The sequence below is a fragment of the Borreliella mayonii genome (genome assembly GCF_001945665.1).
Lineage (GTDB): Bacteria > Spirochaetota > Spirochaetia > Borreliales > Borreliaceae > Borreliella > Borreliella mayonii.
In genome coordinates, this window is sequence record NZ_CP015780.1 from 57,672 (window position 1) to 115,342 (window position 57,671).

Here is a 57,671-nt window from a genome sequence, read left to right on the forward strand (position 1 = left end):
TAAATTTATTGTTCAATTTTTGTATATAAACATTATCACAAAGAATAACTGAAAGTTCAAAATCACTAATAGAAAGAGTATTTAAAACAGACACAATAAAATCATAAAAAACACTAAGATGTTCAAATTTAATATTTTCTACCAATAAATTCAAATCAGATTTGGACAAATTAAATATACCCTAGAATAATTCATATATAAATTACAAATATGATTAATTGCTATAGCAATTAAATTATTTTTTTTGCAAACTAAAAACCAAAAAAATCTTTAATTATGTTTTCAAAAGCATCTTCTTGTAAGAAGCCAACAGAAACCTTTGGCTTACCATCAACAGGAATAAAAAGAATAGTTGGAAGACTTTGTACTCCAAACACAGAAGAAATATCTTGTTCTTTGTCTGTATCTACTTTGTAAAAATCAATGCTATTATTGTACTTTTTAGAAAGTTTTTCAAAAATTGGAGAAAGCATTTTACATGGACCACACCAATTAGCATAAAAATCAATTATTGCGGGCCTATCGCCTCTAAAACTCCACTCTTTATTATTTTTATAATCAAAAACCTTAACAACAAAATCTTCTTCGGTTAAAGAAATAGCCATATATTTTACATGACCCCCTATCGACTTAAAATTATATCACAAATACAATATTAATAATAAGGAATTATAAGAAATGAATCTAATGTTAATAACTTTTAATGAATTTAAAACAGGAATTTCACTTAATGACACTAGGGCAGAACATCTTGTTAAAATCTTAAAATTAAAAGATAACGACAAATTTAAATTTGGAATTCTTGGAGAAAAAAACATTTACCATTGCATTTACAAAAAAGATAAAAAACTATTCTTCAAGAAAATCTTTAAAATAGGGGAATCTAATAAACTCAAAAAATTAAATGTACTAATTGGAATGATAAGACCAATTGTTGCTAAGAGAATCATAAAAGAACTTGCTAGCATTGGAATATGCGAAATAATTTTTTTTAACACTGAGCTTACTGAAAAATCATATTTAAATTCTAAAATCTTTAAAAACAATGACTGCGAAAAATATTTAATAGCCGGAGCAATGCAAGGAGGAATAACGTACTTACCAAAAATAAAAATTATGAAAAATTTAAAAGACAGCCTTAAATATATTAAACAAGAAAATTTTGAAATAAAAATATTACTTGAAAAAAATAGCAAAAAAAAATTAATTGATATAGAACAAATAAACAAGGCAACCATTATTGTGGGACCTGAGAGGGGGTTTACGGAAAAAGAAATACAATTAATAACACAAAATAATTTTTCCTCTTACAGTATATCCCCAAACATCCTAAGAACAGAAACAGCCATAATTGCTGCATCTATTATTACTGCATCAAAACTAATTAATACATGATCTTATGTTAGAATTTTTTTATTATTTTAAATCAATCTATTTAAGCAAAATTAATTTATAACTGTTTGATTGATAAGCTTATCATAAATATAAAGCTCAATTATAGAGCCTTTGTAAACCTCATAGGGCAATTTAATCAACCCTCCTTTTGACTTAAAGGAATAAATCAGAGAATTTTTATCATCCAAGCCTTTTAGCCTAACAGATATATCAACATAAGATGGATGTTGCCTTAATTTATAAGTCAAAATTCCAAAAACAATTTTATCGTCAACCTTAGGCTTTGCAATAGTAATTAAAATTTTATCCAATTCATTTATTTTGGTTCCAGGTGGAATAGACTGAAAAATAACATTTCCAAAATCGCCGGTATTTGCCAAATCAATGTCAAAACTAATGCTATCATTCAAAAGAGAAGCAATTGCATCTTTATAATAAATTCCAATATAATTTTTAACATGCTTGTCCAAACGATCTTTACCCTTACTAATTAAAAATTGAAGATCTGTTAAACTTGATATTTGACTACCTGGTGATGGATTTTGACGAATTATTACGCCTTTTGGCAATTCGCTCTCAACCTCAAGAGGTTTAACAATATGGTAAAGTAATTTAGAATTATCAAAAGAATTAGCCTTTAAATTGATAATAACATCGTCAATGTTTTTGCCAATGAAACTATCAACTCTGTTTATTATAGCCCCTTTGCTAATGAAAATTATAACCTTATTACCATGTCTTAAAACGGTTCCTGGTTTTGGGCCCTGCTCTATCACCTTTCCTTTATCAAGAGCGCTTGAGGAAAATTTAAATTCAATGTGAGGAATCAACTCTTTTCTCTGCAATTCAATAACAGCATCCTCAATAGTAAGAGAATAAAGATTTGGAACAACTGCAATCTCCTTATTTTCTAAAACCATAAAGAAAATTGCAAAAGAAACAATTAAAGATCCAAAAATAACCAAAAGCAATGCCTTGATTGTAGCTTTGGGTAAAATCAACATTTCATTATTACAATTCTTGTCACCCTGAGTCAGATCTAATTTATTTTTAAACAATTCCTCTTCATTAGAAAATTCATTTTCTAGATTGTCATTATTATTAAAATTAATATATCCCTCCTATTCTACTAAAGAAAACACTTGTCCTATTAGCTGCCTACTCCCATTATAAAAAGACTTAAAATCCAAAACCTTTCTTCCAGGTCTTTGAACTTCTAAAAGCAAAAGAATCCCTTTCCCGGTATTAACAAATAATCCTTTTTCGGAATTAAAATCAACAATTTCTCCTACCTTTCTCTCATTATATAAATCTACATCCAAAAAATCGGCTCGATGAAAAATAATGTCGCTATAATTAAGCCTAGCCCTTACAAGTGGCCAAGGATTGCACGCATTAATTTTATTTTTAATCTCAAATGCACTTAAATTAAAATCTATAAATCCAGATTCTTTTTTTAAAAAAGAACAAAAAGTAGCTTCGCTAGATTTTTGAGGAATTCCCAAAAAACCTTTGCTAATTTTTTCCAAAGCTTCTAGAACAAGGCTTGGACTAAGACTTGATACAAGCTTTGAAATATCATAACTTGTATCATAAGATCTTATTTTAAAATCTTTTTGCACTAAAATATTACCACTATCCATTTCTAAAGCCATACTCTGAATAGTAACACCGCTAACGCAATCACCATTTAAAATTGCAGATTGAATCGGAGAAACGCCTCTATACTTAGGCAAAAGAGAAGGATGAACATTAATACACCCCTTTGAAAAAAGATCCAAAAATTCTTTTTTAAAAATTTTACCATAAGAAAAAACTAGCATTAAATCTGGATTCAAATCCCTAATTAAACTTAATATAGTATCATCAAGAATCAAGGGATCAAGAACTTTAATATTCCTAGCAATAGCCTCTGCCTTTATTACATTTTGACTTAACTTTTGCCCTCTACCCTTAGGTTTATCAGGCAAAGTCAAAACTCCCACCACTTCATAATGCTTTATAATCTCCTTAAAAACTTCTAAAGCAATAGAAGAAGAGCTTACAAAAAATATTTTCATTTTGCCTTAAGCCCTCTTTCTCTCATATAAGGCTTTAACAATTTATTTTTTAGCTTTTCTTCGTAATAATCAACAAAAAGAACTCCATTTAAATGATCCATTTCGTGCTGAATAATTCTTGCCAAAAAATCAGAATTTTCTATAGTAAAAGATTTTCCATTCTCGTCATGAAAATTCACTGCAATAGCCTTTGGTCTCATTAAATCGTAATAAACCCCTGGTATACTTAAACATCCTTCTTTGTAAGAACTAAGCTCATAAGAAGTCTCTGTGATTGAAGGATTTATAAAAACTAAAGGTTTTGCCATTTTATTCTCTCTAACTACAAAAAGCGACAAATCGAGGCCTACCTGAGGAGCAGCAAGCCCAACTCCACCGCTAATATCCATCAATTCTATCATCTTTTTAGCATAATCTCTAATCCTATCGTCAATATTATTGATTTTTTTTGTCTTAACACGAAGCAAATCATTAGGATAAAATACCATTTTCATAAAAACTCATCCTCCCTTCAAATAAAAAAAGACACTTATTTTATTTTTCCAAAAAGCTTCCACTCCTCATTTCCTAATAATGAAAAATAAATATTACCAATCCTGGACTTAGGAATAGCATAAAGCTTGTTTTCATTAATATCTTTAAAAACTAAAAATTCTTTAAGATCTGTATCAAAAAGAACAAGCTTTCTGTCTTTACCATTAAACTTTAATTGCCAATCCCCTTTTAATGTTTTATAAAAAAAGGTTCTCTCATTAACAGTATTAATTTCATAATCTTTTTGCTTTTTCAAAACACTTGTTGATTTTATAGCTCCCATAACATAGCTTAAAAAATCCCTATCAAATTGAACACTACTCAAAACAGCTCCTACATAAGCTGCCTTTATTTGCTCATTCTTAGAATCAACAAAAAAAATAGTTGGACTTTTTTGTAGATTAATTTTATTAAAAATTTCATTATTCTTATCAATAACTAAAAAAACACTTTTTTTAGATACTTTGTGAATAACTTCATCATTTCTAAAAGAATTTAAAAAATCTTTTATTAAATTTTCTTTAATATCTCTGCCAACTAAAATTAAAACATTTTTATCCAATTTTTGAGCTTTTTTAATTGCAATCTCATAAGAACTCTCAAAAATAATATCTTCCGACAAAGAAAACAAATCTGAAAATCCTTGATTTAAAATCATTAAAAATGAAATTATAAATCTCATATTTTACTTGTTAGCTTTGCTAAAAATTCCAACTCTCCTTCATTATCAAAATGCTCTTTTAAGGTTAAAAACACACATTCATGATAATCGTTGATATAATTTAACTCATCTTCTGAAAGCATTTCTTTTACTATCAATTCTTTTTCAAAAGGAACAAGAGTTAAATTTTCAAACTCTAAAAAAGCTCCAAAATCATTTGTAAAAGCTTGCCTTACAAAAACTAAATTCTCAATTCTTATTCCGTGACTAAATGTTCGATAAAGACCAGGCTCAATTGAAACCACCTCAGATCCTTTAAAAGAATAATTAGAATTAGGACTAATCGAAACTGGAAGTTCATGAACATTGAGGAAAAACCCAACACCATGCCCAGTTCCATGAATAAAATTCAATTCATTTTTTAAAAGCGGTAATCTACAAATTCCATCAAGAAAAGCTCCAGAAGATCCATATGGAAACTTTAAAGAAGAAAGGCTAATGAAAGCTTTAAGAACTAAGGTATAATCATGCTTTTCTTCATCAGAAGCATTCCCTATTAAAAAAACTCTTGTAACGTCTGTCGTACCAAGTCCAAAATATGAACCCCCAGAATCAATCAAAAGAAGACCCTTAGTATTTATTTTTTTACCTCTTTTGGGCTTATAATGCGGAAGAGCTCCATTTTCTTTAAAACCAACTATTGAGTCAAAGCTGGAACTAAAAAAATCTTTATTTAATTTTCTAAAATGCAAAAGCATATCAGAAATGTCTATTTCATCTAATTGAGCCAATTCAGCCTTATTAAGACTTTTAAATTTACGCAAAAATTTAATCAAGGCAATAGCATCAATAATATGAGCTTCTTTCATTTTAAGAAGCTCATATTCAGTTTTTACTGCCTTAAGATTACTTACAATACTTTCTCCCAAAATAATATTAGTCTCACCAAGAACTTTCAAAACCCTAACATTAACATAAAATGAAACAAAAAATTTACCTTTATGCTTTATTTGATCTAAAAAACAGTAAAAATTACTGTAAGGCTCTATTTCAAAATTTTCCATTTCAAGCGCTTCTTTAACATTTGAGTCAAGTTTTTTTATATCAATAAAAAGAACGTTTTTTAGATCTTTATTTCTAGATATCAAAAGAAACGAATAAAACAATGCTGATTTTTTAACATCTGCCCCTCTTAAATTCAAAATCCAAGCAATCTCATCAAGAGCAGTAATAACATAAAAATCTGCCAAATTCTTTTCTAAGATCAAACAAATGGATTTGATTTTTTCAGCTCTTCTATTATTCTTCTCAACATCAGCCAATTCAAATATACGACTAGCCTCAAGCTGGGGCCTAGATTTCCAAATTAAATCAATTAGATCTTGATTTATAGCTTTGATATGTGTATTTTTACATTTTTCAGACAACTCTTTATAAAACTTTATACTAATATCATCAGAATAAATTCCAAGCTTTGATTCTTGAAGATTCAAATTTATATACGTAAAAATATCAGGGAACCCTTTTACTCCAAGCTTTATCAATACAACCTTAGTTCCCTTAAGTTCTTGCTCGGCCTGTAAAAAATACCTACCATCTGTGAAAAGAACAGCTTTAGATAATGTTACAATTACTATACCAAAGCTACCAGAAAAACCTGTAATAAACTTACGAGTGCTATACCTTTCATGAGAATATTCACTAAAATGAGGATCATAGCCTGCTACCAAATAAGCATCAATTCCATTATCCCTCATATGATCTCTAAGTAAAGCTAATCTTTTATTAATATCCAAAAAAATCCCCTTTATACAACTCTACTAATACTAGTATACCAAATAATTATCAATTTAAAAAAAATTTTTTATTTGATATAATTTAGCTTAAAATTAACTTCTAAAGGATAAAATATGAAAAATATTAAAGCAGTTGCCTCTGATCTTGATGGTACTCTTTTGCTATCAAAAAGCTATATTGGAGCCTTTACAGAACTTGTAATTAAAAAATTAACAAAAGAAAAAAAGAAATTCATAATAGCAACAGGAAGAAGCAAGAATGAAATCATTCAAATTACAAAAAAAATAGATCAACTGCAAGTTTCCTTTTTCATTACATTAAACGGAGCAAAAGTTTACAACCAAGAATGGAAATTAATAAAAAGTCATAATTTATCTGCTGAAGTGGTAAAGAAAATTTTAAATTTAAGAGACGAGAAGTTTGGTCATATACCTCATTTTTTACATAAAGCAGATCAACACGACGACCAATTAAATATTGACATCAAGACTAAAATTGCAATTGATCAATGCCAAAAATTGCAAAAAGAATCCAATATTTTCAGACATGAAATAGTCAGTCCAATCAATAAAATTCAGGAAATTAAAGACTTTAGCGAACTTGAAAATTTTGAAAATGTTGCAAAAATAATACTAGCTGGCAGAGAAGAAAACCTAATAGAATATGAAGCAATGATTTTGGAGAAATACAAAGGAGAAATAAATGCATACCTTTCTACTCCAAATTCACTAGAAATTGTAGATCATAAAGTCTCCAAAGGAAATGCTTTAAAAGAAGTTCTTAAAACTATCAATATTGATTTAAGCGAAACCATAGCTTTTGGCGATGGATTTAATGATACTGATATGCTAGAAAATGTAAAAAAGGGCTTACTAATGGGAAATGCAAATTATAGATTAAAAGCAATGCTTCCTTACTTAGAAGTAATAGGAACAAATGATGAAGAAGCTGTTGCACACTACATTAATGAAAATGTTTTAGAAGAACCTATTAAGGAGGAATAAATGGAGAAAGATTTAATAAAATATGCAGAGCTTATAATTTTAAAGGGAATTAATTTACAAAAAAATCAATGCGTTTTAATTCAAGGTTCAATCGAGAATTATAATTTTTTGAAAATAGTGGCAAAAAAAGCTTATGAACATGGAGCTAAATATGTCAAGCTAAATATTAAAGACATCGATATTTTAAAATCAAGATTAAAATTCTCACAAGAAGACAGCTTGGAATTTATTCCAAATGCTGAGAAGAGCTTTTTAGAAGAAATGGTTAAAGATAAATGGGCAAGAATAAACGTCGATGATACAGAAAACTTTGAAGACCTAAAAGAAAGCATTGGTCAAAAAATGTCAATTTATCAAAAAGCATTAAATCTGGCAAATAAAACCTTATCACAAGCAATAATGAGCAACAAAATAGCTTGGTGCGTTGTTTGTGCACCAGGTCCAAAATGGGCTTCCAAAGTTTTAAATAAAAAAGAAGGAAGTCAGACTTTAGAAGAATTTTTCAAAATACAAAAGAAAATATTACTACTTGATAGAGAAGATCCAATAAAAAATTGGGAATCCCATGGAGAAAGGCTTCATAAAAGATGTAAAACATTAAATGAACTTAATCTAGAAAAGGTAATTTTTAAAAACGAAAAAACAAACTTGGAAGTATATCTACTTGAAACTTCCCTATGGACAGGTGGAAGCGAAAAAGTCAAAGGAACAGAAATAGAATTTAATGCCAATATGCCAACAGAAGAAGTTTTTACAACTCCAAACTATAAAAAAACAAAAGGCATTGTGTACGCCACCCGCCCTGTCATGGTTCTTGAAACACTAATATCTGGAATATGGCTAAAATTCGAAAATGGAAAAGTCGTTGACTTTGGCTGTAATGGCGAGAAACAAAAAGAAATATTAAAATCCCACATTGAAACCGACATTCAAGCAAAATATATAGGAGAAGTAGCATTAGTTGATAGCAGTTCCCCCATTTACCAAAGCAATCTTATTTTTTACAGCACATTATACGATGAGAATGCAAGTTGCCACATAGCACTGGGAGCCGCATATCCATCTTGTTTAAGCAACGAAGAAGATTTAAAGACTGACGCTGATAAACTAACTTACGGATGTAACGTTTCATTAATACATACAGATTTAATGATTGGAAGCGATGACTTAAATGTCATTGGTGTAGACAAAAATGGCAAAGAATACACAATCATAAAAGCTGGTAAATTCGCAATATAAAAGGAGGCTTAATGATGATAGGGGCATTGCTTACCAATGATCTTTTTTTATCTTGTCTTGTATCAGGAATTTCTGCTCAAGTAATTAAATATGGTATCCAAACCGTAAAAACAAGAAAGTTAAGACTAACTCCAACACATCTTTTAAAAAAAATTTTTCTAGAAACAGGAGGCATGCCAAGCAGTCATTCATCAACAGTAACTGCTCTTTCAACCTCAATTGCACTAACTGAAGGAATAGATACAAATTTTATAATAGCTCTTGCATTTGCCCTTATTACAATAAGAGATTCTTTCGGAGTAAGATATATGTCTGGAGTTCAAGCAGAATATTTAAATGCATTATCAGAGAAATTAAAAAAAGAAATAAAAATTGACACAACAAGAATAAAAGTAGTCAAAGGACACAAAAAAAAAGAGGTTCTAACGGGCATAATAATAGGAATAGTCTCTGCATATATTGTGTGCTATTTCTAGCATAGGAAAAAATAAATGGTGCGTTTTTTAGGTTTTTTATATTTAATCACAACAATGCCACTTATTAATTCCTGCGATGTAGCTCAATTTGGAGATTACAAACCTTTATACTTTGAAAATGAAAATGATCTAAAAACTGCCAATGAATATATAAATTCACTAGGATACAAAACAATCTCAGAATACACAACAAAAATTGACATTTTAGACTTTCCCGAAAATAAAAAAATCACAATAAATGAGACAAATAAGCTTAACAATCTTGACCTGAGGAAAAGTATATTTTTAAAAAAACTCCCCAATCTTTTCAACATAGAGGATAAAAAACTTCTTTATGTTGAAAACAGGTTCAAAACTATAGATTTTAAAAAACTAAAAAAAGAACTCAATGTTAATGTAGACATGCATTCTATTGACTACAAGACAAAAATTAATTTTATTTCAAGCATAATATTTCTAATCATAATAATTTTATTAATTTTTTTAGACCCAGCAAACTCTATATTTACTTTAATTTTTCTATTAATTTCATCCCTTACTTTTATAATAAGCAAAGAAATAATGTATTTTTATCCATTTACAGTTCTCTCTTATTTGTTATTTTCAATAATCAGCAATTTTAACAAAAATTACAATAAAATATATTTAAAAGAAATAAATTTTTTAACACTAATAACAAAAATAAAACATTTATTATTTTTATTTATATTCACAACTCTATATTTCATTACAATCACAACCTTTTTTACAATAAATGTTGATCCTACTTTTATTGCATTTGTTGCAATAACAACCCTTTGCATTTTCTTAATTTTCAGCTGGATCAAAACAGAAAGCAATTTTAAAGATACATTCTTATTCCCAATAGAAATTAAAGAAAAAAAAACGGAAGGAAAAAAAGTTTTAAAATCAAAAATAGCAATACATCTACTGTTATTTACACTCTCATTAATTCCATTCGTTTATTCAAGCTATATTCTAAATTCTTATGAAAAGATTAACTACCTTTATAGTAAAAAATTAAATTATTTTGATTATTTAAATCCCAATAATATTTATATAATGCTAGGATATAACAAAGACATACCCAATATTATAGGGTACATATCCCACATTCTTTATCAAAACGAACTAAGATACAATATTACCGCCAAATATGGAAAAATTCCTAAAGATATAAAAGAAAATTATTTTGAAATCAAAAACGACAAGATAGAAATTAATCCTAAAACTGTTTACGAAGTAGACAAATCATTTATTGATGAAATTCTTAAAAAAGATCTTCCAAGCCTATTTTTTAAAAATAAAAATCCAATCTTAATATATAAAGAAAACAAAAATAATATCAACACAGATAAAAAAAATTACAAAATACTTTTCTTTTTCTCTTTGCCCTTCTTTGTATTGATATTCCTATTTAAAGCAATAAGATTTACAATTCTTTTAAACATAAATGAAAAAACCTATAAAAAATATATTCAAGGATAAATAGCTAATGCTAGAGTTAGAAAAAGTAAAAACAATTTTTAAAAAATACAATAAATACGAGTTAAACATTGACGAGATTCAAATACCTGAATATGCCCTAATACCCCTTGAAACAGAAAATTCAAAATCCATAATATACATAATTGAAAAACAAAAAATAGAAGAAAATCAAATTTTATCTAAAAATTCAAACATAGAGCTATACACATACTCTCCAATATCTGGAATAGTAGAAAAAATATACACAGCCAACTTTCCAGATGAAAAAAAATTAAAATCAGCATTAATCAAATTTCAAGGAAAAATAAAAACCGAAAAAACACCGATTGAAGAAGGGGTTTCAAGAGAAAAAACCCTAGAAAAATTAATTCAACTGGGAATTCCTTGGTTTAACGAAAATTCTTTATTTCAATTCATAAACAAATGTAAAAAAATAGACAAAATGATTTTATTAACAAACGGAAAAGATATATTTACAAATACTTCAGAAGCACTGATGGCAGAAAAATTAGAAGAGATTTTTTCAGGATTCCAAATAATCGACAAAATATTTAAATTCAAAGAAATAATAATAATATCAAATAAAGATAAACTAAAAAAAGAATTCGAAAAATTGAGTATTTTTAAAAACAGAAAAATAAAAATTAAATCTTTAGAAAATGCATATCCTTATACAAATCATGAAATGATAATGTACTTTTTATACAACAATAAAAATACAAAAGATGATATAAACCCCCACAATAATATTTTATTAGCAAATATTGAAGATCTGTACAATGCAAATCTTGTTATAAAAAATAACAACCCTTATAAAGAAAAATTTATAGCTATAAATGGAAATAAAAAAATAAAAAGCAGAATACTTAAAGTAAAAATTGGAACTTCTTTTAGCCAAATAATTAATGAGAAAATTGATACAAAAAAATATGAAATTTTTTTAAACAACCCAGCCAATAGAATAAAAATCAAAACATTAAACATACCGATAACAAGAGATATTTATAGTCTTACCATATTAAAGAAAAAGTCAATATACGACAAAATTAAAGCATTGTTTATATCCAGTTTTTCACCATTGCAAATGGAAAATATTATTTTTTCATTCTTAAAGAATGAAAAAATAAATAATAACAGCAAATTAAAAATATTTAATTATACAGATAAAGAAGTAGAAGAAGAAATACACAAAGTTCAAAAAGAAATTAAAGGCAAAATTCTAAATGAAAGTCTAATAAATGAGGTAATATACACTGAAAACAATTTAAAAGACATATACTTTGCCATCATACTATCACTATCGCCTAGCCTGATATTTTCTTTCCTAAATAACACAAAATTCATGACAGACACCTTGCTGTTAATATTTATTAGCATAGTAGTCTATATGCCTATAATGCTAAAAATTAATTACAAATGTTTGTCTTTTTTTGTTTACGCCGCCTTAATGGTGAGCATTATATTGCCTTTGGATTTAGAAATTACATTAAAAATAGCCTCCTTATTATTTACTTTTTTAGTATTTTTTTACTTTTTCAGATTATCAGCATTTTTAGCAAATCCCATATTAATTTCTTTTATGTTTTTTGTATTAAATTTTCCAGTAAGTTTTAAGCAAACCTATCAAGAGGAACTTAAAAACTCAAGTTCAATAATTCCAACCTGGAATAAAATAATTGAAGCAAATCCAAATATAAAAAATTTAAAAAGTTTAAATACCTTAACAAGATATGAAAACAAAAAAATAGATGCAATTGAAAACTTCATAAATAAAAACATTTTTTCTGTTTTCAATATAATTGTCACAAGATTTCATATTGAAAGTCTTTTGGGAGTTAATAATGAAAAAAAATTATCTCCAATCTTGCTTTATTTTGGACTCTTATTAATAGTTGGCAAATATATAATTAACAAATTAATACCATTGTCATTTTATATAAGCTTGATGGCAATCTCATACATAGCGCATAATATAGAAATACTAAACCACATCAGCTCAGATATGTTAACATTACTTATCTCTCCAATACCAATGATATTAATATTCACAATGGCAACAGAATTGCAAATAACGCCGCACTTTAAATTTGAGCAAATACTCTACGGATCACTATTGGCATTTACATACTTTTTAACATTAAGCTATATTCCTTTTGAAACTTTATCGGTCATAATATCTATTTTTATCCTACAATCAAGCTCAAACTTAATAAAAAAATATAGCTTAACCTTTAAAATTAAAAAAATAATGCACGTTTTAAAAACAAATAAAGAAAAAGCACTCAAAACCTCTCTAGAAAATGAAAAGGATATAATAAAATTATGACTAGCAATTTAATTACATGCTTGATTATTAACAACTTAACTTTAATACACTTTATTGGATTTGAAGACATAAAAATAAAAAGCAATCTAACCCTAATAAAAAGATACATCATAATAACAATTACCTCTTTATTAATATATTCAATATTGTTTTATCTCTATAAACTGTTTGCAGAAAACAATTTACTGTTCTTAATGCCAATTTTTTATGTAATTTTAATTTACGTGTTGGTATTATTATTTAAAGTATTAAATGATATATTTATTGTTTACAACAAAAAATCAAATTATTCAAACGATTTCATGCTTTCAAATAGCAGCTTGATTGCAATAACATTTTTTGCACTTGATAATAATAATGGATTTTTTAAAGGATTAGAAATACTTATTTTATCTGCATTTGGCATACTAATAGCTTTAATATTAATAACATCAATAAAAAAAAACTTTGATAAAAATCCTAAAATCAATATATTGGAAAACGAACCAATATATTTTTTTATAATGTTTATTTTATCTTTAATTCCAAATATAATTATATTAATATACAATCAATAATAGCGAGAAATAAAAATGAAAGAAAAAATAAATGCATTATTTAAACAAGCCGAAGACATTTGGAGGAAGCTTTGACAAAAAAGAAATTCAAGCTAAAATCGAAAAAAATGAGAAAGAAATAAACCAGAAAAATTTTTGGAATAATCCCAAAAGAGCTCAAGAAGTCATCAAAGCTCAAAGCATCTTAAAAAACAAAATTGATCCGTGGGAAAAGCTAATCAACAAAATAAAAGAATTGGGCGATTTATGCGAAATTGTTGAAAATGAAAAAGATACTAGCAGCTTAGAGATCGAATTTAATGCACTTGAAAAACAATACAAAGATTTACTTACAATTTCCTACTTTAAAGAAGAGCTTGACACAAACAACGCTTTTTTAACTATTCATTCTGGAGCCGGAGGCACTGAAGCATGTGACTGGGTTACAATGCTTTACAGAATGTATTCAAGATATGCTGAGAGAAAAAAATACAAAACAGAGCTTATTGATTTACTTGAAGCAGAAGGTGGAATTAAATCTGTTACAATAGAAGTCAAGGGTGAATATGCCTATGGGCTATTAAAAAGTGAAGTCGGAATACATCGTCTTATAAGAATTTCTCCGTTTGATGCTGCTAAAAAAAGACATACCTCTTTTGCATCAGTATTTGTTGACCCTGTTATTGATGAAAAAATAGAAATAATAATAAAACCAGAAGATATAAGAATTGATACATACAGGGCATCGGGAGCCGGAGGACAACACGTTAACAAAACATCCTCTGCTGTAAGAATAACTCACATTGAAACAGGAATAGTAACTCAATCTCAAAGCGACCGAAGTCAGCACAAAAACAAAGACATGGCAATGAAAGTTTTAAAATCAAGACTTTACGAATACTATAAGAGTAAAGAAGATGAAAAAAACAAATCCAAGAAAGACACAAAAAAAGAAATTTCTTGGGGCAACCAAATAAGATCTTATGTATTTCAACCTTACAATCTAGTAAAAGATCACAGAACAAAATTTGAAAATCCAAACATCACTTCGGTTATGGACGGCAACATAGACAATTTCATAGAAGAGTATTTAAAATGGAAAAGCTTAAACTAGAGCTAGTAATACCATTGCTAATACTTATAATATGTAAAATACATTCTCAAAGTAATATCGAGTACAACTTTTCCTATATCATTAATACAAAAAAAGAAAATATTGATCTTAAAAAAGGAATTGAAAAACAATTGGACAAAATCTATGATAAAATCACAGAACATATAGTAAACAATGATGACAAGAATATCATTAAAGATATTTATATAAATCAAGATATAATAAAAACAGAACTTGAAATTAGCAAATTAAAAAAAGAAATGGATAAAAAAAAACTTCAAAACATAATAACCGCAAAAGAAAAGCATAACACCAAAACTAAAATTGAAGAGCTTAAAAAAAATATTCAAAATATTAACAGTAAACAAAAAAAATTTGCAGAATATTTTAACAATTTAAAAAAACTAAAAGTAAAATATAAAAAAATCGAAGAACAAACAAACATATCAAATTTAAATAAAGAATTTTTCATAAGAGAAGAATTATTTTTTATTAGCTATATTGACCTGAAAAAAATAGAAAATTATTATTTGCTAGAAATTAGCAACATCACTCCTGAGAAAATTGAAACTAAAAAAGCGGTATTTAAAACATCATCTTCTGTTAATGAAATTGCAAATCAAATAACAAAACACAGCTTCAAAGAAATATTAGGTAGAGAATTTTTAAAAATTAACATTAACGTCAAAAACAACCCAGATGCAAAAATCTATATAAATGAAAAATTTGTTTCAAAAGGAATCTATTACGATAATATTTTTGACATTTCCAAACTCTCAAACAAAGAAATTGAAATACAAATCACAAGTACAAATTTCGAAAACTACTCTATTAAAAGAACGGTAAAAAATGCAGATTCAATAATATTAAATATTGACTTAAAAAGAACAATCTCTAAAAAAGTAGAGATTACAAGCAATGTAAAATCTAAAGTTTTTAAAAAAGGCATATTTATGGGAGAAACTCCAATTGAAATTGAAAAACCAGAAAATCAAGACATTATTTTGCTTAAATCTCAAGGGTATAAAGATAAATTCAAGTTAATAAATAAAGAAGAAGATAAAGTAGAAATAGAAATGATAAAAACTAACAAAAATAGACTTATCAATACAAGAGATAAATTTTATGTTAATCTGGCTGTTTTTACATTAAGCACAATAGGAACCATTTTTGCAGGAACATTACTTAACAATTCAGAGGCACTTTACAAAATAACGGGCAATCACTTTATTAACAAAAGATTAACAGCTGAAGATGTTTATATGGCAAAAGCAGAACAAATGACTGCTACATTTCTATTTGGAGCAGGCATCACTTTAACTATTGGCAGCTTTATATCATTAATAACTCATTTAGTAGAATATATTAAAGAAGCAAATATAGGAGAATAGACTTAATAATCAGCAATAAAATAGGAGAAAAAACTTTTGGGCATTTTAGAAAAAATAAAAAATTTATTTAAAAGCAAACAACAAGAAAATATTATTGAAAATTTAGAAGACATTTTATTAGAATCGGACATTAATAATGAAATTGTAATAGAAATAATAAATAAATTAACAAAAGAAAAAAATAAAAACGAAAAAACTATTATTGAAAAACTAAAAGAAATTTTAAGTAATTATATTAACACAAAAAAATTTACTCTAGAAAATAATAAATTAAACATTTTGTTAATAGTAGGCATAAATGGAATTGGAAAAACATCAAGCATAGCAAAAATTGCAAATAAATTAAAAAATGAAGGCAAAAATATATTAATATCGGCTGCTGATACATTCAGAGCAGCTGCAATTGAACAAATGAAAATTTATGGCGAACAAATCGGAATCAGAATAATATCTCAAAACCAAGGAAGCGATCCATCAGCTGTGATATTCGACAGCATCTCAAGCGCTAAGCTTAAAAATTACGATGCATTAATTATTGACACAGCCGGAAGATTGCAAAATAAAGAAAATTTAATAAAAGAGCTTCAAAAAATAAACAATGTAATATTAAAGCAAACAAAAAACACCGACATCAATTACCAAAAAATACTTGTAATAGATTCTACTATTGGGAAAAATGCAAATAGCCAAGCAGAAATTTTTAACAAAGCAATAGAAATAGACGGAATAATAATTACTAAACTTGATTCATCTTCCAGAGCGGGCACAATAATAAATATTTCAAAAATTCTTGAAAAGCCTATATACTTTACTACATTTGGAGAAAAACTAGAAGATATTAAAGAATTTGATATCAATGAATATCTTAATAAATTGCTATGAAAAAAAAACAATTAATACTTTTTCTATTTATACCACAAATTATTTATGCAAAAAGTTATTTTGCATCTGATGCATTTTTCAATAAATACCAAAAATTAAACGAAAAACCAAAAACGGGGTTTTACATTGAATATTATTTTATTGATAATACTGAAAAACTCTACTTATACAAAGAAAATAACTTAATAAAATACAAAACAATTCAAATCACAGAAAACACAAAAAAAATTACATATTACGATACAAAAGAAACAAAAAGAAAAGAAGAAGTTTACGACAATTTAAATAACAAAATACAAGAAATTGAATATGACAATAAAGAAAAAATTCTTGAAACAGCAAATTACTTTTATGAAAACGGCAACTTAATATCTAAAAATTTAAAAACAATAAACCAAAAACCAAAATTAATATATTATTCTAAAGACGAAAATGGTAAATTACTAAAAATAACAGGATCAAATTTCCAAATTTGGAACTATGGAATTAATGGTGACATAAAATCTACATATTTTGACATCAAAAAAGCAACAACAAAAGTGATAAAATATGATGACAAAAAAAGAAATTCAAATGGTACAATAATTGTTAATAATAAAATAAAATCCAAAGAAAAAACCCAGTATCTAGATGAAGAAAAAATAGTAAATACCTTTGAAGAAGAGAATACAAAAATCATATCTACCTACAAGGCAAACAACCTAATTAAAGAAGAAACATATAAAAATAATGAACTTATAAAAATAAATGATTTTCAATACAACGAATCTGATATGATAATTTTTCAAAGCACTAAAGAAAAGGATAAAGACCAATACACAAATACTAAAATTGAATACGAATATAATCAAGACAATCAATTAAAAAGCAAAAAAATTTATGAGAACGATATAATTTATCTAAAAACCGAATACCACAATGATAATGAATATGAAGAAGAAATATACTACAATAAAAACCCTACTCTTAGAGTAAAACACAAGAACGGAAAAGTTACCGAAGAAAAACCAATAGGAACAAATTAAATGGGTATAAGAAATTTTTTGCTTAAAAGATTGATTTTAGAAGAAAAAAATAGCCTAGCCCTCACAATTGTAATAATATTAAGTATTACTTTAGGTGAAATAATAATTATCCTAACAATATCAATCATGAATGGTTTTCAAAACGATTTTTTTCTTAGCATTACAAATGTAGAAAGTGGAAACTTAAAGATAGAAAATGAACTTACTCAAGAAGAAATCAAAGAAATTAAAAAGATTGAAGGGATAAAACATATAAATAAAATATACGAAACACAAGGCATTGGAATTCAAAATTATTATTATCCAACTATTTTAAATATCATTGCTGTTGATATTAAAGATCTCAAAAAAGACCAAAATTTTATTTCATTTACAGGACTTGAAAAAGATGAACTGGATCTTAAAGAGAATGAGATCATTATTGGAAATGTACTCTCTCACAATTTCAACTTATTCGAAAATGATACCCTAGAATTAATAATAACCGATGAAATAAAAAACCTTATATCATTAGAAAATGATATAAAAAGCTTTAAAATAAAATCGATTTTCAAAAGCAATTATGCAAAAATAAATGAAACTTTAATTTTTATGAATATAGACTATTTCATTAAAAATAAAATTTTACATAATTCTAGCATCAATTACCAAGTAAAAACAAAAAATTTAAATCCAAGTAACAAATTAATAGAAAAGATCAAAGCTGTTAATCCAAAAATTAAAGCAAAAACTTGGAATGAATATAATAAAGAATTCTATAAAATATTGAAAATAGAACGAAATACAATGTTAACCATTTTAGCAAGCATTTTCATTGTTATTGCTGTTAATACATATTATCTTCAAAAAAGAATAATAATAAACAAAAATAAAGCTATTTTAATACTATTGGCCATAGGACTTAGAATAAAAAAAATAAAGCAAATTTTTTTTATTCACTCAATAATAATCTGCACTACAGGAGGACTTATTGGGCTAATACTGGGAATTTATATTTCCTCAAATATAAATGAAATTTTAAAAATAATTGACAATCTGGTAAACACTTTAATAAATTTTTTAAATCAAATATTGGCTTTAAAAATAGATGGCATTAAAATACAAATAGTTAAAAATATAATTACTCCTAAATTATTTTTAAGCGATTTAGCATTTACTTTCTGCTTTGCATGCTTTTCTACAATATATTCAAGCGTGAAGGCAACAAAAAAAATTGGAAGTAGTCAAAAAAACATTGAAACTATTAATGGGTTGTAAAATGGAAAATATATTAATTATAAAAAATCTTTGCAAAGCATATAAAAAAAATGAAACAAAAATTCAAGTAATAGAAAATTTAAACTTAACTGTAGAAAAAGGTGAATTTATTTCAATTCAAGGAAAAAGTGGTTGTGGAAAATCAACTCTTTTTAATATGATTTCAGGAATTGATAAAATAGATTCTGGAGAGATAATATCGTGTGGAATATTTTTGAAAAATGCAAATGAAAAAACATTAAGTTTATATAAAAACAGACAAATAGGTTTAGTATTTCAAAATTATAATTTAATAAATGAATTTAATGTAATTGAAAATATAAGTTTACCCAAAATCATCTCAGGCCAAGAAGCAAAAGAAACAATAAATAAAAAAGCTTTCGATTTAATGAAAATATTAAAAATAGAAAACAGAGCAAATCATTACCCTTCAGAACTCTCGGGAGGCGAATCACAAAGGGTTGCTATTGCTAGAGCGTTAATCAATGAGCCTAATATAATATTGTGTGATGAACCTACGGGAAATTTAGACTTAAGCACAGCTAAAACTGTAGAAAATCTACTTATCAATACAGCAAAAAGTTTTAAAAAAACCTTAATATTGGTTAGTCATAACCCCCAATTTGCAAACAAAGCGGATTCAAAATATGAATTCAAAGACAGGACATTAAAAAAACTATGATACTAAAGCTACCAGAAATTACAAAAATTGCGTATTTAATTTTTAAAAATTCAATAAATAAAATAGCTTTAATAGGTTCTGGAATATCATTAAGTTTAGTAATGATTCCATTAATTATTGTCTACTACATGTCTAGTAACATCATGGCTTCTACTATCAATAAATACATTGAAAGTGAAGGATTTTCAATGCAAATAGAATACAACGATACAAATAAAACTCATTACTTAAAAGACAGATTAAGTTCATTTAAAAAAAAATATAATTACAAGGATTTAAATTATTTTTTTGAGAAAAGAACTTATGGAATTATTGGAAACAATAAAAAACAAGGTGTATTAATAAGAGCAATAGAAAATAAATTCATATTGGAAAACAAATCAATAAAATTAATAAAAGGTACTAACAATTTAAAAAAGGATTCTATACTCATTTCAAGTCAAATAAAAAATAAACTTAATTTAAATCTTAATGAAAAAATTGACATTTTGATTCCAAATATAAAAAACAATAAAATAATGCCCAGAATAAAAAAGTTTAATATCTCAGGAATAATTGAAACCGGACTAAAAGATATTGATAACAATTTAGTATTGATTTCTTTTGAAAACGAAAATTTAATGTCAAAAAATTTTTCAAAAAGCATAGTTGGACTTAAAACAAATTCTAATTCCATAAAAAACAATGAAATCTTAAAACAGAATTTAGAAAATAAATTTCAAGAATTCCAAATAAAAACATTCTATGAACTTTACTCAAATAAATATAATAATCTAGATATAAGTAAAAAACTTTTAATATTCATTATGGCTTTGATTATAATATTTGCAAGCATCAATATATCTTCGTCCCTTTCAATGCTTATTTTTGAAAATAAAAAGAAAATTGCAATACTAAAATCAATTGGAATGAATAATTTAAACATAAAAATAATATTTCTTTTGATATCGCTCACATTAAGCACTACCTTTTGCGGAATTGGAATAATAATTGGGAATTATTTAACACTTAAAATATCTTATTTAATAAACTTTATTGATAATGTTTTAAACTTTTTTTTAAAAATATTTGGAGAAGAAAATTCTGAAATATTAAACTCAGAATATTACGTATCTGAATTTCAAATACATTTAAGCATAAGCTTTAGCTTAACACTTCTTGGATTGTATATGTTAATAAACATTTTAACTACACTGATTCCGCTTAACATTGTTTCAAATCTAAAAGAAAAAGAAATCTTAAGATAGTTTCAAAACTCTATTTAATCATCACATTATAAATTTTAATAGATGAAAAATCCTTTTCAATTGTAGGATAAATCTCATTTGGGAAAACCGTACTAATTGTAAAACTCTGCTTGGATTTAGATTTTAAAAAAGAATTAGCAGAAGAGATTAATTTGCGTCTCAAAGACCTAATAATTCTACCTTCCTTATCAATATAGCCAATTTCAATCTCCAAATTTTTAATAACATCTTTTGAAGAATTGGAAACTTCTATCACAGTATTTGCCTTATAAATCCCAAAAGACTTTTGAAAATAATTTCCAATATATTTAAATTTTAATATAAAAGAATCTGAATCAAGATTTACACCAATTTTATCATCAACATTCTCAAAAAAATCAATGTCAATAATATCTAATATTATTTTTTTAGGATTAACATCAATAGCTCTTGGTATGCTTGATATAACATCAATTGGGATATAAACATCTTTGCCCCATTTAGCAAAAAAATCACTTTCTTTGCTAAAAACCTGATTAAACACAGATTTACCAAGATCATCGTAAACTGTAACTCTGTAGGAAATCTTCTTAACAGGATGCGTTGTTGAGACAACCCCCGCTTTAAACTGATACAAATGTGCATCTTCAAACACCAAAACTTTAGCATCCTCTACTTCTATGTAATATAACTCTTTGGGGTTTGAAATAAGATTAACAGCTTCAACTACTAAATCCGTAGCCATAGTAATAGGAGGAAGGCCTTGCGATGTGAAAGAAGGAGCAAATTTTTCTTTTAAAGTCATTTTGCCATTCCCATTCACACCCATAAAACTCTGAAAAGATCTGTAAGTAATCAAAGAAATACAAAATATCAAGATAGAACTTAAAGTTAATATTAGCATTCTATTTTTGGATTTCTTAAATTCATAATAATCGATTAAATCTAAATCATCTCTTATTCCAAATTCTTTTGCTTGTAAAGTTATATGAATCACTTTTTTTTTAGATTCTTTAGTATTTACCTTATCAGCAATTTCCTTAAAAAGAAAAAAAAATAAACTAAACATTGATTTGTCATGAAGAGAATAAAAATAGATAGATTCAAGCTCTCTAAAAGCAACATCTATCTTACCCATCTCAACAAACCTTTTGGCTCTCGCATAAGATCTTCTAAAATGAAGCCCTATATTTTCAATATCATTATCAGAAATATCTGATATTTCAATAATATTTTTAATACTCTTTTTGCTTAAAATTTTATTTTTATGCTTCCTAAGTTTTGACAAATAAATCTTAATTCTATCTTCAGATGTTTTACTATTCATTATCTTCTAATTCATCAACTTTTTTTAAAAGCCAATAAGCAATATTTCTAGCAGTATTCTTCGTAATAGAAATTCCTATAAAAGAATTGATTAATACTATTTTTCCCTCTTCTCCACTTTTTAATTCTTTTGAAGCATCTTCTAAAACACCTTCTTTGGTTTTTGTGTAAGCAATCTCCTCGGAAATCTCTGTAGACTCGAAAACAAGATCACAAAAAATCTCTCCTGTATTAGTTACATTCCCATAAATATTATTAACAGGAACCAATTTATAATCTTCAGCTTTTTCAAACCTATAAATTACTTCTTTCATATAAACGAGTATATCATAATCAAAAAACATAACCAATAAACAAAATTTATACAAAAAAATAAATTTCAATTTTAAAAAAAACTGATTATTAATTAATAATCAGTTTTAACTTTTTTTGTGTAATAAAAAATAATGATATAATACTTAAAGGCTAAAAATTAAAACAAAGGAACTTATAAGGATTATGGATTTCAAACAAATAAAAAGCAATGTTGAAAAGGTTAAATTTTTAAGAAAAGACTTTCCTATTTTAAATAAAAAGTTTGACAATAAGCATATAATTTATTTTGACAATGCAGCAACCTCTCAAAAGCCCAAAAATGTAATTTATTCTAACGTTGAATATTATGAAAATTACAATGCAAATGTACATAGAAGCGGTCACAAATTTGCAATTCAATCGAGCATAAAAATAGAAAAAACAAGAGAACTTGTAAAAAATTTCATTAATGCAGAATCTGCAAAGAATATAATATTCACCTCTGGAACTACTGATGGAATTAATACTATTGCAAGCTCATTTTTTTGCTCAAAATACTTTGAAAAAAAAGATGAAATTATTCTAACAACTCTTGAGCATAATAGTAATTTGCTGCCTTGGGTAAATCTTGCAAATTTAGCTAATTTAACAATTAGATTAGCTAAATTCAATGAAATGGGAATTATTACCCCTGAAGAAATTGAAAAACTTATTACAGAAAAAACAAAACTAATCAGTATTTCAGGAATAAATAATACCTTAGGAACCATTAATGATTTGGAATCTATTGGAAAAATCGCAAAAAAATACAATATATGTCTTTTTGTAGATGCTGCACAAATGGCACCTCATATAAAAATAGATGTTAAAAAAATTGGCTGTGATTTTTTGGTATTTTCTGGACATAAAATGCTTGCTCCAACAGGAATAGGAATTTTATACATTTCAAATAATATGGCTGAAAAACTTCATAGCTCAAAATTAGGGGGAAATACTGTAGAAGAAATATTTATAGAAAATGAAAAAATTAAATTTAAATCATCTGATACTCCTAATAAATTTGAATCGGGAACCCCAAATATTGCAGGAATTATCGGGCTTGAAGAAGCAATAAAATATATCAATAATATTTCTATGGATTTTATTTTAGAACATGATCAGCAGTTAATCGAATATGGGGTAAAAAAATTACAAGAGCTTGATGAAGTTGAATTTATACTAAATACAAATCTTAAAAGAAATTCAATAATATCATTTACAGTAAAAAATATTCATTCACACGATATTGAAACCTATCTAGATACAATGGGAATAGCAACTAGAGCCGGGAAAACTTGCTCTTATGTAGCATTTTTCCCAGAAAATTTAAATAAAAACCATCTTTTAAGAATTAGCTTTTATTTTTATAATACACAAGAAGAAATTGATACTTTCATATTAGGATTAAAAAAAGTAATAAAAGAGCTTTCATAAAAATTTATAAAATAAACATCTTAACAAAGTTAATCAAAAATTTTTTCTTTTTTTGATTAACTTTCATTTTAGGATTAATAAACATTATTTTAATCTTTAAAAATCTCAAAACAATTTCAACTATATACTATATTTTTAAAATTATTTATTTAAAAATCTTCACATTATCTTTTATTATTGATTTAATAAATCAAAGAAAATAAAATTAAATCATGCTCACTGAAAAAACTAAAAAAGAATTAATAAGGCTTAGTAAAATAAATAATTACATAATAAAATCAAAAACAAGCCAGAATTTCAAACATCAATCTAAATGTGGAGATCAAATTTTATTCCAAATAATAGAAACAAATAACGGAAAATTTAATTTAAAACATCATGCATCTGGATGCATGATTTTACTTGCAAGCGCAAACGTTTTAAACAAATTATGCAATAACAAACCAAAACTCGAAATCCTAAATTTAGTACAAAAAGTGATAAACAATGATTTTGCAAATCTAGACGAAATTGACACAAGTTTAAAAATTTTTGACGTATTTACAAATACAAATAGAAAAGACTGTTTTTTATTGCCATACAAATCATTAAAAGATAGTTTGGAAAACTACAAGCCTTTAAGGAGAGCTATTAAATGAAGATCTATTCACACTCATCAATCGGATATGAAGGAGAACTAATTGAGATTGAAATAGACATTAAAAAAAGGAAATTCTGGAATTGATATCGTAGGGCTTGCTGGGAGTGAAATTAAAGAATCAAGAGAAAGAGTAAAATCAGCTATCAAGAATTCAAATTTTAATTTCCCTAAAGATAGAATATTAATAAATCTTGCACCAGCTGGAATTAAAAAGCTTGGAACAGCTTTTGACCTTTCGATTGCTATTAGCATTATTAAAATCCAAGAAAACAAAGATAATAAAAATTTAGAAATCTTAATATTAGGAGAATTACAATTAAATGGCAAAATAAGATCAATAAAAGCAGTTTTACCAGCTATTGCTCTTGATAAAGAAAAAGAAATAAAATTTGCAATAGTTCCCTTTGAAAATTTAGAAGAAGCTAGTCTAATAAATGACTTGAATATTTGGGGTGTTAAAGATTTAAAAGAAAGTATAAAAATAATAGAACAATTAAACTACAATATACTTCCCCCAAAAACAAACATTAAACAACAAACAACAATTGAAGAAGATAATATTTTAGATTATGACTTTAAAAATATAAAAGGACAACAAAGAGCAAAAAGAGCAATTGAAATAGCAATTGCTGGTGGGCACAACATCATGTTATTTGGTCCACCTGGAAGCGGAAAAACACTTAGTATTAAGTGCACTCAATCTATTCTTCCTCCACTTACAAACAAAGAGCTAATAGAAACAAACAGAATATGGTCAATATCAGGGAAATTAATAAACAGAAAGATAATAAAACAAAGACCTTTTAGAAATCCTCACCATACTGCTAGTAAAGAAGGAATAATCGGGGGAGGGCCCAATCCTTTACCTGGAGAAGTATCTCTTGCCCACAACGGAATATTATTTCTAGATGAAGCTTTAGAATTTAAAAAATCTATCTTACAATCTTTACGTGAACCTATTGAAGACAAATCAATTTCAATCTCAAGAGCAAGTTCTAAATTATTTAAATACCCTGCCAATTTCCAACTAATGCTTGCAATGAATCTTTGTCCCTGTGGAAATATTGGCAAAAAAAATACAGATTGTTTTTGCTCACAACAAGAAATTTCAAATTATTGGAAAAAACTTGGAGCTGCAATGCTTGATAGAATTGATATTAGAGTCCCAACAAGAGCAATTAATAATGAAAAATTACTAAGCGAAACAATCTAAAGTTCAAGAGAAATAAAACAAAGAATAATAAAAGCAAGAAACATTCAAAATATAAGATACGAAAATTTTGCAAACATAAATAAAAATTCTGATCTTAATTCCGATCACATTGAAAAATTTTGCGAATTAAGTGCAATCTTAAAAAATGATTTGATTTATATTCTAAACAAACTAAACATATCTTCAAGAGCAACGCATTCAATACTAAAAATTGCAAGAACAATCTCCGATTTAAAAGAAGAAAAAAATATTTCAAAGGAAGCCTTACTTGAAGCAATTGAACATAGAAAAAACGGAGAAAATATGCTTGAAAAATGGAAAACCCCTAAAATATTTGGGGTTTTCAAAACTAAAATTCTATTTTATCAATATAGCTTTTAAGCTGATTAGCAGAACTGTTAAACCTCTCAAGTTCTTTAGGGCTTATCTTAAAGTTTAAAACTTCTTTAACCCCTTCTTTGCAAACTATAGCAGGTGCTCCAATATAAATATCTTTAACTAATCCCCCATACTGACCATTAATATAAGAAGATATTGGCAGAATAACATTCTGATCTCCAATTATTGCATTTACAATATTCTTAATACCAAGCCCAATAGCATAATAGGTTGCCCCCTTTAGCTTAATCACCTCATAAGCAGCATTCACAACCTTTTTATGAATTTCATCAAGCTCAGACTCAGTTATTTTGCCTTCAGCAAGATATTCTGATAAAGGCTTCATTGCTATTTTTGTTTCATCCCAAGTAGCAAAAGAACTGTCACCATGCTCACCCATAATATATGAATGTATATTTTGAGTATTCACATTAAAATGATCACTTAAAAAATATCTAAGTCTTGAAGTATCAAGAATAGTACCAGTACCAATAACCTTATGAATAGGAAATTTGGAATATTTCATTGTAACATAAGTCATAATGTCTACAGGATTACTTGCAATGACAAAAATACCATCAAAACCACTAGATACAACATTGGTTACAATATCTTTAAAAATTTTAGAATTTTTATCAACCAAATCAAGTCTTGTTTCACCAGGTTTTTGATTAAGTCCTGCTGTAATTACAACAATATCTGCATTAGCACAATCTTTATAAGTTCCAAACAATACATTAATATTCTTTTTTAAAAACATTTGGCCATGATTAAGGTCCATAACCTCACCTTTTGCTTTATTTTCATTAACATCAATAATCACAAGTTCATGTACAAGCGAATTGTCTATTGTCAAAGCATAAGCAAAGCTTGAACCCACCCCACCAGCTCCAATAAGAACAACTTTATTAGACTTAAGCATAAATTACTCCATATAAATTTAAACTATGTACAGCTAATTTTAAATAAATAATGATAAAATATTTTATCGCATTTCTAAGAGCTTTGCCAATCACATAGCACAAAAAATTAAAAACAAATTTAATTATCATTGGATTTTAGAACCGCAAGAAAAGCACTTTGTGGAATCTCAACATTTCCTACCATCTTCATTCGCTTTTTACCTTCTTTCTGCTTTTCTAAAAGTTTTCGCTTACGAGTAATATCACCACCATAACACTTGGCAGTAACATCTTTTCTAACAGGAGAGATTGTCTCTCGAGCAATAACATTAGAACCAATAGCGCCTTGAATGGCTATTCTAAATTGTTGCCTTGCTATTTCATCTTTCAACTTTTTGCAAATCCCAATAGCCTTAGCTCTGGCACTATCTTTAAAAACCAACTGAGAGAGCGCATCAACTCTATCCCCATTGACCAATATATCCAATCTTACTAAATCTGTATATTCATAATCTAAAAGTTCATAATCAAAAGAAGCATATCCACGACTCACAGATTTAATCTTATCATAAAAATCAAAAAGGATTTCAGAAAGAGGCATTTTATAAATAAGTTCAACACGCTTAGTATCAAGATAAATTAAGTTTGTCTGCACTCCTCTTTTTAACAAACACACACTCATAATATTTCCCAAAAATTCTGTAGGAACAATAATATTTGCCTTAATATAAGGCTCAAGAACACTTTCAATAGCTTCATTTCCAGGAAATTGTTCAGGAGTTTCAATAAAATAAGATTCTCCCTTTTTAGGAGTTATTTTGTATCTAACAGAAGGAGAAGTTAATATCACATTTAAATTAAATTCACGCTCAATACGTTCTTGAATAACCTCTAAATGTAAAAGACCAAGAAATCCGCACTTAAAACCATGTCCAAGGGCCGATGATGAATCTTTTTCAAATGTTAACGATGCATCATTAAGCTTTAATCTATCCATTGCCTTTAAAAGATCATCATATTGATTAGCATCAACAGGATACACTGAAGAGAATACTACAGGCTTAACTTCTTTAAATCCCTCAAGAGGAGATAATGCAGGACAATCACAAAGGGTTACTGTATCTCCAATTTTCACATCTGATATATTTTTTATTCCTGCAATAAAATATCCAACATCTCCTGCATCTAACCTATCTTTTCTTTCAAGTGATATTCTAAAAATTCCAATCTCTTCAATTAAATGCTCACTATTAGTATGCATTAACCTAATCTTATCGCCTGTCTTAATTTGTCCTTCGAAAATTCTAAAGTGAACAACAACTCCTCTATAAGAATCATAATGCGAATCAAAAATCAATGCTCTTAATGGATCCTTAATACTTCCTCTAGGAGATGGCACGTACTTACAAATAGCTTCAAGCAAATCGTCAATTCCTATTCCATTCTTAGCAGAAATCGAAATAGCAATTTCTTCATTTAATCCCAAGTCATTTTTTATTTGCTTTTTTACAAAATCAATATTTGCATTTGGAAGATCTATCTTATTAATAACAGGAATAATTTCTAAATCATGCTCAAAAGCCATATAAAAATTAGAAACTGTCTGCGCTTGTATTCCTTGGCTTGCATCAATTAATAAAAGAGCACCCTCACAAGATGAAATTGCTCTTGAGACTTCATAAGAAAAATCAACATGACCTGGAGTATCTACAAAATTTAACTCATAAAAATCACCATCATTACTTTTATAAGTAATTGTTACTGCTTGACTTTTTATTGTAATTCCTCTTTCTCGCTCAATATCCATGCTGTCAAGCATTTGACTTTTAAAATCACGATCAGATATTATTTTAGCCTTTTGAATAAATCGATCAGCTAATGTAGATTTACCATGATCAATGTGTGCAATAATACAAAAATTTTTCTTACGAATACTAATACTAATTCCCCCTGAACTACAAGTCAAGATTTAAAAATTATTTTTTTAAATATACAGAATTTTTAATTTGACTTCTTGATTTCGCAATATAAGGAGAAAATCTTGGTGCAAGATCCACTATTAATTTCCAAGTATCTATTGCTCTAAATCTATAATTACCATTAGAATATGCATAAGTAGCAACAGCAACATTATAAACTATTTCCCAAAAATCTGTAGATTCAAAAGCATTTTTTATTGCCTTATACTCATTAATTTTTTGAACAAAAGATCTTAAATTTCTAAACTGATACACGGGTTCATAATAACAAACATAATCATACATTCTTGTTAAAATCCCTACTGCAGCTATAAGCCCATGAGTAATTGAAAGTTCATAAGCTTTTAAACGCAAATAAACTTTTGACAATAATTGATGAGTATCAATAACATTGTAGTTCTTAAATCTGTAAAGATTAAAAGTAAAATCAATACCGAAAGCTCCTCTTACTTGCTTTAAATAAGAAGTTAAATAAAATGAAACATTAAATTCACTGTTTGGCATACTATTTTCGCCTTGAGAATAATCATGATAACTATAATAATCTTTTTTAGTTGAAAACTTGTTTAATATATCATTCAAATAATCAATCGTATCAACATAATTATTCTCAAGTTCAGCCATTTTAGCTAAAGAAAAAAGTATTTTTTTTTCAAAAGATTCATCTAGCAAATAATCTTTGTCTTCAAAAGACTTGTAAAGGTTTAATTTTTCAAGAATAGCATTCCCAGACATACCATAAGCTACTGACAAATAATAACTAGCTTCAGGATAAACGCCTTTTCTAAGCAAAGCTTCCTGCAAATAATTAATAGCATGTGTAAGATTAGACTTACCAAATTCAGATTTAGAATAAAGAAATTGCCTACCTTTTTCAAGTAAAATCCAATACGGAAAATTTTTATTACTTGAAGAATTCAAAGAAATAGAAAAAGGCAAAACAAGAAAAAATAAAACCAAATTCCTCATAATAATCAATATATTAAATTAACTCATAAATTGCGAGAAAATTTAATATTAAAGAAATAATAAATCAAAATTAAACAAACTTAAATATCATTAAGAATACCATTACAAAAAGAGCAACAGACTCTATTAATCCCAAAACTAATAGATATGTAGCAAATCCTTTCCCGGTCTCAGAAAAAGCATCACAAGCGCCTGCTGCCGCTTTACCTTGAGCAAATCCAGAAACAGCAATAGCAAATCCACCGCCAAGACCAGCTCCAAGCAACAACCATGGATTTGTCTGCATCATTACCTCATATAATGTATTCATTAAAATATATCCATATATTATTTGAGTCAATGGCGCTGAGACAAAAACAATCAATAAAAATGGTGCTGGCTTTCCTTGCATATAGCACCTCTTCCATGCTCCAATAGCAGCACTACCGGCTGCTCCCATACCCAACGCAGACCCTATTGCTGAGATTGTCAAAGCTGAATTAACCCCTATTAAACCTATATCCATAAGTACTCCTTTTTATTTATTCTTTATTTTTTTATTTTTCTAAAAGGCTTATAAGCATATCCACTCCATTCTTGCCCTAAATGGTTTGAAAATTCAAGCATATTAAGCCTTACTCCATGAACAATTACTGAAAGCAAAGATAGCATTATATTTAAAACATGTCCAAAAAGTATAACAACAATCCCAGCCACTACAAGACCAATATTAGAAGATTTTAATAAAGGTATTGACATAGCATTAAAACTTGCCGAGATTGAAAGTCCTGCAAGTCCAACTGCAAAAAGTCTAATATAAGATATTATATCTGCAAACCCCGACACAGTGGTTAAAAACTGCTCTATAATACCTCCAAAACTTTTCAATATACACTTGAAAAAATTTGAACCATCTTGCTTGCCAAAAACAAATACAAGCGCAACGCCAAAATATATTACATTATAAACAGCATTATACATGGGAAATCGAGATTGACTGAGTATCAAATTTAAAACAAGATAATAAAGCCCAACTATCCCCATAAGCCAACCAATCTGTGCAATTGAATGAATATGAGGTTTTTCTTTTACTTGTCTGAAAAAATTCCAAACATGAGCTAATGAAATTTGCAAAACTCCTATCGAAAAGCAGATAAAGATAATATTTTGCACACTATTTTTCTCTGTCAAATAACTAACTTTAAATGAATTTAAAATAGGAAACATTTCAAGAATTAAAGGACTACCAAACCAGGTCCCAGTCATAGCGCCATAAAGTATCGATGATACACTTAAATAAAATATTAAACCATGAACTGGTGTTAAAGGCTTCCCTTTAAGAAGAAAGCTCAAACTAAGCAAAATTCCTATCAAAAAAAATATCACTCCATAAGCCGCATCACCTATTATCATACCAAAAAACACAAAGAAAAATAACATAAAGATAAAACTTATATCCCTTTCTTTATATCCAGGAATTGTCTCTAAAATATTAAAAATAGGTGCAGCTAAATTGGCAATTCCTTTTCTTTTTATACAAGTTGGAATAATATCATTCTCTTCGGGATCTGCAAATTGAACTGCAAAGCCTGCTTTTAAAACTGAGCTTTTAAGAGATTCTTGACTTTCAGCTGGAATAAATCCTGTAATATACGAAAAATCCTCAAAATCAGTTTGCATATCAGCTAAAACTTGCTCAAACTCTACGATTTGATCGTAATTTTTTATCTCATCTCTTAAAATATCAATATATTTATTAAAAAGAGAAATTTGAGTCAATTTTTGATCTAAAATCTCATCAACAACCTTTAATTTATTATTAATATAATCAAGATCAAACTTAAACTTAAACTCATCAGCAATTTCAATTTTTTGCTCAAACTCTCCAACACTCACAAAATAAGAAGCGTTTTTTACGTTTTTAATCAAAAACACATTAACATTGGGATCTCTTAATAAATTTTTATATTCACTTTTTTGGATTTTAAAAAATTGAATATAAATGCTAGACTCTTTCAATTTGTCAATATTCTCTAAAGAAAAATTTCCCCAAACAGAAATCAAATTCCTTTCATGCAATAAAGATCGTTTAATATCTTGAAATTCTTTAATTTCATTACCCAAATTGACTATGCTTTTTGCAATATCTAAAAAATTTCCATTAGAAGATTTTAAAGCTTTAACACCTCCATCTTCTCTAAGCAGCGAAAAAGCTTGCATTAAAATTCGCCTATTATCAATGCTTTTTTTTAAAGAATCTGAATCTTTATTGCAAGAATTAATATGAACTGCTCCAAAATCTCTTAAAATCTCTAATGATTCTTTTTTATATTTTGATAAAGTTAAAAGTAAAACTTTTTTCATTTTTACAATCATAAGCTTGTTCCTATTTTTTTTTTATCAAACTAGATTTAGCAATTTTACCTCTTACAACAGATGCCGTTTGCTGATCTCCAAGATATACATTAATTTTTTTTATATTAGCCTTAGCTGTTGGTATCATAACTTTCTCAAATAAATTAACTCTCTGAGATGTTACTCGAAACTCTTTTAAAAGCAAATCAATCTGTTTTTTTAAAATTTTAAGTTCTACGTCAATTTGAATCACAATCTTAAGAATTTCAATCCCCTTATCTACCCAATAAGGGGTAAAAAGTAAGTCATGCCTTATGTCTTCATATTCAATAGAATCGAATATAGGAATTGCAACCCCTGCAATATTTAAAGACTTTTTGACTACTGTTTTTACTTGAATCCAACTCTCAAAAGGAAATTTTTCGCTAAAAAGAGAAATCCAATTAGAAATACTCTCTTTAAGTTTTTGTTGCTCAAGATTTTTAATTCTGTAAGAATTCTCAATTTTAACAATTTCCATATAAAGTTGTTGCTTCTTAAGCTGCAAAGTAGGCAAATATCTCTTAAACATTTTAAGTACGTCTTTTTGCTTTTTAAGATCATTTTTGGTCAATTTAATTTTAGACATAATCAATAAGTCTCTTTTTTAGGCCAATATTTTTCAATAAGGTCTGTTTTTATTCCCGTTTCCTTTGGGCTAAAACAACTAGCAAGAATGTCCCAACCTAAATCTAAAGCTTCTTCTAAGGGAATATTAACAGACAAATCCATCATCTTACTTTCAAACATATTGCTATACTTGAGTAATTTTTCATCCCACTTGGTCATATTAAATCCCATAGCCTTTTTTTCTACAGACTCTTTTGAAGATGCATAAAGCTTGATCATTGAATCCATTATAGTCCTATGATCTTCTCTAGTCCTACTGTTTACCATTTGCTTGAGTCTTGAAAGCGACCCAAAAGGCTCTATTCTGCCGCCTTTTAAATAATACTGACCTTCTGTAATATATCCAGTGTTATCAGGAACAGGATGAGTAACATCATCCCCCGGCATTGTTGTAACCGCAAGTATTGTAATCGATCCTGCACCTTCAAAATCAATAGCTTTCTCATAACGATATGCAAGCTGAGAATATAAATCTCCAGGATAACCTCTATTAGAAGGCACTTGTTCCATCGTAATAGATATTTCTTTCATCGCATCAGCAAAATTTGTCATATCTGTAAGAAGCACTAAAACCTTCTTGCCTTTGAGGGCAAACTTTTCAGCAACAGAAAGCGAAATATCAGGAACAGTTAAAGATTCAACAACAGAATCATTAGCGGTATGAACAAAAAAAATTGCTCTATTTAAAGCACCCCCTTTTTCTAAGGAATCTTTAAAAGTCAAATAATCATCATTTTTAAGTCCCATTCCACCAATAATTATTAAATCAACTTCTGCTTGAAGTGCAATTCTCAAAAGCAGCTCGTTATAAGGCTCGCCAGAAACAGAAAAGATTGGTAATTTTTGAGATTCAACAAGAGTGTTAAAAACATCTATCATTGGAAGCCCTGTCCTTATCATATTTCTAGGAACAATACGTTTTGTAGGATTTGCAGAAGGCCCCCCAATTTCAATCAAACTATCATCAAGAGAAGGCCCTCCATCTCTAGGATTTCCAGAACCATCAAAAATTCTGCCCAACAAATTGTCAGAAAATGAAACTTGCATTGAATGCCCTAAAAACTTTACTTCGTCTGACGTGGAAACACCTCTTGTACCACCATAAACTTGAAGAGAAACTTTTTCTCGATCAAGTTTAATTACTTCGGCTAGAGAGCTTGTATCTTTTGCTTTCACAATAGCAAGCTCGCCATACCTAATACCTTGAGCTGTAACAGTTATTACATTGCCTGCTATAGACTCTATTTTACTATAGACTCTTTTCATATATATATTCTCCAAAGCCCCTAAATTACCTTTTTAAAATTTATCAATTCATTCAAAGCATGCTCCAATTTATTAAACTTATAATCTTTAAAAGGAGAAAGATTCATGTCTAAAATATTTTGCCTTAATTCATTCATAAAATCTCTTGCTTGAAGCTTATCCGAAAACTCAAAACTGGTTTTAAGAATGTTGTAAACTATATCAAACATATAATTTTGACGCTCTGAATTTACAGCAGCATCAACAGGATCAAATGAATTTTGTTGTAAATAGCATGAATCAAGAAGTTCAGACTTCAAATAAATTAAAAAATCCTCGTTACTTATACCCTCTTCACCAACAACTTTCATCATTTGATTAATTTCATTACCTTTTACCAAAAAAGATCTTGCATATTCTGTCTTTTCAGAATCAATAACACCCCTATATTTACTCCAAGATTCAAGAGGGCTAATAGCTGGAAATTTCCTAGCATCAGACCTTTCTCTTGTAAGTCCATGGAATGCTCCTACAACCTTTAAAGTTGCTTGAGTAACTGGCTCTTCAAAATTACCACCGGCAGGGCTTACAGAACCACCAACTGTTACAGATCCAATATCACCATTATTAAGAACTACAATGCCTGCCCTTTCATAAAAGGAAGCAATAATAGATTCAAGATACGCCGGAAAAGCCTCTTCACCAGGAATTTCTTCAAGACGACCAGACATTTCTCTCATAGCTTGCGCCCATCTTGAAGTTGAATCTGCTAAAAGAAGAATATCAAGCCCCATTTGCCTATAATACTCACCAATAGTAATAGCAGTATAAACAGAAGCTTCTCTGGCTGCAACTGGCATTGAAGATGTATTACAAATAATGCAAGTCCTATCCATTAAAGATTTACCGGTTTTGGGATCTATCAATTCGGGAAATTCCTTAAGAGTTTCTACCACCTCTCCTGCTCGTTCACCGCAAGCTGCAATAATAACTACATCAACATCAGCATTTCGACTTGTAACCTGCTGAAGAACCGTTTTTCCAGCTCCAAAAGGACCTGGGATGCAAAAAGTACCTCCTTTGGCAACTGGGAAAAATGTATCTATAATTCTAGTTTTAGTCGACATAGGCTCACTAGGGATAAGTCGTTCCTTATAGCTAGTAATAGGAATTTTAACGGGCCAATGAAAAGACATTGTAATATTATGCCTCATACCAGAATCATCTTCAATTACAGCAATTTGCTCATCAATAGAATAGTCACCATCATTTACAATCTCCATAATTTTATAAGAATCTCTTTTATAAAATGGAATCATTATTTGATGTTGAATAGTTCCCTCAATTACAAAACCCAAAAAATCTCCTGCAATAACGATATCTCCAATTTTTGCGGTTTTTTTAAAATTCCACTTTTTATCTTTATTTAAGGACCTTAAATACACTCCCCTTTCTAAAAAGAATCCACATTGAATAGCCAATTCAGGCAAAGGATTTTGAAGTCCATCATATACTTGAGTTAAAAGGCCCGGTCCAAGTTCAACTGTTAAAAGTTTGTCTGTAAATTCAACTAGATCTCCAACAGATATCCCTTTTGTCAATTCAAAAACTTGTGCATCAACTTCATTGCCTCTAATACGAATTACTTCTGCTTTTAAATTTTTACCAGCGGTCTTTATAAATAAAACTTCATTCATAGAAACTGAACCTTCTACCTCAATAGTAACTAAGTTTCCATTAACTCCAACAACTTTTCCTTTTGTATTCATTAAAATTCCTTTTCTAAACTTTTTCATTAGTTTTATCAATTAAATTTTTACAAATATTGTCAAAATTTTGAATACCCAATTTTTCTTTAAATAAATTATGCCTTAAAAATAACCTTAACTTTAAAAAGTAAATTATCAATTTCTCAAAATCAAATTCATGTCCAACCTCAAGATCAGTCAAAAATTGCCACTTAAGAAGGTCAAAACTTAATTCTATTTCAAAAGAATTTTCTTTCAAACAGATGTTTTTCAAAATACTCAAATAGTAACTTGAAAAATAAGTAGATTCTAAATAAAAATCCTTAGATAACCCCAATTTTTCTGCTCTTAAAGCTGCAAGCGTATATCTTATTGTATCTTCAAAATCAAGAAAAAGATCAATAACCCTTGATTTACCCCTATCTACATTAAATTCTAAGACCCCTTTTAAAAAATCAAAGTCCTTTTTACTTAAAGAAATTTCGACATTATTCAAAAAATCTGAAACGCTATAATTTTTTAAAGATTTTAAATCAATATAAGGCAAAGAAGCTAAAACATAATAATATGAATTCAACACAAAAGTCTCCTAGACCACTTTTATAACTTCCTTAAATCTTGGATTAAGATAATCAAAAAGAATGTCTGCAATAGTTTCAGCTGAAAAATCATAATGCAAACCAACATTCTTTTTCTGAATCTTAAAACCTTTGCTTATGCCTTTAAAAGGCCTAAGCTCCATCCCTTCCTTAAGCTTATTTCCAAGTTTTAGCCTTATTATCTGCTCTAAACTAGAAAAATCAGATTCATTTAATCGAATAACTAATTTTTCTCCCTTAGCCCAAGAATCCGTTATTTTAATTATAAGCTCTGCTAAGAAATTATTATCACTAAAAACTTCTGCTACATTATCTTTTAAAGCATTTTCAAAAAGAGATTTAAGATTCTTTTCAACGCCAATAATTAAATCTCTGATTGCCTGACGAGAAGCTTCAAGGGCATGACATTTATAATCATTAGCTTCTTTTTCTGATTTTGCCTTTAATGCTCTGGAGGCTTCTTCTGCTCTAGCAACTATTTCTTCTGCCTCTTTTTTAGCCTTCAAAATAATATCATTGGATAATCTCTCAGCTTCTTCAAGCCCATCTTTTTTAATTTTATTTATCAGATCTTTTACTTCAAATTGCATTAAAACTCCTTATTATACAACATAAAAATAATAACTTAACACTTATTAGCAAACAAAACTTTAAAAAAGTATACAATAAATTTTTAATATCAAAAATTTTACAATATTAAAAAACATATCAAATTAGCACAATAATACTTCTTTAAAGAATATATTTATTCTCAATTATTAGAAATAATACAACCATTAAAAAAATGGCCCAATAATTTTATAAACATTGCCATCAAGCACTATATCGAGATTTTTGCTTGGAAATTTACTTTTAAGCCCTTCTCTAAAGATTTCAATACCCCTTTTATTTATCTTATCCCAAAATTCATCATCAACAAAATTTAAAGTTAATATCTCAATAATAATCAAATAACCTCTTCCAAACTTAGATCCATAGCCTGATGTAAAAGTTGTTGCAACACTAAAAAGACCATCTAAAAGACCATTTGCAGCCTTACCCCTAAAGGGTCTGTTGGGATGAATATCATAAGAATTGCCAAATTCATTCTCAAGCACAAAATCAACATCAAGACAAATGTGAAACAATATATTTTCAAATTCATTAAATTTTGATATATTCACTTAAATTAAATCTCAACTATAGTTTTTCCAGACCCTCCATCACTAGGGTGAGCAAAATAATATTTTTTAACAAACTTCAGCTCTTTTAGAAAATTGTGAACTTCTCTCATAAGATGACCCTCCCCTTTTCCATGAATGATCTCAAATTTATTAATGCCATTTAATATAATATTATCTATTTTCTTATTCAAAAAGTCTAGAGCATCAAAAGACCTCATACCCCTAATATCAATGGTAAAACTTAACAAATTTTCCTTATTATAATCAATTGAAAAGTCAAAATTTTTACCGCCTTTTTTTTTCTGCTCTTTAAAGTTTTCCAAAGATATCTCTGAGCTAGAAACGCTGATATTAAAAGTCCCTACATTAACAGTGATTTTCTTTTTTGAGATCCCAACTATTTTTCCTTTTGCATTAGAATTGATTATCCTAACCCTATCTCCTATTTTAAAATCCACAGCCATACTTCTCTTATTGTTAAGAGAATCTACTTTATTTAACTTGAGGTCTACATTTTTTTCCAAATCCGATATAAAAGCTTTATTCTTTGCAATATTAATATTGCCCTCTTTTATCTCTCTAACTAAATTTTCTAAAACTTTTCTTGAATTTTTTAAAAATTCATTCTGCTCATTTAAAAGCTCTATCTCAATATTTTTTTCCTTTAATAAAAGATCTTGATAAAGGTTTTCTACTTCTTTTTCTTGCAATTCTATTTGTATTAATTTCTTATCAATACTCTCTTTAATTAAAAGCAAATCTTTTTCTTTCTCTATTAATCTTTCTAAAATTTCATTAACTTCTGTTTTTTGAGAGGCATAAATTTCATTAGCACGAATTATTATGCTGCTGTCAATTAAAGCCCTACTAGCAACATTAAACGCATAACTTTCGCCAGGAATGGAAAAAATTAAATTATAATTGGGTTGCATCGTCTCTAAATCCATCTGCATAGAGGCATTAACAACGCCTTCATGGGTATATGCAAAATATTTAAGAGCATTATAATGAGTTGATATTAAAACATAAGAATTAATATTGATTAAATATTCAAGAATTGAAATAGCAAGCGCCTGACCTTGGTCAATATCCGTGCCTGAACAAAATTCATCAAATATTACAAGACTATTTTTTGTAGCATGTTTTAAAATATAAGAAATATTGCTCATATGACTTGAAAAAGTTGAAAGAGAATTAGAAATTGACTGCTCATCGCCGATGTCAATAAAAATGTTGTCAAAAATTTTAAAAGTACTAGACTCACTAACAGCAATAGGAATCCCAAATTGAAACATTGCGCTAAGTAGTCCAATTGTCTTTAAAGTTACTGTTTTTCCACCAGCATTAGGACCAGTAATAATTACAACACAATTCTCAACAGGAGTAAAAGTTATTGCCTTTGAATCCTTTAACAAAGGATGATGCGCATCAAAAATATTCAATACATTTGAAATCTCAGGAAATACCCCTTTAGTTTTAATTCCATAAATCGCCCGTGCTTTTAAAGAGTCATAATACAAAAAATTATTATAAAGATTGTCTAAAAGAACAATGTTGTCATGAACTTTAGCAGAAAGATTTTGTAAAATTTTTAAAATTATTCTTTCTTTTTCTAAACTCAAATAATTTAACCTATTGTTATCATTTACAATATCATTTGGTTCAATATAGAATGTTTCACCTGATGACGAAATAGAAATAATATTACCCTTAATTTTGCCTTTAAAATTAGACTTAAGAGCGATAGTATATTTATTCGATTTATAATAAACAAAATTAGAAGTCAAATATTCTGCGTTCAAATTAATTATTCTTTTTATTTGATTTTCAACTCGTCTATTTAAATTTTTAATTTCAAATTCAATCGAATCATATTCTTTTACAACACCACTTTTTAATTCAAGAGCATCAACATCTATATATTCTTTCAATTCATTAAGCAAATTTTTTAGCTCTGGGTTTAAAAATAATAAATCAGATAAAATCTGAATATTAAGATATTTGATATCACTATTTTTATGCAAAAATAAATTTATTCTTAAAACCTCATCTAAAAACACTAAAATATCTCTCAAATTGTCAATAGAAACTCTTGAATTTTCTTTTGACAATAATGAAATAGGGTATTTTAAACTATTTATAAAAGAGTTTGGATACCCTTTACAACTCTCAAAAAGCATTCTAATGAGACTAACAAAGGAGAGCATTTTCTCTAAACTTTCTCTTGTTTTTAATATTTTTTGATTAATTAGTAAATTAACAGTGTCTGGATTAGAAGTGTATTTAGACACTAAAGATAAAATTTCATAAAAGTCAATATTTTTTAAATATTTATCTTGTTTATCTTGCATAATTTTTATAATTTTTATAATTTTTAAGCTCTGACAAAATCTTTAAATAGCTTTCGTATCTAAGCTTAGCAATACCATTGCCTAAAGAACTCGTAACAGAACAACAAGGTTCGTTAGCATGCAAACAGGATTTATATTTACAAAAATTAGCAAAATTTTCAAACTCTTTAAAATAATATTTAAGATTTTCAAAAGGCAATGTTTCAATTCCAAACTCCTTTATTCCTGGAGTATCAACTATTATTCCAATCTCAGAATGAAATGATATTGAATAAACAGTAGTATGTTTTCCTCTAGAATACTTATGTGAAATTTCATTTACCGATTGAGAGGCCCTTGAATCAATTAAATTTATCAAAGAAGATTTACCAACACCAGACTGCCCAATAAAAGAAGTTCTTGAATTTTTCAAAACCTCTTTTACTTCTTTAATCCCCTCAGAAGTTTTAACAGAAGTTTTTAAAACCTTATATCCTAGATTTTCATAAATTTTAGAAAATTCTTGCGCACTTTGGCTTATTCCTTTGTCAATTTTATTAATCACAATAACAGGAACAATATTTTGCTCTTCTGCAACAACAAGAACTCTGTCAATAAAAAAATTTTTCATCTCAGGAAAGTTAGCAGAACTTACAATCAAAACATTATCAATATTAGAAACAATTGTCTGTCTAAGATCTGCTTTCTTGTTATAACGCCAAAGAATATTTTTCCTATTTAATCGCTTATCAATATACACCTTACGAGAACCATAAATATACCCTAAGACTATATCTCCTGGAACTAGCGGGCTGTACTCCTTACAGCCCGTTTCTAATACCTTGCCCTTAAAAATTCCTTCATAAATTAATTTGCTGTTAAGCTCTAAAATAGAATATATATTATTAACTCCCCAAATAACTTCAAATTCAAGATAATTCAAACTATCATTCCTTTAAATCGGAGATTATATTTTTTGCAAAATTTTTGATAAAAAGTCAAATTTTTATTTCTAGTTAAATAAAACTCATCTACAAAATCAACATCATTTTTATAATAATTACCTTTATGTTCAGTAAAATTCATCGATCTGATAAGATTTTGTACCACTAATTCACGATTCTCATAAACAGGAATTTTTAAAAAATCTTCTATCATTGTCTTAAGATGCAAATAATGTGTGCATCCAAGAAAAACAATTTCTCTATCAGTATTTACAACTTCAAATTTTAAAGCTTCCAAACATTTAAGAGCATCTTTTTTGTACTTCTCTCCATATTCAACAAAATTAACAAGCTCTCCAGCAGATTTTACAATCAAATCATTATGTATATTTACTTGATTCTTAACAAATTTGCTTTCAAGAGTAGTATTTGTTGCAATCAAAAGAACTCTTTTTAAAGCAAGATCTGAAACTGAACTTATCTCTGGCAAAGTATAGACCACAGGAAAAACAAAATTTAATTTATTATATACACTAACAGAAATTGTATTGCAAGCCAAAATTAATGCGCCAATATTATAGATTTTTTTAAGTTTCTCAATTAAAAACAAAACTGCTTCTAAAAGATATTCAGGTCTTTTTTCTCCATAGGGAAAATTTTTATTATCGGCAACATAAACATATTGGTATCCCCCTATTTTATTTTTAATATATTTTAAATAAGAAAGTCCCCCTATTCCTGAATCAAAAACAATTATTACTTCTTTGAAATTTTTCATTACAAAATAATAATCACCCCTAAAAAATAAAGTATAAATATTAACAAAGTTAATATCAAGAATTAAAATAATAAAAATTGTAAAATGTTTTTTTTAAAAAAGGTTTTAAGCTATAATAAAATTGATTTAGCAATATTAATAAGTATTTAGGATGATAAATAAAATGTTTATAAGCATTAAAGATATTTTAAAAAAGCCAATTTTAAACAGCAATGTTACAATAAACGGCTGGATTAGAACCAAGAGAAGTAATGGTAAGATTGGATTTATAGAAATTAATGATGGCTCAACACTTAAAGGAATTCAAGCTGTAATAAACGAAGAAGAAAATCAATTTAGTGAAAAAGATCTAAAAAAACTAACAACAGGCGCAAGTATATCGCTAACGGGACTATTAGTGGAAAGTCCCGCAAAAGGGCAAAATTATGAAATAAAAACACACAGCTTTAATGTAATCGGAGAAACAGACCCAGAAACTTACCCATTGCAAAAGAAAAAACATTCTTTTGAATTTTTAAGAGAAATACCTCATTTAAGAATAAGAACCAACACATTTGGAGCTATTGCTAGAGTAAGAAATAAAATTTCATACAAAATTCATGAATATTTCCAAAAAAATGGTTTTTTTTATATTAATACACCAATAATTACATCAAATGATGGGGAAGGTGCCGGAGAAATGTTTAGAGTCTCCACACTAAAATTTAATAAACCAAACAATGCACTTGGCAATCTTGATTTTAAAGACGATTTTTTTGGAAAAGAAGCTTTTCTCTCTGTCACCGGCCAATTGCACGGGGAAGCATATGCGATGGCTTTATCTAAAATATATACATTCGGCCCAACATTTCGAGCAGAAAATTCTAACACCACACGCCACGCTTCAGAATTTTGGATGATAGAACCAGAAATGGCTTTTTATAGGCTTAAAGACAATATTGCCCTAGCAGAAGATCTCTTGAAATATCTTTTAAGTTCAATTTTAAACGAATGTTCACAAGATATGGATTTTTTAGAAAATTATATTGAAAAAGGTTTAATTAAAAAATTGGAAAATGTAATAAATTCAAATTTTGAGGTTATTACCTATACTAAAGCAATTGAAATTCTTGAAAACTCAAAAAAAAATTTTGAAATAAAACCTTACTGGGGAATAGATTTGCAAACAGATCACGAAAGATACTTAACAGAAGAGACTTTTAAAAAACCAGTAGTGGTCATTGATTATCCAAAAAATTTCAAAGCATTTTACATGAAAGCAAATAAAGACAACAAAACCGTTAAAGGAATGGACATACTTGTTCCAAGAATTGGAGAGATTATAGGAGGAAGCGAAAGAGAAGATGACCTACAAAAACTAGAAAATAGAATAAAAGAATTAAACCTAAACATTGAACATCTAAACTGGTATCTTGATCTAAGGAGATTTGGATCCACTCCTCATTCTGGTTTTGGGCTTGGACTTGAAAGATTGGTGCAATACTCAACAGGAATATCTAATATAAGAGATTCAATACCATTTCCAAGAACTCCTAAAAATCTTTATTTTTAATCAAACGAAAGGAAACAAAAAGATGAAATTAACAAAACTTTACAAAGTAATGCTACTCTTTCTTTTTATAACAAAATTATTTTCAGTAAAAGATGAAAAATTAAACAATAAATTGGAATTATTTTCAAACGTAGAAACAAAAATAAAAAAAAAATCTAAGACTTACGATTCAAACTCAAACAGCAAAAAGATCAAAAAAGAATCAATTTTAAAAAGAGATACAAACAGCGAAAAAAATATAAATTCCAATATATACATACAAAAATCAAAAAAAATTAATTACCCCAAAAGAAATTTAGGCAATAATATCAATCAAAAAACCGCAAATGATGTAAATTTTACAACAAATAGTTATGTTAAAGTTTATCCTAGCTATAAAGATGATACCTTTCAAGCAATTAAAAATACTGATAAATTTCCAGTTAAAACCGAAAAAACTCATATGCTAATCGGCCCAATATCAAAAGATAATCTAGGAATAATAATTAAAATGCTAAAAACAAAGGGATACACTTTAATAGAATATATAGAGGACAATAATTAAGATTTATTTTTTATCAAAAATTTTAAAACCTCATTAAGCTCATCATCTATGTATTTGAAACTATTTTTATATTCACTTTCATTTAATCCTGTCAACTCATGATTTCCATAATGAATCCAAGTATTTAATTCTTCTTGGTTAGAATATTTATTAACATAATAATCAGGAATATAATCTACAAATCCATGATCCTTATAATCGTAAACTGCTATTTTAACATTTTTACTCTCTATTCCTTTTTTTAAAACTTCACCTCTCAAATAAACAATAGTACGGCCCGTATCAAAAATATCATCAACAAATAAAACTTTATCACCTGCCCTTAGATATTTTGGATCATAAGTCCAACCATCTATCATTATCTTTTTTTGCTCATTAAAAATATCATAAGATCTAGCAACAACAGCAGCATATAAAAGAGGTTTATCTACTTTTATAAATTTAAAAAATTCGCTAATAATATTGCCAAGATAGGCTCCCCCTCTCAAAGAGACATACATAATATCTGGAATAAATCCATCTTTATAAATTTTATAAGCAAGCTTAAATCCATTAACTCTTATCTCTTCATAAGAAACATATTTCTTCATAATTTAAACTTATTCCCTCCTAAGAACAATAAATTTTATTTACAAAATATTTCACTTGCAAATTAATGCATAAATATTTGCACAAAATAAAAACATTAAAATCTAAAACAACGCTTTGCAATTATACATAAAACAAAAAAGGGTTAAGATCAACTCTTAACCCAAAAGTAAAATTTACTAAAATGAAATTTTAAAAGAATCGTTTCCTCTTAAAATTTTATAAGTATTTTTTCCAATCTCAAGAGCATCATAAAATTCTCTTAAATTAGAAACACTTTTTGAATTTACAGAAAGAATTACATCTCCTGACTTCATCTTAATGTTTGATCCTAAATTTTTATCAATATAATCAACAACAACGCCTTTAATCCAATTTCTTAAATTAAGCTGAGCTTTTATATCCTCAACCAATGGATACACAACAAAGCCTGGAAGCATCTTTGAAGAAGAAAGCTCTTTATCCTTAGGTCTAACGGCAAGAACAATCTCAATATTTTTTTTGACATTACCTCTTAAGATTTCTACATTTACTTTCTCACCAGCATAAAAATCACTAATATATGATGTAACATCTTGAAAAACGCTCATAGGAACCCCATTAACCTTCACAATAATATCTCCTGCTCTAAGCCCTGACTTAACAGCAGGTGAACCTGGATAAAGAGAGGCAATAATTGCAGCTGAAACATCATTACTTTCAACCCCCAAGCTTTTTAGCACCTCAGAATCTCTTGTCTTTAACGGATAAAAAGAAATTCCAAGCCAAGCCGATTCTATTTTTTTACCTTTAAGGAAAAAATCTACAGTACTTTTAATATTGTTAACAGGAATTGCAAAGCCTAGCCCAATATTTCCACCAGAATTTGAAGCTATCCAAGCATTAATTCCAATAACTTCACCTTTTATATTTACAAGAGGACCACCTGAATTACCCCTGTTGATTGCAGCATCAGTTTGAATAAATAAATTTCTTGATTGCAAATTAGGATTTGCAGAACGTTGCAACCCACTTACAATACCTGCTGTAACTGTAAAACTAAATTGAAAAGGACTGCCTACTGCCATAACCCAATCGCCTATTTCAAGCTTATCACTATCTCCAAGATCAGCTACTTTAATAGTTGCGTCATCACTTTCAAAGCTAATAAGAGCAATATCTTTTTTTTCATCTTTACCAATTAACTTAGCCTTATGCTTTTTCTTGTCGTAAGACACAACTTCAAGTTCAGTCGCCTTATCTACTACATGACTATTCGTAACCACATAAAATAATGATTTTTTTTGAGAATCTCTACCAATTATTACTCCAGACCCTGCCCAATTGCTTTTTCTCTCAGAATCAAATTCTGGCATATCAAAAAAGAAAAATGGAATAGGGAAGCTCTGCTTAATTACCCCTGTTGCATGAACTTCCACAGATGATGGTAAAATTTTCTTGGAAACTTCCCTAAAAGAATCTTGTAAAGCTTGTACTGTATTATCCTTTTCTTCTGCAAAAACAATGTTGCTTCTATTAGAATCTAAATAATGCATTCCAATAAAAAACCCAATACCCAAAGCCAAAAAACTGAGAATAAATCCAGAAAAAAACTTTTTTTCCACTTTTATAACCTCCACATAATTACTTGATTTTACAAATAATATTTAAATATTTGATTAATTGAAAATTTAAACTTCACTTAAAATTAAAGGCAATCCATCAACAACAGCAACAGTATGCTCAAAATGAGCAGAATAACTAAGATCAGATGCAAAAACAGTCCAACCATCACTTTTTATTGAAACCTCGTGCCCTTTTAAGTTTACCATAGGCTCAATAGCCAAAACCATACCCTCTTGAATTCTAATATTTTTAAAAAAAGGAGCATAATAATTTGGAACACTTGGTTCTTCGTGAAGTTGAAATCCAACACCATGACCTGTATATTCTCTAACTATTCCAAACCCAAACGGTTTTATATAACTTTCTATTGCCTTTGATATATCTAAAATTCTATTTCCCACTTTCATTTCAGCAATACCTTTGTAAAGAGAGGTATTTGTAACTTCTAAAAGCTTATCAATACTAGAATCCACATTTCCCACTTTAAAAGTTTTTGCCATATCGCTATAAAACCCATCAAGAATAACCCCACAATCAATACTAATAATATCCCCATCAGCTAATTTTCTTTTTCCGGGAATGCCGTGAATAACCTCTTCGTTAACAGATGCACAAATAGTGCCTTTAAACCCACGATATCCCTTAAAAGCAGGCTTAGCTCCATTTTTAATAATAAAATCATAAGCTATCAAATCAAGTTCCTTAGTACTAATACCAGGAATAATATTTCTCTCAACTTCTAACAAAGTAAGCGCCAACAAGCTCGCTGAAGCTTTTATTTTTTTAATCTCATTTTTAGATTTCAATCTCAGTTTAGTCAAAATTCAACTTCCTTTCTCTAAGTGTATCTATCATATTTTTATAAAGCCTTCCTTCATCAGTTTCGTAAAAAGAATAAGAAGCTAAAATAGACTCTTTGCCTTTTTCCATTTTTCCCAAATAAAGATAATTAATTCCTTGTTTTAAGTAAATTTTTGATACAAGCTCATGTTCATAGTCAGTGCTAGCATCTTTATCATAAAAACTACTAGGCAATAAAGATATTCCTTTATTAAAATATCTTTCCGCTTCTTTATAATCTTTTTCAGAAAAGCTCAAAACTCCAAGATTATAATAAATTCCAAACATATATTTTTGAGATTTATTGTCAAAAATTATCTTTTTTGAACTAATAAAATCTCTTTTAAGGAAATAATAATAAAATTTATAAAAATTATACCAATCTTGTTTATTTTCAGAAAAATTATAAATTCTAAAAAATAAATCCAAGTCCTTTAAATCTGAATAAAGCAGTAAATTCCAAGCTAAAAATTGAGCAATACTAGAATTGTACTCTGTCTTGTAAAATAGTCGCCACAAATAAGATTTTTTTGCCTCATACTTAGAATTTGCATAATTTAATGCAAAATAAAGTTTAAAAAATAACGGGTCTTCTTTGTAATTAGCTATAATTTCATTGGCTTTAAAATAATTTTTAATTCTAAAGTATATGTTTGCTAAATAATAACTTATTATCTTACTCTCTTTAAACATCTCATTAGCCTTATTTAAATAAGAAATTGCTCTTTTATAATCATTCTCACTATTAGCTATGAGTGCAAGATTTAAATAAACAAGAACATTATAATCAGGAAATCTTGTATAAAGCTTTAAATATTCATTCTTAGCATTCTTAATATCTCCTTTTTTAAAATAAGCATCGGCAAGCAAAAAAAGCAAGGTGGGGTCTTCTTCATTTTTAATGGACTTAAGATTGGAAATTGTAAAATCCAAATCATTAAGATTATATGAAATATACGCAAGCTCTTTTAAAAAATTTTTATCTTCTTTGATTTTTAAAAGTATGCGCTTAGCAGCATCTATGTTTTTTTTCTCTATATATAAAAGCATTGCATTTATTAAAAATGCATTATTTTTAAGATTTAAACCTATCTCTTCAAAAATGCGAGCATCCCTTTCTTTATAGATTTTATCAATAAATTTGTTAAAATTTAAAATCTCATTATCTGCGCTTAAATTTTTAATAAAAACTTCATCATAAAGACCTTGATACTCTTCACTATTTAAAAGATATTGATTTGCAATTCTATAAGCATCTTTTAAAAGCCCAATTTTAAGCTTAGAATAAACTTCTAAAGCTCTTAGTTTCAAATTCCCCGGCAAAACCTTAACACCAAGATTTACTATATCCCCCATAAGATAATAGTCGCCTGTATTTAAAGCCCAAAGTTTAGCTCTTTTAATAAGAGATAGCCATTTAAATTCAGTATTAGCATAATACGATGAAAATAGCATTGCTTTTTTAGCATCAGCAAATTTTTTTTTATCAATATAAAAATCAATTCCTATAATAAGCTTGCTAAAATCTTTCTCACCCTTTAAAAGGTATAAAATATTAGGATCAAAATAGAAATAAAAACCCCCTAAAAAAACCGATAATAAGAATAATAAAATGAACACTAAAGTTTTATTTTTTTTCAATACAACTCTCCATATTTTTCAATAAAGCATCAAGTATACCATTTATAAACTTGTAAGAGTTTTTACTGCCATATTTCTTGGCAATCAAAATTGCCTCATCAATTACAGCACGTTTTGAACTTTCAAAATTTTGGAACTTCAAAGAATAGACACCCATTCTAAGTATTGCAAGATCAACCTTGTCCATACGATCTAAGGACCAATTCAAAGAAATATCCCTAATCAAACTATCAATATAATCTAAATTATCAAAAGTGCCATTTACTAAAGAAGAATAAAACGACTTAATAGATTCATTTTCTATGTCTAATCCTTTATCCTCAATATTAAAAATATCAAAAATATCGTCCATTGCGCTTTGATTAATATCAATGCTATAAATCTTTTGAAAAGCCAAAACTCTAACTTCATGCATTAAATCCATACTAAAATTATATAAATAAAAATATGTTTTATTTTAGACTAGAGTCCAAGATTTGTATATTTGCAGACTTATTGAGCTTACCATACATATCTTGCTGCACCTGAACAACAATTTGCTGTTGCTGAACATTAATCATGTTATTTTTTATTGCATCTTTGACAATCAAATCCGCAGTAGGAGATACTTTATCATTCAAGCCTAAAAATCTCTGAGCATATTTTTCTGTAACTTTAATAATATGAAACCCTTCCTTTGAAGCAATAGGCGAAGATATATCACCTTTATTAAAATTAAAAACCTCTTTCACAAAATCGGCTCCAAGAAGATTTTGAGCATTTTGATCGCCCCTTGACAAAAAGCCAAGATCGCCATTTTTAGCCTTAGAAGACTCATCATTTGAATATTTTCTTACAGCTTCTTCAAAAGTAATTTTTTTTGATCTTATTTGGCTTAATATATTCTTTGCTTGATCTAAAACATCTGATCTTTTTTTATCTTTAGTAGAAAAAAATACATGACTAACTCTTGAAATATCAGGATTTACAAATTTAGTTTTATTAGCCTCATAATATTCAATAATTTCTTTCTCGCTAGGAGTTTTAACTTCAGAAAACTTGGGTTGAGCTTGCTTTAAAACAAGTTTTTGGGAAGACAGAGATCTTTTCATTGAAGACAAAAGCTCGCCCCAATTTGTACCTTGTTTTTCTATCATCTGCTTGATTTGTTCATCAGTAAAATTTACAAGCCCAAATTGAGTTCTAATTGTTTGCATAACCTCATCATCTGAAATTTTAATTCCCTGTTTTGAAGCCTCTTGGCTAAAAAGAACATCTGCTATTAAAACTTGCAAAACTTGCTTTTTCTCAGCAGCAGTCAAGTCTCTACCTTGGGTCTTTTTAAATATATCAACCTTAGAGTCAAAACCGGTTTTAGTAATAATTTCATTTTTATATAAATTAATAATAGCAACAGGAGTATTTTGAGCAAAAGAGTTAATCCCCACAGTTCCCAATATTACCAAAAATAAAAAACTCTTCATAACATAACCTCGTATTAAAGAATCACTTACCCACTAATTTAACAAAATTTTACATTTAAATCTAGTTAATAAAACATTTTCATCTATACAAAAAACTAGAAATTCCTTGTCCGCCGCCAACACAAATAGCTGCTATCCCTTTTGTTTTATTATTCATTTTCATAGAGCGAGAAAGTGTTAATAAAATTCTTGAACCACTAACTGCAAATGGATGCCCCAAAGCAATAGCACCGCCATTTACATTAATAATATCGCTAGTTATATTGTATTTTTCAAACAAAGCCTTTTCAATGCTTAATGCTTGAGCTGCAAATGCTTCATTCACCTCAATCAAATCTATTTCACTAGGGTTTAAACTTAATTTACTAATAATACCCTCAATAGCCATATAAGCTCCAAAGCCCATATAAAGCGGATCAAGACCCACACTTTTAAATCCCCCAATATAAGCCAATGGGCTTACCCCTAAGCTTTTTACCCTTTCCTCACTTGCTAAAATTAAAAAACAAGCCCCATCATTTAAACTAGAAGAATTTCCAGCAGTTACTGTACCTAATTCTTTAAAAACAGGATTAAGAGATGCCAGCTTATTTAAAGTTAAATTATCTCTTATTTCCTCATCACTTGAGACAACCCTGCTAGAGTTGGTCTTTTTATCAAAAACAGTCAGAGGATAAATTTCATCCTCAAAATATCCAAGCTCTTTTGCCTTTAATGCCTTTGCATGAGAATTATATGCAAATTCATCTTGCATTTCTCTTGTTATTCTATATTTTTCTGAGAGATTTTCTGCCGTAAGCCCCATGGAAACAAAATTTAGAGAATCTATTAAGGCATCTTTTTGGATTGAATCTTCAATTCCAAAACTACCAAATTTAAGGCCATCAAATCTAATCTTTCTAGGCAATAAATAAGGAGAATTGGTTAGATCTTCTACCCCTCCAGCTAAAACAATATCATTGTCTCCAAGAGCAATAGAATTAAATGCAAGCTCCAAAGCCTTAAGGCCAGAACCACAAACTTTATTAACGCTAAATGCAGGCACAGTATCGCCTAAACTAGACCTTAAAGCAATTTGTCTTGCAATATTTTGGCCAAGTCCCGCAGATATTACATTGCCAATAATAACCTCATCCACTTCGCATAACTTATTTCTTGCAAGTAAAGCTTTAACAACTTTTGAAGATTCATCAATAATATCCAAACCCCTAAAAGAACCTCCAAACTTGAAATTAGGGGTTCTAAATCCATCAATAATAGCTACCTTTTTTATCACAACTACTCCTAAAGTCTTAGTAAACTTTATTGAATTATACAATACAATAATCGCTATAAAAACCAAGTTTATCTAATAAAAATAAACCATTTAACCTGAATTATTTAATAAACAAACTAAAATGCTATAATTTTAAAATGTGCTTTAAAAAAACATTTTTAATAATATTTATAATTTCTGCTTTAAAAGCTTATTCTTATAATTATGAAATTCAATACAAAAATGAAGGTATTGACAAATATTATTTTGAAATACTAAATGATGGATTCGGATTTTCATTAAGCGATTTTTTTGATGACTTGAGAAGTGGTTCTCTAATTTTCACCTATGTTTCAAAATACAATTTTATAATAAATTTAGAAGCACACATGTTAACTTTTAGGGGCTACAAAGACTCACCAAAATCTTTAATTAGTAGAGCAGACTTAATTGAAATAGGCTTCATGTATTATTTTCCAATCTTATTGCTAATTAATGGAAAAAATTTTGGAGAAATAAACTTGGGAATTGGAGTTAAAAACTTATTATTTGGAGACTGGGGAGGACATTTAATGCAAAGCATAATTCACCTCATTTTAAATCAACACCGTCCAATTCCAAATATAAAAAGCTACGATAGCTACAATTATAGAGGATTTTTAAGCTTTGCTCTAAATTATTCTTACATTAATTTTTTAAATTTAGAAAATTACGTGGACTTATCTTATTTTGCAGATTATTTTATCAAAAACAGTATTGGAATTACCTTAAAAAATGAAAATATTGGATTTGATATAAAACTTTATTCCCAAATTCAAAATCAAATAAAAAGCCTTAAAACATATTCAAAAATACAAGAAGCAGAAACAGGAATTGGAATAAATTATCAATTTTACTCTAAAAATTTTTTCATAACAAATAATTTAAACATTAAAAATTTTTCAACCAAAGAAAATTTCTTAAGCGTTGGAGGATTTGGAATAATAATCACACCTGAAGAATACACAAAAATACCAAAATTAAATAATGAATTTAATATTGTAAGTAATAATTTTTACTTTGGATTTGATATTATGGTCCCATTAAAAATAAGAAATTCATTATTTTATAAAATAAATGAAAACATCAACCATTACTTTTCAATATCAACAAATTATTACACTAATTATAATGAAACTAATAGCTTTACAAATCAATTATCATCAGGCATCATGTATGAATTTTTGCCCCAAAAAACATTCAATCCCTATATAATTTCGGGATTATTTTTTGCCTATAATCAAAATAACCAAGATATTAAAAGCATCTTCAGACCAATAAGAATAAAAAACATTCTCCAAGTTGGAATTGAAAATGAATTGGGATTTTTATTCAAAATGCTAAAATACCGCAACACCGAATATATTTTTAAAATATATTCAAAAGTTAGTTATATTCCTCTGGCTTATAACCTAGATGAAAAAAAATTGGAAAAACATTCTATTAACTTTAATTATTTAGGAATTGGAATAGTAGTCAAATAACAACATTAAATTAATACTGGTGGTCTTTGTTAACAAACTTAGTAATGTGTGGTAAAAATAATATATCTGCCCTACCCGTAGGACCATTTCTATGTTTTGCTACAATAACCTTAGTCTCTATTGGTTCTATCTCCGCAGAAGACTCAAATTTAAAATCCTTATCTCTGTGAAGTAAAATTACAATATCAGCGTCTTGCTCTAATGCTCCTGACTCCCTTAAACTAGCAAGATTAGGCTCGCGCCCTTCCGTATCTCTTGTAAGCTGAGATAATGCAACAATAGGAATCTCAAGCTCTCTAGCAAGCTCTTTGAGAGATTTACTAATCGAGGCAACTTGTTCATGTCTTGGAAGATTTTTTGTTTCAAAAGAAATCAGACTGATATAATCAACAAATATTATATCTATACCATAAAATCGCTTAAGCTTTCTAGCTTGAGTTGCTAAAGTTAGCAAACTAATATTGGGAGTATCTTCAATATAAAGCTCAGAATCGCTAATCTCATTTACAATATCATTTAGTAATTTTATCTCTTGTCCAGATAAAATGCTATTTTGAACTTTAAAGCTATCAATACAAGATTGAGAAGATATTATTCTTTTTATCAAAGCATCCGCTGTCATTTCAAGAGAAAAAAATCCTACTTTTTTCTTTCCCTCTTTTCTCAATGCTATAGCAGAGGCAATATTCAAGGCAAATGCCGTTTTACCGATACTAGGACGAGCACCAACTATAATAAAATCGCTGTTTCTAAACCCTCCAATAAGAGAGTCGACCTTTCTAAAGCCGCTTGGAATGCCAAAGTTTGCTTCTTTTTTCTTCATACTACGTTCATATATCTCATTATGAACACGTTCTGCAATAACTTTAGCATGATAGAGGTTTTTACTAGAATAATCCAACTCAATTGAAAGAATCTTCTGTTGAGATTCTTCAACAATCTCATTAACAGATTTTGTAGAATCATTTATATAATCATTAAGTTCTTTAGAAACATTTAAAATGCTTCTACGAACACTCTGTTCTTTTACAATTTTTGCATAAACATTTATAGTTCTATCTGTTGGCAAATAAACTGAAAGTGAATCTAAATAATCTGGCAAATTGATTAAATCTTTTTTAATCAAAAGTTGGCTTTTTGAAACATTCTTAGATACTTCTTCAAAAACGGTAATAGGGTCAATATTTTCCCTTTTTTCATAAAGCGAAACCATTGCTTTGAAAATCAACTTGTGAGTTTCATTGTAAAAATCATCAGCTCTTACATGAAAAGCAATTTGCTCTAACTTATCTGAATTATAAAATATACTAGAAATTACCGCTTTTTCTGCACCATCATTAAAAAGAAGTGCAGAATTTGAAAAAGCCGCTAAAGCCACAAACTAAACCCTTTCTCTTTCAGCTTGCTCATCTGTTTTATTTAACTTTTTATTTAAAGACTTTTTATCCTCTTGCTTTTTTTCTTTTTTTATCTCTACTTTAATAATAGAACTAATGCCTTCATAAAGCTTAATTGTCACATCATAAGTTCCAAAAGCCTTTAAAGTTCCATGATGTATATCTATCTTTTTTCTCTCTATATCAAAGCCAAGTTTTAAAAGTTCATCAGCAATATTTAAACTGTTAACACTATGAAACAATTTGCCAGAATCATTAGATTTCATAAAAAATTCTAATTTAACAAGATCAAGCTTAGATTTCAGATCGTTGGCCATTTGTTTTTTTGTTTCTTGCTTTTTCAATATTGATCTTCTTTTTTGATTAAAAATCTCAACATTATGTTTATTTGAAAAAACTGCAAAACCTTTGGGCAGTAAATAGTTTCTTGCAAATCCATCTTTTACCTCTACGGTATCTCCTTCTTTTCCAAGGTTAATAAAATCTTCCTTTAAAATTACTTTCATAATTACCCCCACAAATAATTATTTTTTTACAAAAGGCAACAAAGCCATATATCTTGCCCGTTTAATTTCTAATGCCAAGCGCCTTTGATGCTTAGCAGAAGTTCCAGTAATTCTTTTAGGTAAAATTTTACCTTGCTCGGTAATAAACTTTTTAAGAAAATCAAAATCCTTATAATCAGGATGTTTGCCAGAATCACAAAATTTACATGACTTTCTCTTAAAAAATCTGAAATTTGAATTTTTTTTAAAGCCATCTTGCTGATTTTCAAATCTTGAATCTCTTTGATTTGCATCTCTATCTTTATACATAAACTTAAACTCCATTAAAAAGGTATATCTTCGCTAAATTTATCATCAACAATATCAATATCCCTAACTACATCTTCTTTTTGATGGTTTGTCAAACTATTAATATCTGAATCTTGCATTTGAATAGTATTAGAGCCTGAACTAAACATTTGTAAATTATCTACAAATATATTTACCTTACTCCTCTTATCACCCGTATTCCTATCTTGCCAGCTTTCATATTTAAGAGATCCACTTACCACAACTTGTTTACCCTTTTTTAAATAATCGTTGAGACTTTCGGCTCTTTTTGAAAAAATAACACAATCAAAATATTGTGGGTAATCAATCCATTCATCATTTTTCTTCATTCTTCTATTATTAGCTAAAGAAAACCTAAGAATGGCCATGCCACTTTCTGTATAAGAAAGCTCAGAATCTCTTGTAAGCCTACCAGATAATACTAATGAATTAATATCAGCCATTCAAAAACCTCTTATTTTTCCTGAACATCTGTGCTTTCAGAACCTATTGGTGTTTCAACTTTAGAAGTACCTTTAAGACTGTCTTTGTCAATATTGTCTCTAAATTCTCTAAAATTTCTTCTTTTGATTTTTTTAGTATTGATCTTTCTAACTATTTTAACCAAAATCATATACCTAAGCAAGTTTTTAATTAACTTAAGCCTTGATTCAAGCTCTTTTAAATTATTACCTTCCATACTAAACTCTATTATTTCATAACGACCTCTAGCTTGTTTTTTGATAGGATATTCTAAGGCTCTCTCTCCAATAAAATTGCTAACAATATCAGTTGCACTAAAAAATTCTAAAGATTTTTTAACCTCTTCTAAAGAACCTTTATATTCAATCTCTTCACTTTTAAACAAAAAACATGCCTCATATCTTTTAATCATTACTAAAACTCCTTATGGTCTATCGCATTGCAAAATATGCAACAAAGGCTACTTAGTTAGTATATAAAAGAGACTAATTTTTTTCAACAATAAAAACTTTTTATAACATACAAAAGGTAACTAAAAAATAATCTTAAACCTCAATCTTCTTCTAATTCGCTAAGCTTATATGTTTTTCCCGATTTACCTTGATTTTCAAGTTTTTTGTCTTCTTTTATTTCAATATAAGTTTTAAAACCCTTTTTTACATTATCAACTGCAACCATAACACTAGCTTCAAAAAGACTCTTTGGAGAATAGGTATCAATAGCTTTTTTAATATAATAAACATTAGACCCATAAAAGAGCTGTACCTTGCCATTAACAAGCACTACCTTAAGAACTCCAGCCTCTTTAAGTAAATCATTATTAACAAGCTCATTATTAACAATATCTACATGCAATCTTGTAGAACAAACATCAAGTTTTGTAATATTATCAAATCCGCCAAGACCTTGAATTAAAAGATGAGCAATCCCCAGACTCTCTAACTTGCCTTCTTGACCTTCAAAAAATGGATCATCTGCAACAAATATTTGGAAATCAAAATATCTATAAAGCCAACTAAAAGTAAAATAATAAAGAGTAAAAAAGATTGCCCCTAAAGGTACTACACTGATCCAATTTGTCTTAGAATTTCCTTGAAGTATTCCAAACATAAAAAAATCCAAAAATCCAGTAGAAAAGCTATCGCCAATCGTAACATTAAAAAAATTAGCAAGCAACAATGCAAATCCCGAATAAGTGGCATGAACAAAATAAAGCAAAGGTGCTGTAAAAATAAATAAAAATTCTAAAGGCTCAGTTATTCCTGTTAAAAAAGATGTCAAAGCTCCAGATAAAAGAAGCGCTGCAACCTTATTTTTATCTTCATGAACAATCCCCTTGTAAACCCCTAATGCTGCTCCGGGCAGTCCAAACATAATAGAAATATAAAATCCGCTGCTAATCTTGGCAAAGCCTGATGAAAATTTACCAAGTGATGGGTCTAATAACTGAGCATAAAATATATTCTTAAGACCTCTGACAGTATTGCCATTAACAATCTCTACCCCCCCCAAAGAAGTAAACTCAAAAGGAAAAGATAAAATAGAATGCAATCCCAAAGGCAATAACAACCTATTTAAAAATCCATAAAGAAAACTGCCAAAATATTCAAACCTAAAAACAAACAAACCTAAAGATGCAATTAAATCGTCAAAACTTGACCAAATCAAACAAAAAAATATAGCCAAAAAAACACAAAAAGGCAAAATTATTACTATAGGAATAAAATGGCACTCTGAAAAAAAAATAAAAGGTTTGGGTAGCTTCATATTATAAAATTTGTTATGCAAATAGCCAACTACAAGCCCTACTGCTAAAGAACCTGCAATTCCTGTATTTAAAGTTTGAACACCCAAAAAATTTATACGCCCCACAGAAGACATTGTTTCT

55 protein-coding genes and 1 pseudogene (2 of these 56 cut by a window edge) are annotated in these 57,671 nt (G+C 28.0%); 20 read left to right on the forward strand and 36 right to left on the reverse strand.

Annotated features, from left to right (window positions below; all coding sequences use genetic code 11):
* Positions 1–169: the 5' end (the start) of an rRNA maturation RNase YbeY gene (gene ybeY / locus Bmayo_RS00300; protein ID WP_075551789.1), read on the reverse strand. The gene continues 290 nt to the left of window position 1, outside the view; the window shows 169 of its 459 coding nt (coding positions 1–169); its start codon is at positions 167–169; the stop codon falls past the left edge of the window.
* 82 nt (positions 170–251) lie between these two features.
* A complete protein-coding gene (gene trxA, locus Bmayo_RS00305; protein ID WP_075551790.1) occupies positions 252–605 on the reverse strand; it encodes a thioredoxin in 354 nt (117 codons plus the stop codon).
* 73 nt (positions 606–678) lie between these two features.
* Here trxA and Bmayo_RS00310 point away from each other — a divergent pair, with 73 nt between their 5' ends.
* Positions 679–1,395, forward strand: a complete 717-nt coding sequence (locus Bmayo_RS00310; protein ID WP_075551791.1) for a 16S rRNA (uracil(1498)-N(3))-methyltransferase — start codon at positions 679–681, stop codon at positions 1,393–1,395.
* Between the two features lie 50 nt (positions 1,396–1,445).
* On the opposite strand, the gene Bmayo_RS00315 is transcribed toward Bmayo_RS00310, so the two are convergent.
* From Bmayo_RS00315 to Bmayo_RS00335, 5 genes are all read right to left on the reverse strand, one after another.
* Positions 1,446–2,453 carry a PASTA domain-containing protein gene (locus Bmayo_RS00315; protein WP_075551792.1) on the reverse strand — a complete coding sequence of 336 codons (1,008 nt, stop codon included), beginning with the start codon at positions 2,451–2,453 and terminating at the stop codon, positions 1,446–1,448.
* 63 nt (positions 2,454–2,516) lie between these two features.
* Positions 2,517–3,455: a methionyl-tRNA formyltransferase gene (gene fmt / locus Bmayo_RS00320; protein ID WP_075551793.1), complete on the reverse strand. Its 939-nt coding sequence runs from the start codon at positions 3,453–3,455 to the stop codon at positions 2,517–2,519.
* The gene (gene def / locus Bmayo_RS00325) at positions 3,452–3,949 is read right to left on the reverse strand and encodes a peptide deformylase (protein WP_075551794.1); all 498 of its coding nucleotides are present in this window, start codon (positions 3,947–3,949) and stop codon (positions 3,452–3,454) included. The genes fmt and def overlap by 4 nt, the downstream gene beginning before the upstream one ends.
* Positions 3,950–3,984: 35 nt before the next feature.
* Positions 3,985–4,671 (reverse strand): hypothetical protein, encoded by a 687-nt coding sequence (locus Bmayo_RS00330; RefSeq protein ID WP_075551795.1) that lies wholly within the window; start codon positions 4,669–4,671, stop codon positions 3,985–3,987.
* Positions 4,668–6,446, reverse strand: a complete 1,779-nt coding sequence (locus Bmayo_RS00335) for an aminopeptidase P family protein (protein ID WP_075551796.1) — start codon at positions 6,444–6,446, stop codon at positions 4,668–4,670. Before Bmayo_RS00335 ends, Bmayo_RS00330 begins: the two co-directional genes overlap by 4 nt.
* 114 nt (positions 6,447–6,560) lie before the next feature.
* On the opposite strand from Bmayo_RS00335, the gene Bmayo_RS00340 reads away from it, so the two are divergent.
* The 13 genes from Bmayo_RS00340 to Bmayo_RS00400 all read left to right on the forward strand — a co-directional run bounded on the left by Bmayo_RS00340 (position 6,561) and on the right by Bmayo_RS00400 (position 21,114).
* Positions 6,561–7,451 carry a Cof-type HAD-IIB family hydrolase gene (locus Bmayo_RS00340; protein ID WP_075551797.1) on the forward strand — a complete coding sequence of 297 codons (891 nt, stop codon included), beginning with the start codon at positions 6,561–6,563 and terminating at the stop codon, positions 7,449–7,451.
* Entirely contained in the window at positions 7,452–8,690 is a 1,239-nt protein-coding gene (locus Bmayo_RS00345) for an aminopeptidase (RefSeq protein ID WP_075551798.1), read from the forward strand.
* Between the two features lie 14 nt (positions 8,691–8,704).
* Positions 8,705–9,166: a divergent PAP2 family protein gene (locus Bmayo_RS00350; protein ID WP_075551799.1), complete on the forward strand. Its 462-nt coding sequence runs from the start codon at positions 8,705–8,707 to the stop codon at positions 9,164–9,166.
* Between the two features lie 15 nt (positions 9,167–9,181).
* Positions 9,182–10,654, forward strand: coding sequence for a hypothetical protein (locus tag Bmayo_RS00355; RefSeq protein ID WP_075551800.1), 1,473 nt, complete (start codon positions 9,182–9,184; stop codon positions 10,652–10,654).
* A gap of 7 nt (positions 10,655–10,661) precedes the next feature.
* On the forward strand, positions 10,662–12,980 hold the full coding sequence (locus Bmayo_RS00360; RefSeq protein ID WP_075551801.1) for an RnfABCDGE type electron transport complex subunit D: 2,319 nt from the start codon (positions 10,662–10,664) through the stop codon (positions 12,978–12,980).
* Positions 12,977–13,537 (forward strand): hypothetical protein, encoded by a 561-nt coding sequence (locus Bmayo_RS00365; RefSeq protein WP_075551802.1) that lies wholly within the window; start codon positions 12,977–12,979, stop codon positions 13,535–13,537. Before Bmayo_RS00360 ends, Bmayo_RS00365 begins: the two co-directional genes overlap by 4 nt.
* A gap of 15 nt (positions 13,538–13,552) precedes the next feature.
* Positions 13,553–14,630, forward strand: a protein-coding gene (gene prfB / locus Bmayo_RS00370) for a peptide chain release factor 2 (RefSeq protein ID WP_145924569.1) whose coding sequence is annotated in 2 segments (ribosomal slippage) — positions 13,553–13,609 and positions 13,611–14,630 — 1,077 coding nt in all. Because the reading frame shifts where the segments join, the coding sequence is not laid out codon by codon here.
* Positions 14,612–16,021, forward strand: a complete 1,410-nt coding sequence (locus Bmayo_RS00375) for a transcriptional regulator (protein WP_075551804.1) — start codon at positions 14,612–14,614, stop codon at positions 16,019–16,021. The genes prfB and Bmayo_RS00375 overlap by 19 nt, the downstream gene beginning before the upstream one ends.
* A 36-nt stretch (positions 16,022–16,057) precedes the next feature.
* Positions 16,058–16,903 carry a signal recognition particle-docking protein FtsY gene (gene ftsY / locus Bmayo_RS00380; protein WP_075551805.1) on the forward strand — a complete coding sequence of 282 codons (846 nt, stop codon included), beginning with the start codon at positions 16,058–16,060 and terminating at the stop codon, positions 16,901–16,903.
* On the forward strand, positions 16,900–17,928 hold the full coding sequence (locus Bmayo_RS00385) for a hypothetical protein (RefSeq protein ID WP_075551806.1): 1,029 nt from the start codon (positions 16,900–16,902) through the stop codon (positions 17,926–17,928). The genes ftsY and Bmayo_RS00385 overlap by 4 nt, the downstream gene beginning before the upstream one ends.
* The gene (locus Bmayo_RS00390) at positions 17,929–19,185 is read left to right on the forward strand and encodes an ABC transporter permease (RefSeq protein ID WP_075551807.1); all 1,257 of its coding nucleotides are present in this window, start codon (positions 17,929–17,931) and stop codon (positions 19,183–19,185) included.
* A gap of 1 nt (position 19,186) precedes the next feature.
* Positions 19,187–19,867 (forward strand): ABC transporter ATP-binding protein, encoded by a 681-nt coding sequence (locus Bmayo_RS00395; protein ID WP_075551808.1) that lies wholly within the window; start codon positions 19,187–19,189, stop codon positions 19,865–19,867.
* Entirely contained in the window at positions 19,864–21,114 is a 1,251-nt protein-coding gene (locus Bmayo_RS00400) for an ABC transporter permease (protein WP_075551809.1), read from the forward strand. Before Bmayo_RS00395 ends, Bmayo_RS00400 begins: the two co-directional genes overlap by 4 nt.
* 10 nt (positions 21,115–21,124) lie before the next feature.
* On the opposite strand, the gene Bmayo_RS00405 is transcribed toward Bmayo_RS00400, so the two are convergent.
* A complete protein-coding gene (locus Bmayo_RS00405) occupies positions 21,125–22,423 on the reverse strand; it encodes a hypothetical protein (RefSeq protein ID WP_145924570.1) in 1,299 nt (432 codons plus the stop codon).
* On the reverse strand, positions 22,413–22,733 hold the full coding sequence (locus tag Bmayo_RS00410) for a hypothetical protein (protein ID WP_075551811.1): 321 nt from the start codon (positions 22,731–22,733) through the stop codon (positions 22,413–22,415). Before Bmayo_RS00410 ends, Bmayo_RS00405 begins: the two co-directional genes overlap by 11 nt.
* A gap of 184 nt (positions 22,734–22,917) precedes the next feature.
* On the opposite strand from Bmayo_RS00410, the gene Bmayo_RS00415 reads away from it, so the two are divergent.
* The 3 genes and pseudogenes from Bmayo_RS00415 to Bmayo_RS00425 form a co-directional block, all read left to right on the forward strand.
* On the forward strand, positions 22,918–24,186 hold the full coding sequence (locus Bmayo_RS00415; protein WP_075551812.1) for a cysteine desulfurase: 1,269 nt from the start codon (positions 22,918–22,920) through the stop codon (positions 24,184–24,186).
* Positions 24,187–24,398: 212 nt separating this feature from the next.
* Complete coding sequence (locus Bmayo_RS00420; protein WP_075551813.1) at positions 24,399–24,824, forward strand: iron-sulfur cluster assembly scaffold protein; 426 nt, start codon at positions 24,399–24,401, stop codon at positions 24,822–24,824.
* Positions 24,821–26,354: pseudogene (locus Bmayo_RS00425) on the forward strand (YifB family Mg chelatase-like AAA ATPase); the annotation flags it as partial. The gene Bmayo_RS00420 and the pseudogene Bmayo_RS00425, both read left to right, overlap by 4 nt.
* A gap of 34 nt (positions 26,355–26,388) precedes the next feature.
* Here the strand turns inward: Bmayo_RS00425 and Bmayo_RS00430 are convergent.
* The 14 genes from Bmayo_RS00430 to murI form a co-directional block, all read right to left on the reverse strand.
* Entirely contained in the window at positions 26,389–27,339 is a 951-nt protein-coding gene (locus tag Bmayo_RS00430) for an L-lactate dehydrogenase (protein WP_075551814.1), read from the reverse strand.
* A gap of 119 nt (positions 27,340–27,458) precedes the next feature.
* On the reverse strand, positions 27,459–29,264 hold the full coding sequence (lepA, locus tag Bmayo_RS00435) for a translation elongation factor 4 (protein ID WP_075552482.1): 1,806 nt from the start codon (positions 29,262–29,264) through the stop codon (positions 27,459–27,461).
* 31 nt (positions 29,265–29,295) lie between these two features.
* Positions 29,296–30,267 carry a hypothetical protein gene (locus Bmayo_RS00440; protein ID WP_075551815.1) on the reverse strand — a complete coding sequence of 324 codons (972 nt, stop codon included), beginning with the start codon at positions 30,265–30,267 and terminating at the stop codon, positions 29,296–29,298.
* 70 nt (positions 30,268–30,337) lie between these two features.
* Positions 30,338–30,772: an ATP synthase subunit C-like protein gene (locus Bmayo_RS00445; protein ID WP_004790144.1), complete on the reverse strand. Its 435-nt coding sequence runs from the start codon at positions 30,770–30,772 to the stop codon at positions 30,338–30,340.
* Positions 30,773–30,795: 23 nt separating this feature from the next.
* Positions 30,796–32,622 (reverse strand): V-type ATP synthase subunit I, encoded by a 1,827-nt coding sequence (locus tag Bmayo_RS00450; RefSeq protein ID WP_075551816.1) that lies wholly within the window; start codon positions 32,620–32,622, stop codon positions 30,796–30,798.
* 10 nt (positions 32,623–32,632) lie between these two features.
* Positions 32,633–33,229, reverse strand: a complete 597-nt coding sequence (locus Bmayo_RS00455) for a V-type ATP synthase subunit D (protein WP_075551817.1) — start codon at positions 33,227–33,229, stop codon at positions 32,633–32,635.
* 2 nt (positions 33,230–33,231) lie between these two features.
* On the reverse strand, positions 33,232–34,536 hold the full coding sequence (locus Bmayo_RS00460; protein ID WP_075551818.1) for a V-type ATP synthase subunit B: 1,305 nt from the start codon (positions 34,534–34,536) through the stop codon (positions 33,232–33,234).
* Positions 34,537–34,556: 20 nt separating this feature from the next.
* Entirely contained in the window at positions 34,557–36,284 is a 1,728-nt protein-coding gene (locus Bmayo_RS00465; RefSeq protein WP_075552483.1) for a V-type ATP synthase subunit A, read from the reverse strand.
* Between the two features lie 13 nt (positions 36,285–36,297).
* Positions 36,298–36,843, reverse strand: coding sequence for a hypothetical protein (locus tag Bmayo_RS00470; RefSeq protein ID WP_075551819.1), 546 nt, complete (start codon positions 36,841–36,843; stop codon positions 36,298–36,300).
* 9 nt (positions 36,844–36,852) lie between these two features.
* Positions 36,853–37,452 carry a V-type ATP synthase subunit E gene (locus Bmayo_RS00475; RefSeq protein ID WP_075551820.1) on the reverse strand — a complete coding sequence of 200 codons (600 nt, stop codon included), beginning with the start codon at positions 37,450–37,452 and terminating at the stop codon, positions 36,853–36,855.
* A 186-nt stretch (positions 37,453–37,638) separates the two neighbouring features.
* Positions 37,639–38,025: a hypothetical protein gene (locus tag Bmayo_RS00480; RefSeq protein WP_075551821.1), complete on the reverse strand. Its 387-nt coding sequence runs from the start codon at positions 38,023–38,025 to the stop codon at positions 37,639–37,641.
* Between the two features lie 5 nt (positions 38,026–38,030).
* The gene (locus Bmayo_RS00485; protein WP_075551822.1) at positions 38,031–40,376 is read right to left on the reverse strand and encodes an endonuclease MutS2; all 2,346 of its coding nucleotides are present in this window, start codon (positions 40,374–40,376) and stop codon (positions 38,031–38,033) included.
* On the reverse strand, positions 40,366–41,298 hold the full coding sequence (gene rsgA / locus Bmayo_RS00490) for a ribosome small subunit-dependent GTPase A (RefSeq protein ID WP_075551823.1): 933 nt from the start codon (positions 41,296–41,298) through the stop codon (positions 40,366–40,368). The genes Bmayo_RS00485 and rsgA overlap by 11 nt, the downstream gene beginning before the upstream one ends.
* Positions 41,295–42,077 carry a glutamate racemase gene (gene murI / locus Bmayo_RS00495; RefSeq protein ID WP_075551824.1) on the reverse strand — a complete coding sequence of 261 codons (783 nt, stop codon included), beginning with the start codon at positions 42,075–42,077 and terminating at the stop codon, positions 41,295–41,297. Before murI ends, rsgA begins: the two co-directional genes overlap by 4 nt.
* Positions 42,078–42,240: 163 nt before the next feature.
* Between murI and asnS the strand changes: the two genes are divergently transcribed.
* On the forward strand, positions 42,241–43,629 hold the full coding sequence (gene asnS / locus Bmayo_RS00500; protein WP_075551825.1) for an asparagine--tRNA ligase: 1,389 nt from the start codon (positions 42,241–42,243) through the stop codon (positions 43,627–43,629).
* 22 nt (positions 43,630–43,651) lie between these two features.
* Complete coding sequence (locus Bmayo_RS00505; RefSeq protein WP_075551826.1) at positions 43,652–44,173, forward strand: hypothetical protein; 522 nt, start codon at positions 43,652–43,654, stop codon at positions 44,171–44,173.
* On the opposite strand, the gene Bmayo_RS00510 is transcribed toward Bmayo_RS00505, so the two are convergent.
* The 7 genes from Bmayo_RS00510 to Bmayo_RS00540 all read right to left on the reverse strand — a co-directional run bounded on the left by Bmayo_RS00510 (position 44,170) and on the right by Bmayo_RS00540 (position 51,586).
* Entirely contained in the window at positions 44,170–44,763 is a 594-nt protein-coding gene (locus Bmayo_RS00510; RefSeq protein ID WP_075551827.1) for a phosphoribosyltransferase, read from the reverse strand. The two genes, Bmayo_RS00505 and Bmayo_RS00510, sit on opposite strands and share 4 nt — an antisense overlap.
* A 177-nt stretch (positions 44,764–44,940) precedes the next feature.
* Positions 44,941–46,365, reverse strand: coding sequence for a DegQ family serine endoprotease HtrA (gene htrA / locus Bmayo_RS00515; protein ID WP_075551828.1), 1,425 nt, complete (start codon positions 46,363–46,365; stop codon positions 44,941–44,943).
* Positions 46,366–46,431: 66 nt separating this feature from the next.
* The gene (gene map / locus Bmayo_RS00520) at positions 46,432–47,187 is read right to left on the reverse strand and encodes a type I methionyl aminopeptidase (RefSeq protein ID WP_075551829.1); all 756 of its coding nucleotides are present in this window, start codon (positions 47,185–47,187) and stop codon (positions 46,432–46,434) included.
* Positions 47,180–48,847 carry a tetratricopeptide repeat protein gene (locus Bmayo_RS00525; RefSeq protein WP_075551830.1) on the reverse strand — a complete coding sequence of 556 codons (1,668 nt, stop codon included), beginning with the start codon at positions 48,845–48,847 and terminating at the stop codon, positions 47,180–47,182. Before Bmayo_RS00525 ends, map begins: the two co-directional genes overlap by 8 nt.
* Positions 48,834–49,262 (reverse strand): transcription antitermination factor NusB, encoded by a 429-nt coding sequence (gene nusB / locus Bmayo_RS00530; protein ID WP_075551831.1) that lies wholly within the window; start codon positions 49,260–49,262, stop codon positions 48,834–48,836. Before nusB ends, Bmayo_RS00525 begins: the two co-directional genes overlap by 14 nt.
* A gap of 37 nt (positions 49,263–49,299) precedes the next feature.
* A complete protein-coding gene (locus Bmayo_RS00535; RefSeq protein ID WP_075551832.1) occupies positions 49,300–50,310 on the reverse strand; it encodes a peptidylprolyl isomerase in 1,011 nt (336 codons plus the stop codon).
* A 79-nt stretch (positions 50,311–50,389) separates the two neighbouring features.
* Positions 50,390–51,586: an acetyl-CoA C-acyltransferase gene (locus Bmayo_RS00540; RefSeq protein ID WP_145924571.1), complete on the reverse strand. Its 1,197-nt coding sequence runs from the start codon at positions 51,584–51,586 to the stop codon at positions 50,390–50,392.
* A 137-nt stretch (positions 51,587–51,723) separates the two neighbouring features.
* Here Bmayo_RS00540 and Bmayo_RS00545 point away from each other — a divergent pair, with 137 nt between their 5' ends.
* Positions 51,724–53,088 carry a hypothetical protein gene (locus Bmayo_RS00545; protein WP_075551833.1) on the forward strand — a complete coding sequence of 455 codons (1,365 nt, stop codon included), beginning with the start codon at positions 51,724–51,726 and terminating at the stop codon, positions 53,086–53,088.
* Positions 53,089–53,098: 10 nt separating this feature from the next.
* On the opposite strand, the gene dnaB is transcribed toward Bmayo_RS00545, so the two are convergent.
* From dnaB to Bmayo_RS00575, 6 genes are all read right to left on the reverse strand, one after another.
* Complete coding sequence (gene dnaB, locus Bmayo_RS00550) at positions 53,099–54,466, reverse strand: replicative DNA helicase (RefSeq protein WP_075551834.1); 1,368 nt, start codon at positions 54,464–54,466, stop codon at positions 53,099–53,101.
* 3 nt (positions 54,467–54,469) lie between these two features.
* Positions 54,470–54,991: a 50S ribosomal protein L9 gene (gene rplI, locus Bmayo_RS00555; RefSeq protein WP_075551835.1), complete on the reverse strand. Its 522-nt coding sequence runs from the start codon at positions 54,989–54,991 to the stop codon at positions 54,470–54,472.
* Positions 54,992–55,009: 18 nt separating this feature from the next.
* On the reverse strand, positions 55,010–55,300 hold the full coding sequence (gene rpsR / locus Bmayo_RS00560; RefSeq protein WP_014023370.1) for a 30S ribosomal protein S18: 291 nt from the start codon (positions 55,298–55,300) through the stop codon (positions 55,010–55,012).
* Between the two features lie 14 nt (positions 55,301–55,314).
* A complete protein-coding gene (locus Bmayo_RS00565) occupies positions 55,315–55,764 on the reverse strand; it encodes a single-stranded DNA-binding protein (protein WP_075551836.1) in 450 nt (149 codons plus the stop codon).
* 11 nt (positions 55,765–55,775) lie between these two features.
* Positions 55,776–56,195 (reverse strand): 30S ribosomal protein S6, encoded by a 420-nt coding sequence (gene rpsF, locus Bmayo_RS00570; protein WP_075551837.1) that lies wholly within the window; start codon positions 56,193–56,195, stop codon positions 55,776–55,778.
* Between the two features lie 140 nt (positions 56,196–56,335).
* Positions 56,336–57,671, reverse strand: the 3' portion of a protein-coding gene (locus Bmayo_RS00575) for a PTS transporter subunit EIIC (RefSeq protein ID WP_075551838.1). Its footprint extends 359 nt past the window's final position; the window shows 1,336 of its 1,695 coding nt (coding positions 360–1,695); its start codon lies beyond the right edge, outside the window; its stop codon occupies positions 56,336–56,338.

Excerpts from the sequence above, each read along its gene's own strand:
- trxA (WP_075551790.1), bottom strand. The coding sequence starts at position 605 with ATGGCTATTTCTTTAACCGAAGAAGATTTTGTTGTTAAGGTTTTTGAT.
- Bmayo_RS00310 (WP_075551791.1), top strand. The coding sequence starts at position 679 with ATGAATCTAATGTTAATAACTTTTAATGAATTTAAAACAGGAATTTCA.
- fmt (WP_075551793.1), bottom strand. The coding sequence starts at position 3,455 with ATGAAAATATTTTTTGTAAGCTCTTCTTCTATTGCTTTAGAAGTTTTT.
- def (WP_075551794.1), bottom strand. The coding sequence starts at position 3,949 with ATGAAAATGGTATTTTATCCTAATGATTTGCTTCGTGTTAAGACAAAA.
- Bmayo_RS00330 (WP_075551795.1), bottom strand. The coding sequence starts at position 4,671 with ATGAGATTTATAATTTCATTTTTAATGATTTTAAATCAAGGATTTTCA.
- Bmayo_RS00340 (WP_075551797.1), top strand. The coding sequence starts at position 6,561 with ATGAAAAATATTAAAGCAGTTGCCTCTGATCTTGATGGTACTCTTTTG.
- Bmayo_RS00345 (WP_075551798.1), top strand. The coding sequence starts at position 7,452 with ATGGAGAAAGATTTAATAAAATATGCAGAGCTTATAATTTTAAAGGGA.
- Bmayo_RS00350 (WP_075551799.1), top strand. The coding sequence starts at position 8,705 with ATGATAGGGGCATTGCTTACCAATGATCTTTTTTTATCTTGTCTTGTA.
- Bmayo_RS00355 (WP_075551800.1), top strand. The coding sequence starts at position 9,182 with ATGGTGCGTTTTTTAGGTTTTTTATATTTAATCACAACAATGCCACTT.
- Bmayo_RS00360 (WP_075551801.1), top strand. The coding sequence starts at position 10,662 with ATGCTAGAGTTAGAAAAAGTAAAAACAATTTTTAAAAAATACAATAAA.
- Bmayo_RS00365 (WP_075551802.1), top strand. The coding sequence starts at position 12,977 with ATGACTAGCAATTTAATTACATGCTTGATTATTAACAACTTAACTTTA.
- Bmayo_RS00375 (WP_075551804.1), top strand. The coding sequence starts at position 14,612 with ATGGAAAAGCTTAAACTAGAGCTAGTAATACCATTGCTAATACTTATA.
- Bmayo_RS00385 (WP_075551806.1), top strand. The coding sequence starts at position 16,900 with ATGAAAAAAAAACAATTAATACTTTTTCTATTTATACCACAAATTATT.
- Bmayo_RS00390 (WP_075551807.1), top strand. The coding sequence starts at position 17,929 with ATGGGTATAAGAAATTTTTTGCTTAAAAGATTGATTTTAGAAGAAAAA.
- Bmayo_RS00395 (WP_075551808.1), top strand. The coding sequence starts at position 19,187 with ATGGAAAATATATTAATTATAAAAAATCTTTGCAAAGCATATAAAAAA.
- Bmayo_RS00400 (WP_075551809.1), top strand. The coding sequence starts at position 19,864 with ATGATACTAAAGCTACCAGAAATTACAAAAATTGCGTATTTAATTTTT.
- Bmayo_RS00410 (WP_075551811.1), bottom strand. The coding sequence starts at position 22,733 with ATGAAAGAAGTAATTTATAGGTTTGAAAAAGCTGAAGATTATAAATTG.
- Bmayo_RS00415 (WP_075551812.1), top strand. The coding sequence starts at position 22,918 with ATGGATTTCAAACAAATAAAAAGCAATGTTGAAAAGGTTAAATTTTTA.
- Bmayo_RS00420 (WP_075551813.1), top strand. The coding sequence starts at position 24,399 with ATGCTCACTGAAAAAACTAAAAAAGAATTAATAAGGCTTAGTAAAATA.
- Bmayo_RS00430 (WP_075551814.1), bottom strand. The coding sequence starts at position 27,339 with ATGCTTAAGTCTAATAAAGTTGTTCTTATTGGAGCTGGTGGGGTGGGT.
- Bmayo_RS00440 (WP_075551815.1), bottom strand. The coding sequence starts at position 30,267 with ATGAGGAATTTGGTTTTATTTTTTCTTGTTTTGCCTTTTTCTATTTCT.
- Bmayo_RS00445 (WP_004790144.1), bottom strand. The coding sequence starts at position 30,772 with ATGGATATAGGTTTAATAGGGGTTAATTCAGCTTTGACAATCTCAGCA.
- Bmayo_RS00450 (WP_075551816.1), bottom strand. The coding sequence starts at position 32,622 with ATGATTGTAAAAATGAAAAAAGTTTTACTTTTAACTTTATCAAAATAT.
- Bmayo_RS00455 (WP_075551817.1), bottom strand. The coding sequence starts at position 33,229 with ATGTCTAAAATTAAATTGACCAAAAATGATCTTAAAAAGCAAAAAGAC.
- Bmayo_RS00460 (WP_075551818.1), bottom strand. The coding sequence starts at position 34,536 with ATGAAAAGAGTCTATAGTAAAATAGAGTCTATAGCAGGCAATGTAATA.
- Bmayo_RS00465 (WP_075552483.1), bottom strand. The coding sequence starts at position 36,284 with ATGAATACAAAAGGAAAAGTTGTTGGAGTTAATGGAAACTTAGTTACT.
- Bmayo_RS00475 (WP_075551820.1), bottom strand. The coding sequence starts at position 37,452 with ATGCAATTTGAAGTAAAAGATCTGATAAATAAAATTAAAAAAGATGGG.
- Bmayo_RS00485 (WP_075551822.1), bottom strand. The coding sequence starts at position 40,376 with ATGCAAGATAAACAAGATAAATATTTAAAAAATATTGACTTTTATGAA.
- murI (WP_075551824.1), bottom strand. The coding sequence starts at position 42,077 with ATGAAAAATTTCAAAGAAGTAATAATTGTTTTTGATTCAGGAATAGGG.
- asnS (WP_075551825.1), top strand. The coding sequence starts at position 42,241 with ATGTTTATAAGCATTAAAGATATTTTAAAAAAGCCAATTTTAAACAGC.
- Bmayo_RS00505 (WP_075551826.1), top strand. The coding sequence starts at position 43,652 with ATGAAATTAACAAAACTTTACAAAGTAATGCTACTCTTTCTTTTTATA.
- Bmayo_RS00510 (WP_075551827.1), bottom strand. The coding sequence starts at position 44,763 with ATGAAGAAATATGTTTCTTATGAAGAGATAAGAGTTAATGGATTTAAG.
- nusB (WP_075551831.1), bottom strand. The coding sequence starts at position 49,262 with ATGCATGAAGTTAGAGTTTTGGCTTTTCAAAAGATTTATAGCATTGAT.
- Bmayo_RS00535 (WP_075551832.1), bottom strand. The coding sequence starts at position 50,310 with ATGAAGAGTTTTTTATTTTTGGTAATATTGGGAACTGTGGGGATTAAC.
- Bmayo_RS00545 (WP_075551833.1), top strand. The coding sequence starts at position 51,724 with ATGTGCTTTAAAAAAACATTTTTAATAATATTTATAATTTCTGCTTTA.
- rplI (WP_075551835.1), bottom strand. The coding sequence starts at position 54,991 with ATGAAAGTAATTTTAAAGGAAGATTTTATTAACCTTGGAAAAGAAGGA.
- rpsR (WP_014023370.1), bottom strand. The coding sequence starts at position 55,300 with ATGTATAAAGATAGAGATGCAAATCAAAGAGATTCAAGATTTGAAAAT.
- Bmayo_RS00565 (WP_075551836.1), bottom strand. The coding sequence starts at position 55,764 with ATGGCTGATATTAATTCATTAGTATTATCTGGTAGGCTTACAAGAGAT.
- rpsF (WP_075551837.1), bottom strand. The coding sequence starts at position 56,195 with ATGATTAAAAGATATGAGGCATGTTTTTTGTTTAAAAGTGAAGAGATT.